Origin of the sequence: Rhodoferax sp. (assembly GCF_013297935.1) — a bacterium.
Taxonomy (GTDB): domain Bacteria; phylum Pseudomonadota; class Gammaproteobacteria; order Burkholderiales; family Burkholderiaceae_C; genus Allorhodoferax.
Map to the genome: position 1 here is coordinate 1 of NZ_JAAFIX010000012.1, position 55915 is coordinate 55915.

At 60.8% G+C, this 55915-nt stretch carries 57 protein-coding genes and 1 pseudogene (1 of these 58 cut by a window edge); 35 read left to right on the top strand and 23 right to left on the bottom strand.

The annotated features are described in order from the left end of the window. The 7 genes from QZW03_RS14675 to QZW03_RS14705 all read right to left on the bottom strand — a co-directional run. A partial coding sequence (locus QZW03_RS14675; protein WP_296510762.1) for a retention module-containing protein occupies nucleotides 1-1401 on the bottom strand: 1401 nt, incomplete at its 3' end. A 92-nt stretch (nucleotides 1402-1493) separates the two neighbouring features. Further along, nucleotides 1494-2132 (bottom strand): response regulator transcription factor, encoded by a 639-nt coding sequence (locus QZW03_RS14680; protein ID WP_296510763.1) that lies wholly within the window; start codon nucleotides 2130-2132, stop codon nucleotides 1494-1496. Continuing rightward, nucleotides 2129-3550, bottom strand: coding sequence for an HlyD family type I secretion periplasmic adaptor subunit (locus QZW03_RS14685; protein ID WP_296510764.1), 1422 nt, complete (start codon nucleotides 3548-3550; stop codon nucleotides 2129-2131). Before QZW03_RS14685 ends, QZW03_RS14680 begins: the two co-directional genes overlap by 4 nt. Further along, on the bottom strand, nucleotides 3547-5736 hold the full coding sequence (locus QZW03_RS14690) for a type I secretion system permease/ATPase (protein WP_296510765.1): 2190 nt from the start codon (nucleotides 5734-5736) through the stop codon (nucleotides 3547-3549). The genes QZW03_RS14685 and QZW03_RS14690 overlap by 4 nt, the downstream gene beginning before the upstream one ends. Beyond that, nucleotides 5737-6060, bottom strand: a complete 324-nt coding sequence (locus QZW03_RS14695) for a hypothetical protein (RefSeq protein WP_296510766.1) — start codon at nucleotides 6058-6060, stop codon at nucleotides 5737-5739. Nucleotides 6061-6180: 120 nt separating this feature from the next. Next, a complete protein-coding gene (mnmA, locus tag QZW03_RS14700; RefSeq protein ID WP_296510767.1) occupies nucleotides 6181-7305 on the bottom strand; it encodes a tRNA 2-thiouridine(34) synthase MnmA in 1125 nt (374 codons plus the stop codon). 98 nt (nucleotides 7306-7403) lie between these two features. Continuing rightward, nucleotides 7404-7892 carry an NUDIX hydrolase gene (locus QZW03_RS14705; protein ID WP_296510768.1) on the bottom strand — a complete coding sequence of 163 codons (489 nt, stop codon included), beginning with the start codon at nucleotides 7890-7892 and terminating at the stop codon, nucleotides 7404-7406. A gap of 123 nt (nucleotides 7893-8015) precedes the next feature. Here QZW03_RS14705 and QZW03_RS14710 point away from each other — a divergent pair, with 123 nt between their 5' ends. The 5 genes from QZW03_RS14710 to QZW03_RS14730 all read left to right on the top strand — a co-directional run bounded on the left by QZW03_RS14710 (nucleotide 8016) and on the right by QZW03_RS14730 (nucleotide 13475). Continuing rightward, nucleotides 8016-9143 carry a Re/Si-specific NAD(P)(+) transhydrogenase subunit alpha gene (locus tag QZW03_RS14710; protein WP_296510769.1) on the top strand — a complete coding sequence of 376 codons (1128 nt, stop codon included), beginning with the start codon at nucleotides 8016-8018 and terminating at the stop codon, nucleotides 9141-9143. Between the two features lie 60 nt (nucleotides 9144-9203). Continuing rightward, complete coding sequence (locus QZW03_RS14715) at nucleotides 9204-9524, top strand: NAD(P) transhydrogenase subunit alpha (protein WP_296510770.1); 321 nt, start codon at nucleotides 9204-9206, stop codon at nucleotides 9522-9524. After that, nucleotides 9521-10957 (top strand): NAD(P)(+) transhydrogenase (Re/Si-specific) subunit beta, encoded by a 1437-nt coding sequence (locus tag QZW03_RS14720; RefSeq protein ID WP_296510771.1) that lies wholly within the window; start codon nucleotides 9521-9523, stop codon nucleotides 10955-10957. The genes QZW03_RS14715 and QZW03_RS14720 overlap by 4 nt, the downstream gene beginning before the upstream one ends. Nucleotides 10958-11058: 101 nt before the next feature. Further along, on the top strand, nucleotides 11059-12732 hold the full coding sequence (locus tag QZW03_RS14725) for a long-chain-fatty-acid--CoA ligase (protein ID WP_296510772.1): 1674 nt from the start codon (nucleotides 11059-11061) through the stop codon (nucleotides 12730-12732). A gap of 5 nt (nucleotides 12733-12737) precedes the next feature. Next, entirely contained in the window at nucleotides 12738-13475 is a 738-nt protein-coding gene (locus tag QZW03_RS14730) for a 5'-methylthioadenosine/adenosylhomocysteine nucleosidase (RefSeq protein ID WP_296510773.1), read from the top strand. Between the two features lie 43 nt (nucleotides 13476-13518). Here the strand turns inward: QZW03_RS14730 and corA are convergent, their stop codons facing one another. Beyond that, nucleotides 13519-14505, bottom strand: a complete 987-nt coding sequence (gene corA, locus QZW03_RS14735; RefSeq protein ID WP_296510774.1) for a magnesium/cobalt transporter CorA — start codon at nucleotides 14503-14505, stop codon at nucleotides 13519-13521. A 195-nt stretch (nucleotides 14506-14700) separates the two neighbouring features. Here corA and QZW03_RS14740 point away from each other — a divergent pair, with 195 nt between their 5' ends. The 4 genes from QZW03_RS14740 (at nucleotide 14701) to hprK (ending at nucleotide 17938) form a co-directional block, all read left to right on the top strand. Further along, nucleotides 14701-15921, top strand: a complete 1221-nt coding sequence (locus QZW03_RS14740) for an MFS transporter (RefSeq protein ID WP_296510775.1) — start codon at nucleotides 14701-14703, stop codon at nucleotides 15919-15921. Between the two features lie 165 nt (nucleotides 15922-16086). Beyond that, complete coding sequence (gene raiA / locus QZW03_RS14745) at nucleotides 16087-16416, top strand: ribosome-associated translation inhibitor RaiA (protein WP_296510776.1); 330 nt, start codon at nucleotides 16087-16089, stop codon at nucleotides 16414-16416. A gap of 76 nt (nucleotides 16417-16492) precedes the next feature. Next, nucleotides 16493-16960 (top strand): PTS sugar transporter subunit IIA, encoded by a 468-nt coding sequence (locus QZW03_RS14750; protein ID WP_296510777.1) that lies wholly within the window; start codon nucleotides 16493-16495, stop codon nucleotides 16958-16960. Between the two features lie 27 nt (nucleotides 16961-16987). Then, complete coding sequence (hprK, locus tag QZW03_RS14755) at nucleotides 16988-17938, top strand: HPr(Ser) kinase/phosphatase (protein WP_296510778.1); 951 nt, start codon at nucleotides 16988-16990, stop codon at nucleotides 17936-17938. Here the strand turns inward: hprK and fur are convergent. After that, a complete protein-coding gene (gene fur / locus QZW03_RS14760) occupies nucleotides 17935-18369 on the bottom strand; it encodes a ferric iron uptake transcriptional regulator (protein WP_296510779.1) in 435 nt (144 codons plus the stop codon). The genes hprK and fur overlap by 4 nt on opposite strands. Before the next feature lie 83 nt (nucleotides 18370-18452). On the opposite strand from fur, the gene bamE reads away from it, so the two are divergent. The 10 genes from bamE to holA all read left to right on the top strand — a co-directional run bounded on the left by bamE (nucleotide 18453) and on the right by holA (nucleotide 28047). After that, the gene (gene bamE, locus QZW03_RS14765; protein WP_296510780.1) at nucleotides 18453-19007 is read left to right on the top strand and encodes an outer membrane protein assembly factor BamE; all 555 of its coding nucleotides are present in this window, start codon (nucleotides 18453-18455) and stop codon (nucleotides 19005-19007) included. Between the two features lie 27 nt (nucleotides 19008-19034). Continuing rightward, nucleotides 19035-19838 carry a 4-hydroxy-tetrahydrodipicolinate reductase gene (gene dapB, locus QZW03_RS14770; protein WP_296510781.1) on the top strand — a complete coding sequence of 268 codons (804 nt, stop codon included), beginning with the start codon at nucleotides 19035-19037 and terminating at the stop codon, nucleotides 19836-19838. Beyond that, entirely contained in the window at nucleotides 19835-20485 is a 651-nt protein-coding gene (locus tag QZW03_RS14775; RefSeq protein WP_296510782.1) for a MotA/TolQ/ExbB proton channel family protein, read from the top strand. The genes dapB and QZW03_RS14775 overlap by 4 nt, the downstream gene beginning before the upstream one ends. Nucleotides 20486-20487: 2 nt before the next feature. Next, nucleotides 20488-20916: a biopolymer transporter ExbD gene (locus tag QZW03_RS14780; protein WP_296510783.1), complete on the top strand. Its 429-nt coding sequence runs from the start codon at nucleotides 20488-20490 to the stop codon at nucleotides 20914-20916. A 74-nt stretch (nucleotides 20917-20990) separates the two neighbouring features. Further along, a complete protein-coding gene (gene leuS / locus QZW03_RS14785; protein ID WP_296510784.1) occupies nucleotides 20991-23759 on the top strand; it encodes a leucine--tRNA ligase in 2769 nt (922 codons plus the stop codon). Nucleotides 23760-23764: 5 nt separating this feature from the next. After that, a complete protein-coding gene (gene lptE, locus QZW03_RS14790; RefSeq protein WP_296510785.1) occupies nucleotides 23765-24265 on the top strand; it encodes an LPS assembly lipoprotein LptE in 501 nt (166 codons plus the stop codon). A 2-nt stretch (nucleotides 24266-24267) separates the two neighbouring features. Next, nucleotides 24268-24747 carry an Lrp/AsnC family transcriptional regulator gene (locus QZW03_RS14795; protein ID WP_296510786.1) on the top strand — a complete coding sequence of 160 codons (480 nt, stop codon included), beginning with the start codon at nucleotides 24268-24270 and terminating at the stop codon, nucleotides 24745-24747. A 195-nt stretch (nucleotides 24748-24942) separates the two neighbouring features. Then, complete coding sequence (locus tag QZW03_RS14800) at nucleotides 24943-25995, top strand: ornithine cyclodeaminase (RefSeq protein ID WP_296510787.1); 1053 nt, start codon at nucleotides 24943-24945, stop codon at nucleotides 25993-25995. Further along, nucleotides 25992-26900, top strand: coding sequence for an arginase (locus QZW03_RS14805; RefSeq protein ID WP_296510788.1), 909 nt, complete (start codon nucleotides 25992-25994; stop codon nucleotides 26898-26900). Before QZW03_RS14800 ends, QZW03_RS14805 begins: the two co-directional genes overlap by 4 nt. A 52-nt stretch (nucleotides 26901-26952) precedes the next feature. After that, on the top strand, nucleotides 26953-28047 hold the full coding sequence (gene holA / locus QZW03_RS14810; protein WP_296510789.1) for a DNA polymerase III subunit delta: 1095 nt from the start codon (nucleotides 26953-26955) through the stop codon (nucleotides 28045-28047). An 18-nt stretch (nucleotides 28048-28065) separates the two neighbouring features. Here the strand turns inward: holA and QZW03_RS14815 are convergent, their stop codons facing one another. After that, complete coding sequence (locus QZW03_RS14815; protein ID WP_296510790.1) at nucleotides 28066-28506, bottom strand: hypothetical protein; 441 nt, start codon at nucleotides 28504-28506, stop codon at nucleotides 28066-28068. A gap of 103 nt (nucleotides 28507-28609) precedes the next feature. On the opposite strand from QZW03_RS14815, the gene QZW03_RS14820 reads away from it, so the two are divergent. From QZW03_RS14820 to QZW03_RS14855, 9 genes and pseudogenes are all read left to right on the top strand, one after another. Continuing rightward, on the top strand, nucleotides 28610-29182 hold the full coding sequence (locus tag QZW03_RS14820) for a hypothetical protein (RefSeq protein WP_296510791.1): 573 nt from the start codon (nucleotides 28610-28612) through the stop codon (nucleotides 29180-29182). A gap of 55 nt (nucleotides 29183-29237) precedes the next feature. Further along, a complete protein-coding gene (locus QZW03_RS14825; protein ID WP_296510792.1) occupies nucleotides 29238-30560 on the top strand; it encodes a glutamate-5-semialdehyde dehydrogenase in 1323 nt (440 codons plus the stop codon). Between the two features lie 156 nt (nucleotides 30561-30716). Next, on the top strand, nucleotides 30717-31754 hold the full coding sequence (locus QZW03_RS14830; RefSeq protein WP_296510793.1) for a GGDEF domain-containing protein: 1038 nt from the start codon (nucleotides 30717-30719) through the stop codon (nucleotides 31752-31754). A 90-nt stretch (nucleotides 31755-31844) separates the two neighbouring features. Continuing rightward, nucleotides 31845-33131 (top strand): glutamate--cysteine ligase, encoded by a 1287-nt coding sequence (gene gshA, locus QZW03_RS14835; protein ID WP_296510794.1) that lies wholly within the window; start codon nucleotides 31845-31847, stop codon nucleotides 33129-33131. A 169-nt stretch (nucleotides 33132-33300) separates the two neighbouring features. Next, nucleotides 33301-35169 (top strand): potassium transporter Kup, encoded by a 1869-nt coding sequence (locus QZW03_RS14840; protein ID WP_296510795.1) that lies wholly within the window; start codon nucleotides 33301-33303, stop codon nucleotides 35167-35169. 143 nt (nucleotides 35170-35312) lie between these two features. Continuing rightward, on the top strand, nucleotides 35313-36530 hold the full coding sequence (locus QZW03_RS14845) for a benzoate/H(+) symporter BenE family transporter (RefSeq protein WP_296510796.1): 1218 nt from the start codon (nucleotides 35313-35315) through the stop codon (nucleotides 36528-36530). A gap of 50 nt (nucleotides 36531-36580) precedes the next feature. Further along, nucleotides 36581-37537 (top strand): annotated as a pseudogene (gshB, locus tag QZW03_RS14850) (glutathione synthase); the annotation flags it as partial. A gap of 12 nt (nucleotides 37538-37549) precedes the next feature. Next, the gene (locus QZW03_RS17445) at nucleotides 37550-37993 is read left to right on the top strand and encodes a VOC family protein (protein WP_366481782.1); all 444 of its coding nucleotides are present in this window, start codon (nucleotides 37550-37552) and stop codon (nucleotides 37991-37993) included. A gap of 160 nt (nucleotides 37994-38153) precedes the next feature. Beyond that, complete coding sequence (locus QZW03_RS14855; protein ID WP_296510797.1) at nucleotides 38154-38732, top strand: hypothetical protein; 579 nt, start codon at nucleotides 38154-38156, stop codon at nucleotides 38730-38732. A gap of 47 nt (nucleotides 38733-38779) precedes the next feature. Here the strand turns inward: QZW03_RS14855 and QZW03_RS14860 are convergent, their stop codons facing one another. Together QZW03_RS14860 and QZW03_RS14865 are read right to left on the bottom strand one after the other, a co-directional pair. Next, nucleotides 38780-39670, bottom strand: a complete 891-nt coding sequence (locus tag QZW03_RS14860) for a class II glutamine amidotransferase (RefSeq protein ID WP_296510798.1) — start codon at nucleotides 39668-39670, stop codon at nucleotides 38780-38782. 28 nt (nucleotides 39671-39698) lie between these two features. Further along, entirely contained in the window at nucleotides 39699-39890 is a 192-nt protein-coding gene (locus QZW03_RS14865; RefSeq protein ID WP_087496029.1) for a 4-oxalocrotonate tautomerase, read from the bottom strand. A gap of 72 nt (nucleotides 39891-39962) precedes the next feature. Here QZW03_RS14865 and QZW03_RS14870 point away from each other — a divergent pair, with 72 nt between their 5' ends. The 4 genes from QZW03_RS14870 (at nucleotide 39963) to QZW03_RS14885 (ending at nucleotide 44146) form a co-directional block, all read left to right on the top strand. Beyond that, nucleotides 39963-41471 carry a glycosyltransferase family 39 protein gene (locus QZW03_RS14870; RefSeq protein ID WP_296510799.1) on the top strand — a complete coding sequence of 503 codons (1509 nt, stop codon included), beginning with the start codon at nucleotides 39963-39965 and terminating at the stop codon, nucleotides 41469-41471. A 5-nt stretch (nucleotides 41472-41476) separates the two neighbouring features. Next, nucleotides 41477-42295, top strand: coding sequence for a phosphatase PAP2 family protein (locus tag QZW03_RS14875; protein ID WP_296510800.1), 819 nt, complete (start codon nucleotides 41477-41479; stop codon nucleotides 42293-42295). 277 nt (nucleotides 42296-42572) lie between these two features. After that, nucleotides 42573-43532: a TerC family protein gene (locus QZW03_RS14880; protein WP_296510801.1), complete on the top strand. Its 960-nt coding sequence runs from the start codon at nucleotides 42573-42575 to the stop codon at nucleotides 43530-43532. Continuing rightward, nucleotides 43529-44146, top strand: coding sequence for an exopolysaccharide biosynthesis protein (locus QZW03_RS14885; protein ID WP_296510802.1), 618 nt, complete (start codon nucleotides 43529-43531; stop codon nucleotides 44144-44146). The genes QZW03_RS14880 and QZW03_RS14885 overlap by 4 nt, the downstream gene beginning before the upstream one ends. 15 nt (nucleotides 44147-44161) lie before the next feature. Here the strand turns inward: QZW03_RS14885 and QZW03_RS14890 are convergent, their stop codons facing one another. Beyond that, the gene (locus QZW03_RS14890) at nucleotides 44162-45007 is read right to left on the bottom strand and encodes a Rossmann-like and DUF2520 domain-containing protein (RefSeq protein WP_296510803.1); all 846 of its coding nucleotides are present in this window, start codon (nucleotides 45005-45007) and stop codon (nucleotides 44162-44164) included. Nucleotides 45008-45051: 44 nt separating this feature from the next. Here QZW03_RS14890 and QZW03_RS14895 point away from each other — a divergent pair, with 44 nt between their 5' ends. Next, the gene (locus tag QZW03_RS14895) at nucleotides 45052-45906 is read left to right on the top strand and encodes an NAD(P)-dependent oxidoreductase (protein WP_296510804.1); all 855 of its coding nucleotides are present in this window, start codon (nucleotides 45052-45054) and stop codon (nucleotides 45904-45906) included. Here QZW03_RS14895 and QZW03_RS14900 read toward each other — a convergent pair. Genes QZW03_RS14900 through QZW03_RS14915 form a run of 4 tightly spaced genes read right to left on the bottom strand, consistent with a single transcriptional unit; the run spans nucleotide 45903 to nucleotide 49926 of the window. Continuing rightward, nucleotides 45903-46559, bottom strand: a complete 657-nt coding sequence (locus QZW03_RS14900; protein WP_296510805.1) for a phosphatase PAP2 family protein — start codon at nucleotides 46557-46559, stop codon at nucleotides 45903-45905. The genes QZW03_RS14895 and QZW03_RS14900 overlap by 4 nt on opposite strands. Beyond that, nucleotides 46556-47608, bottom strand: a complete 1053-nt coding sequence (locus tag QZW03_RS14905) for a serine/threonine protein kinase (protein ID WP_296510806.1) — start codon at nucleotides 47606-47608, stop codon at nucleotides 46556-46558. Before QZW03_RS14905 ends, QZW03_RS14900 begins: the two co-directional genes overlap by 4 nt. 54 nt (nucleotides 47609-47662) lie before the next feature. Further along, nucleotides 47663-49180, bottom strand: a complete 1518-nt coding sequence (locus tag QZW03_RS14910) for a bifunctional serine/threonine-protein kinase/universal stress protein (RefSeq protein WP_296510807.1) — start codon at nucleotides 49178-49180, stop codon at nucleotides 47663-47665. Further along, nucleotides 49177-49926, bottom strand: coding sequence for a metallophosphoesterase family protein (locus tag QZW03_RS14915; protein WP_296510808.1), 750 nt, complete (start codon nucleotides 49924-49926; stop codon nucleotides 49177-49179). Before QZW03_RS14915 ends, QZW03_RS14910 begins: the two co-directional genes overlap by 4 nt. A 135-nt stretch (nucleotides 49927-50061) precedes the next feature. On the opposite strand from QZW03_RS14915, the gene QZW03_RS14920 reads away from it, so the two are divergent. After that, complete coding sequence (locus QZW03_RS14920) at nucleotides 50062-50559, top strand: potassium channel family protein (RefSeq protein ID WP_296510809.1); 498 nt, start codon at nucleotides 50062-50064, stop codon at nucleotides 50557-50559. Here QZW03_RS14920 and QZW03_RS14925 read toward each other — a convergent pair. After that, the gene (locus QZW03_RS14925; protein WP_296510810.1) at nucleotides 50546-50974 is read right to left on the bottom strand and encodes an organic hydroperoxide resistance protein; all 429 of its coding nucleotides are present in this window, start codon (nucleotides 50972-50974) and stop codon (nucleotides 50546-50548) included. The genes QZW03_RS14920 and QZW03_RS14925 overlap by 14 nt on opposite strands. A gap of 60 nt (nucleotides 50975-51034) precedes the next feature. Beyond that, on the bottom strand, nucleotides 51035-51493 hold the full coding sequence (locus tag QZW03_RS14930) for a MarR family transcriptional regulator (RefSeq protein ID WP_296510811.1): 459 nt from the start codon (nucleotides 51491-51493) through the stop codon (nucleotides 51035-51037). Nucleotides 51494-51637: 144 nt separating this feature from the next. Between QZW03_RS14930 and QZW03_RS14935 the strand changes: the two genes are divergently transcribed. After that, nucleotides 51638-53239, top strand: a complete 1602-nt coding sequence (locus tag QZW03_RS14935) for a choline dehydrogenase (protein ID WP_296510812.1) — start codon at nucleotides 51638-51640, stop codon at nucleotides 53237-53239. Between the two features lie 21 nt (nucleotides 53240-53260). Here QZW03_RS14935 and QZW03_RS14940 read toward each other — a convergent pair whose 3' ends face one another. From QZW03_RS14940 to QZW03_RS14955, 4 genes are all read right to left on the bottom strand, one after another. Continuing rightward, nucleotides 53261-53872, bottom strand: coding sequence for a hypothetical protein (locus QZW03_RS14940; RefSeq protein ID WP_296510813.1), 612 nt, complete (start codon nucleotides 53870-53872; stop codon nucleotides 53261-53263). A gap of 143 nt (nucleotides 53873-54015) precedes the next feature. Further along, on the bottom strand, nucleotides 54016-54837 hold the full coding sequence (locus QZW03_RS14945) for an ABC transporter permease (RefSeq protein WP_296510814.1): 822 nt from the start codon (nucleotides 54835-54837) through the stop codon (nucleotides 54016-54018). A gap of 1 nt (nucleotide 54838) precedes the next feature. Next, the gene (locus QZW03_RS14950; protein WP_296510815.1) at nucleotides 54839-55762 is read right to left on the bottom strand and encodes an ATP-binding cassette domain-containing protein; all 924 of its coding nucleotides are present in this window, start codon (nucleotides 55760-55762) and stop codon (nucleotides 54839-54841) included. A 6-nt stretch (nucleotides 55763-55768) separates the two neighbouring features. Then, nucleotides 55769-55915 carry the 3' portion of an AMP nucleosidase gene (locus QZW03_RS14955; RefSeq protein WP_296510816.1) on the bottom strand. 1347 nt of this gene lie beyond the right edge of the window, so the window shows 147 of its 1494 coding nt (coding positions 1348-1494); the start codon falls outside the window, past its right edge; it ends in the stop codon at nucleotides 55769-55771.

The window sequence follows — 55915 nt, forward strand, 5'->3', positions numbered from 1 at the left end:
CAAACTGGTCAGGCCGTCGGGTGCGGTGATGGTGAAGGAACCGGTGGCAGTGGCGTTCTCGGCCACGGACAGATCGGAGCCACCCACACCGGCGCCATCGTTGGGGATGGAGACGGTGGGGGCACCCTCGGACAGACCGGTGACGGTCATGGTGACGGTGGTGGTGGAGAAGGAGCCGTCGGAGTCCTTCAGGGTGTAGCTGAAAACATCGTTTCTGGAGTCGCCCGCATTGAGCGCCTGAGCGGCGGCATTGGTGACATAGGTGTAGGAGCCATCCGAATTGATGGTCAGGGTGCCATAGGTACCGGCCAGGCCGGTGGCCACGCCACCGCTGATCTGTGCGGCACCGGCATTGCCGACCTGTGCGCCGGTGACGGTGGCGGTATCGGCGCCTTGGGTATCGACACTGGCGTTGATGCCGGTGACCAGGTTGCCGCTGACGCCGGCAGGGCCTGCGGCCTCGTCTTCGGTGACGGTGCGGGTGTCGGCCACGGCCACGGGGGCGGTGTCGGTGATGCGGATATCGAGGCTGGAGGCGGTATTGGTATCGCCCTGCGGATCGGTCACTTTGACACTGAAGCTATCGATCACATTGCCCACGGCGGGGTGGGCCGTGCTGGAGCCGGTGGGGTCATAGCTGTAGGAGACCACGCCGGTGGTGCTGTTGTAGCCGGTGATGGACAGTGTGCCATTGGCGCCTACTACCAAAACAGGAGCGCCCGGTGTAGCGCCTGTGAGGGCTGCAGCGGTAATAACGGTGGAGCCGACGGTCAAACTGGTCAGGCCGTCGGGTGCGGTGATGGTGAAGGAACCGGTGGCAGTGGCGTTCTCGGCCACGGACAGATCGGAGCCACCCACACCGGCGCCATCGTTGGGGATGGAGACGGTGGGGGCACCTGAGGACAGCGCAACGGTGCTTGTGATGCCTAGTTCTTGCCTCGGTTGTTGGATTTCCCGATCAATACCTAACGGACTAAGCCCCTCACTAACTCGCAAAACGCGGACAAAACTGTGTGAGTCACTGGCATCGCCGCCGGAAAGACCAGCAGCTGTGGCGTCAAGTTCTGTGGATAGGTCTCCTCCAGTGGCGATCACGCGGGCTACCGCGGCCGCGCCACTGTTGAGGTCTGCGAGGGCAGCACTGGTGGCGTCTTCCGTAGCTATTCCTAGCAAATTGGCATCGATGAGTAGCTCTCGCCCTGATTCGAGCGCGATTCCCCGCCCATTAGGGAGTGCCAGCTCTAACCTCGTGCCGTCATCCGTCAGTACGACTTGACCTTCCTGAATTTCGTCGCCAAGCTTGATGGCGCGCTTGCTGCCGTCTGGGGCAACCACCCAAGCGTTGCCCTGCAAAATAACGACGACGCCACGTGCTTGGGCGGAAATTTGGGAAGTAGCCATACAAAAACTCCAGAATCAGCAAATCTAGCTGACCAATGTAGAGTGATTGGCGGCCTTTGGCTATTGGCCTTCAGTACAGGTGGTGTGAAAAATTACTGGATTCCGTGGACTTTCAGCGCTAGCTGAAGCCGATCGGATGATCCTGTCTTTTCGAAGATCGCGCTCAGGTGCGCTTTAACGGTACGCTCGGTGATGCCACAAGCTTCCGCGATGATTGCATTACTTGAGCCTCGGGCAACCAGTACAGCTACTTCCCGTTCTCGGGTAGTGAGCACATTTTCCCATTCGGTGGACGGAGGTGCTGCGTCGGTGGCTGCCCGGTGGGCGGTTTGGATCAGTTGCTGCATCAGATTGGAGCCAATCCAGACATGTCCCGCTGCAATAACCCGCTGCACCTGTAGGAGTGTGCCGGGGTCGGAGTAAGCGTGGCAATAGCCAGCGCAGCCTGCATCCAGGGCCGCAATTGCCTCTTCATTGCGCGGGTTTGAACTCGTAGCAACAATCCGGATCTGCTTGTCTTTAATCAGGTTTGCCCAGTCCGAGGCGTTCCAAGAGGGCGTGTCGCTGATGGAGAGGTCTAGCCAAACGACTTCGTTTGATCGCCTCACGGTCTCTCGGAGGGCGGAAAAGCTGCCTACCTCAATTGGGGTTTTTATTTTCAGCGCATCGCGCCAATGTTGCAGCAAGCCGGAGTCCCGGCTCACCAAAATAGGAGCAGAGTCGCGTCTCATCGTTCTGACATAGCCCTGGATTTCGCGCGCAGGATAGGTTTCATCAAGTAGGAGAGAACCGACTTTTTGCCGGTCAGGATATCAACTTCAGCCACCATGCCGGGAATGATGGGGAGTTTCTGCTGCCCTATCGTGGTCGAGAGGGTGCGAACCCGTACGACAAAGAATGCGTTGCCTTTCTCATCCACAACGCTGTCTGCGCCGATTTGCTCCAGCGTGGCCTCCAAACCACCATACACCGCAAAGTCGTAGGCTGTGAATTTCACCAAAGCTTTTTGGCCGGGTCGCAAGAAGGCGATATCCCGTGGCAAGACGCGGGCTTCCAACAGCAGTGCATCGTCCGAGGGCACTAGCTCAATGACATCTTTTCCTGGCTGAACCACGCCACCGACAGTGTTGACCCGCAGCTGTTTGACAGTGCCATTCACAGGGGAGCGGATTTCTGTCTGTTTCACCCGATCTTCGAGGGCTGCACTACCCTCCGACAAGGCATTCAGCTTGGCATTGGTTTCACTCAACTCCGACCTAGCGATGTTCCGGAAGGTGAGCTCAACCTCTTGGATTTTGCGATTCGATTCCGCCACCGCTGACTCCAAGCGAGGGATATCGGAGTTCGCGCTATCCCGCTCCCCCCGGTAGCGAGCCACATCGCGCTCCAGCCGGAGTAGCTCCACATCGGACACCGCCCCGGTTTTTACCAAGGGGCGGGTGAGTTCTAGCTCTCTCGCAGTCAGTGTGTAGCTCTGGGCAGCTTGTTCTCTGCGCGCACGCACGGAAATCAATTCTTGAGACCGTTGGGACGACTGTTGCCTGGCGACACCGACGGTGGCATCGAGCTCTGCGCGCCGAGATTCGTACAGCGCACGCTCCTGCTCAACGATATCAGGGGCCTGTTTCAAAACCTCTTCAGGCGGGACAAAGCGTGATCCTTCTGCCAGTGCCCTCAATCGGGCCCCTTTCGCCAGCAGCGAAAGATATTGAGATTGATTTTCCCGGAGCGATGACACCATTCGGGTGGGGTCTACTTTTAACAAAAGGTCCCCGGCCTTGACGACTTGACCTTCGCGCGCCAGTATTTCTGAGACGATGCCTCCATCCAGGCTTTGCAAAATTTGGATCTGTCGTGATGGAATGACTTTGCCCTCACCGCGGGTCACTTCATCCAGCTCAGCAAAGGCGGCCCACACTAGCAAGACAAAAATGGTGAGTGCGCTCAACCACACGACCAAGCGCGCACCGCGTGGCGTTTGTTCCGCAATTGCCCAGTCAGCGCTGGCATCAAAGTCGCTGTCGAGTTCCTTTTGTTTTCCGCCAACGGCAGAGAGCAATCGATCCAGGGCGGGGGAGCAGGCGGCGTACACCCGCTCCCAGAGTCGATCGAGTGCCGTTGTTTTTGTGGGCTGCTCCGGGGTCATCATGAAGCCCTCCCGATACGACCGCTTTGAAGCGCTTCGACTACTTGGGCCTTGGGGCCATCGGCCACGACCTGGCCGCTGTCAATCACGATCAAGCGGTCTATCAGTTCCAGCAGTGAAGTCCGGTGGGTTACCAAAATCATGGTCTTGCCAGTGGCAAAGCGGCGTAGCCGGCTCTTCAGGGCGTCTTCGCTTTGGTGATCCATTGCACTGCTAGGTTCGTCCAGGAGCAGCATGGGGGAGTCGTTCAAAACCGCGCGCGCAATACCCACAGCCTGGCGCTGCCCGCCGGAGAGTGACTCTCCGCGTTCGCCGATAGGCATGTCAAACCCCTTGGGGTGACGATTGGCGAACTCGGTAACACCCGCAATTTCAGCTGCAGCCAGCACGTCCTGGTCATCTGCAAAGGGAGCGCCCAACGCAATATTTTCTTTGAGCGTGCCGTAAAAAAGACTCACATCCTGAGACACGAAGCCGGCAGCGCGGCGGAGCTCTGCGGGGTCGATTTGTCGCAGGTCGATACCATCGATGAGGATGGCGCCTTCCGTGGGCTGATGCAGTCCCAGAATCAGGCGCTGGATAGTCGATTTTCCAGAACCCACCCGGCCGATGAATGCGACCTTTTCACCCGCGTGAATTTTGAAAGACACCTTGCTCAACACGGATTGCTGCTGGCCCGGGTAAGTGAAACTGACGTTTTTGAATTCAATCGTTCCCTGAAAGCCGGAGCGGTGCAGGTATGCACTGTCTTCCGTACGCTCGGGCTCTTGCTTCATGTGCTGGTCGACCGAGGCAAGACCGCTTTTGGCGCTGTGGTACTGCAACAGCAAGCCTGCCACCTGGCCGAATGGCGCCATGGCCCTTCCCGCCAACATGGAGGCCGCGATGATCGCGCCCATGCTGATTTGGTTACCGATCAGCAGGTACACGCCCACGATGACGCTGGTAACCGACACGAGCTGCTGCATGGCTTGGGCGAAGTTCATGGTCCCGTTGGACAGCAACTTAAGGCGTGTGCTGGTTTGCGCCAGAAAAATAGTGCTTTGTTCCCATTTGCGCTGAAAGCCACTCTCCGCCACCATGAATTTGATGGTTTCAATTCCCACGAGGCTCTCGACCAGCGTTGCATTGCGCTGCGACGTGGCGCGCTGCGACACCTCGACAAGCTCCTGCATTTTGCGTTGGGTGATCAGTGAAGCGATCAGTAGCAGCACGATGCACACCAGAGGAGGGAGCGTCAGCCAAGGCGAAATCCAGATCAAAGCGAGGAAAAAAACCAAGACAAAAGGCAAGTCCACCAAAGTGGTAATCGTGGCCGAAGCTACAAAGTCGCGCACCGACTCAAAAGCTCGTAAGTTGGCAGCAAAAGAGCCCACGGAGGCGGGGCGATCGGCCATCTTGAGGCCTAACACCCGCTCCATGATTCGCGCGGAGAGTGTGACGTCGATCCGCTTACCCGCGGTGTCCAGGATGTAGGCCCGCATTGTCCGCAAGACCGTATCAAACACCATCATCAAAAAAACACCCAGCGCGAGGACCCACAGCGTTTCCTCGGCCCGGTTCGGGACGACGCGGTCATACACCGTCATCGAGAACATCGGCATCGCTAGCGCAAAAATATTGATGAGCAGGGCGGCAATCAAACTGTCCCGGTACAAGCGCCAGTTTTGAAGCACCACGCTCCAGAACCAATGCTTGGACTTGAGCTCTCCTGTCGCAGGGGTTCGGGGGTCAAACTTGAAGACAGGGCGCACAAAGAAGACCACGCCTGCAAACAGCGCTTCCAAGGCCTCCAAACTGATGAGGTCCCCGGACTCGCCACTCTCCGGGAAGCGGACACGGGCTTGGCCGTCCTCGGTCCATTCGAGCAGCAGACAAGCCTGTTTGTCTTGGAGCAGCAGAATCAGCGGCAGCAAGCCCGGGCGCAGATCGCTCAATTTGCGGCGGGCGAGCCGGGCAGTCAGGCCGGCGCGGGCTGCTGCGCGTGGCAAAAGCGCCGGCGTGATCAGGTTGTTTTCCAGCGGCAACCCCGCCGATACAGACTCTTGCGTGGTGGTAATGCCATACACCCTGGCCAACGAAACCAAGCAATCGAGCAAGGGGTCGACATGCGTGCTGTGCTCGCCGATTCGCCAACCGGGTGTCTTGTTGGAAGAAGGGGTCGAGGAAGGAGGTAGTTGCGCAGTCATTTAAATAATACGTTGATCGCCGCCCAACAGATTCAAGGCGCCCTGCATCCGGTTGCGCAGGCCTTTGCGGCGCGTGATCTTTTGTTGCGCTGCAGCTGGCAAATCCGTATGGCGGATGACGTTCTTGATGATCAGGGTGTCAATCAAGTCCTCGAGCACCCGGACAAACTCTGCATCGGCGGTCGTGAAACTCGACGTGTCCGCCGGGCGTCCGAAAAAAGCCAAGACATCGGGGTGATCGTCCGCTAACAGTTCCCCGCCGGCGCGCTCGCTGCGCGAAAGCGATGCAATCGAGCCGTCTTCATTTCGCAGCGCATGGAACATAGTGCAACGACGCTTTCTTGGGAGTGGGCCGATCAAAGTGGGCCTGATGCTAGCACCGCAGACCCGATAACAGATGCCAAATATGCCATGTATTTCATGAATATTTGATGCAATCGGGTTTCAGGCCGCCATGAGTGCCGATGCCTGCTCGATGATGCCGCCCCCAAGACAGACATCGCCCTGATAGAGCACCGCCGATTGCCCCGGGGTCACTGCCCACTGCGCCTGGGGAAAGTGCAGGGCGAAATGCGCGGGGCCCTTGGTGTCAAAAGTGCAAGGGGCATCGGCTTGCCGGTAGCGCGTTTTGGCGCCGGCGTCTTGCGGCGCCGGCGGGCTGCCTGCGACCCAACTTGCGTTCAGGGCAGAGAGCTCGCCAGACAGCAGCCACGGGTGGTCATGCCCTTGTACGACCCACAAGGTGTTGTTCTGCAGGTCTTTGCGTGCGACAAACCAAGGGTTGTGTTCCCCGCCGCCACGCTGCGCTCCTTTGGCCTTGATGCCACCAATCCCCAAACCCTGGCGTTGCCCCAAGGTGTAAAAAGAAAGGCCAACGTGTTCCCCAATGGTGTGCCCCTTAGGGTTTTTGATAGGACCGGGCTCTTTGGAAATGTAACGATTCAAAAACTCCCGGAACGGCCGCTCGCCGATAAAGCAAATGCCGGTGGAGTCTTTCTTCTTGGCGTTGGGGAGGCCGATGTCGTCGGCAATGCGGCGCACTTCCGTCTTGTGCAACTCGCCCACGGGAAAGAGGGTTTTGGACAATTGCGCCTGATTCAAGCGGTGTAGGAAATAGCTCTGGTCTTTCGCCGGGTCTAGGCCTTTGAGCAACTCATGGTGTCCGGTGAGGTTATTTTCGCGCACGCGGGCGTAATGCCCCGTGGCAATTTTCTCTGCGCCGAGGCGCATTGCATGGTCCAGAAACGCTTTGAACTTGATCTCGGCGTTGCACAAAATGTCCGGATTGGGCGTACGCCCGGCTTGGTACTCTTGCAAAAACTCCGCGAAAACGCGGTCCCGGTACTCTGCTGCAAAGTTGACGTGCTCGATTTCTATGCCCAGCACATCGGCGACCGCCGCCGCGTCGACAAAATCGATGTTGGAGGAGCAATATTCGCTGTCGTCGTCATCTTCCCAGTTCTTCATGAAGATGCCGACCACTTCGTGGCCTTGTTGTTTCAACAGGTGGGCGGTAACCGCCGAGTCCACGCCACCACTCAATCCCACCACTATTCTTTGCTTGGTCATGGCTCGATTTTAGTCGCTGGTGGGTGCTCGGCGTTTTATGATAAAAAATGCCCGTAACCCTCGAATATATTGTACAAGCAGCTATTGTTTTTATAGCGTCATGTGGGGTCTGTCACACTGGGGGAGGTGTGCACCATGGCCAAGGGGAAGCGTTGCCCACGCAGGTAGTCTTCCATGCACTGGAGCACCAAGGGACTGCGGAGTCGCTCTTTGCTGGCGCGAATTTCTTCCGGCGTGAGCCAAAGCGTTCTGACGATGCCCGCATCGAGCGCGCGTCCTTCCCCAGCAGAACCCACAGCACCGCAATAAGCAAACCGGAGGTACGTAACGTCTTCTATGCCTGTGGCCGTGGGCCGGACAAATCGCGAAAGGTACACGCCCACCAGCGCTGTGGGTTGAAACGGGTGGGCAGTTTCCTCTAGGGTTTCGCGGATGCAACCTTGCTCGGGGGACTCTCCCGGATCGAGGTGACCGGCAGGATTGTTGAGCCGCAGCCCCTCGGGGGTGTGCTCTTCGACCAATAAGAAGCGACCGTCCTGTTCGATCACTGCAGCCACCGTCACACTGGGTTTCCATCGTTCGTTCATGCTGGATTATGTGCATCCAGCGCAAAGGTCTTTGGCAAATGCTGCGTCTTTAGCCCTATGGAACGGAGGGAAACTCATGTAAGCTAGCTGACAGCTTGATTCCAACCTTTATAGGAGAGCCGCATGCAGATAGGTGTACCCGCTGAAACACTGGCGGGCGAGACCCGAGTAGCCGTGACCCCGGAGACAGTGAAAAAACTGAAATCCCAAGGGCATACGGTGCGTATCCAAAGCGGCGCCGGCGTGGCGGCTAGCGTCACTGATGAGGCTTACCTTGCTGCCGGTGCCGAAATCACCGATGCCGCAGGTGCTTTCGGGAGCGAATTGGTCCTCAAGGTCCGCACGCCCAGCGACGCAGAAGCAGCCCTGATGCGGCCGGGCGCAACCGTGGTGGGCATGCTCAACCCGTTTGATGCCGAGGGCCTGCAACGGCTTGCCGCGGCCCAGCTCAACGCCTACGCCTTAGAGGCCGCACCCCGGACCACCCGGGCGCAGAGCATGGACGTGCTCTCCAGCCAGGCCAATATTGCGGGCTACAAGGCGGTCATGATGGCGGCTGACAAGTACCAGCGCTTTTTCCCCATGCTCATGACGGCGGCCGGCACGGTCAAGGCGGCACGCGTGGTCATTCTCGGGGTCGGTGTCGCTGGCCTGCAGGCCATCGCCACCGCCAAGCGTCTGGGGGCTGTGATTGAAGCCTCGGACGTGCGCCCGAGCGTGAAAGAGCAAGTCGAATCTTTGGGGGGCAAATTCATCGATGTGCCCTATGAGACCGATGAAGAGAAAGAAGCCGCAGTGGGTGTGGGTGGATACGCCAAGCCCATGCCCCTGAGTTGGCTGGACCGCCAGAAAGCCGAAGTGGCCAAGCGCGTGGCCCAGGCCGATGTGGTGATCAGCACGGCGCTGATCCCCGGTCGCGCAGCGCCCACCCTGATCACCGAAGACATGGTCAAGTCCATGAAGCCCGGCTCTGTGATTGTGGATATCGCAGCGGGTAAAGGCCCCGACGGTGGCGGGAATTGCCCTCTGTCCGAAGCAGATAAAACCGTCGTCAAACATGGCGTCACCCTGATCGGTGAGACCAACCTGCCTGCACTGGTAGCGGCAGATGCGTCTTCCCTCTATGCCCGCAACGTGCTGGACTTCCTGAAGTTGATCATCAACAAGGAAGGCGCGCTGCACACGGACTTGGAAGACGACATCGTGGCCGCCTGCCTGGTGACCCAGGGCGGTGCTGTGCGCCGCAAATAAGTCGCAGGCGCAATACACGCTCTCCCAATCATTCACTCACTTTCTTCAAGGAGCGACACCATGGAAATGGTTTCCCCCACTATCCTGAATCTCATCATCTTTGTGCTGGCCATTTACGTGGGCTACCACGTTGTCTGGACCGTGACACCCGCACTGCACACGCCTTTGATGGCGGTGACCAACGCGATTTCGGCCATCGTCATCGTGGGTGCCATGTTGGCGGCCGCGCTGACGGAAACCACCTTGGGTAAATCCATGGGGGTGCTGGCCGTGGCGCTAGCCGCGGTCAATGTGTTCGGCGGTTTCATGGTGACCCGCCGCATGCTGGAAATGTTCAAGAAAAAAGACAAGAAAGCGGTCAGCGCAGGAGCCAAAGAATGAGCCTCAACCTCGTCACTCTCCTGTATCTTTTTGCCAGCGTCTGCTTTATCCAGGCGCTCAAGGGCCTGTCGCACCCGACCACCTCCATCCGCGGCAACGTGTTCGGCATGATCGGCATGGCCGTTGCAGTGTTCACGACCGGCGCTTTGATCTTCAAGCTTGCAGGTCAGCTTGGCCAGAACGGCATGAGCGGCATGGCCTGGGTATTGGGCGCCTTACTCGTCGGTGGCACGGCAGGCACCTTGATGGCCAAGCGCGTCGAAATGACCAAAATGCCCGAGCTGGTGGCGTTTATGCACAGCATGATTGGCTTGGCGGCGGTGTTCATTGCCGTGGCGGCGGTGGCGGAGCCTTGGGCCTTCAGCATCGCGGCCAAGGGCGAGGCCATCCCCACGGGCAACCGCTTCGAGCTGTTCCTGGGGGCGGCCATCGGGGCCATCACTTTCAGTGGCTCAGTTATTGCGTTCGGCAAGCTCAGCGGCAAGTACAAGTTCCGCTTGTTCCAGGGGGCTCCGGTGCAGTTCGCCGGTCAGCACAAGCTCAATCTGGTGTTGGGCCTTGCCACACTGGGTCTGGGTTTGATGTTTGCCTTCACTGAAAACTGGACCGCATTTTTTGTGATGCTGGCGCTGAGCTTCGTGATGGGCGTGCTCATCATCATCCCCATCGGCGGTGCCGACATGCCGGTGGTGGTGTCCATGCTCAATAGCTACTCCGGTTGGGCGGCAGCGGGCATCGGTTTCAGCTTGAACAACAGCATGCTCATCATTGCCGGCTCGTTGGTGGGCTCCAGCGGCGCCATCCTGAGCTACATCATGTGCAAGGCGATGAACCGTTCGTTCTTCAACGTGATTCTGGGCGGCTTCGGGGGCGATGCCTCGGCAGGGCCCGCGGGTGCCGCGGTCCAGCGCAATGTAAAAAGCGGCAGTGCGGATGACGCCGCCTTTGTGTTGGGCAATGCTGAAACCGTGGTCATCGTGCCCGGCTACGGTCTGGCGGTAGCCCGGGCGCAACATGCGGTGAAAGAACTCGCTGCCAAGCTCATCGAGAAGGGCATTACCGTCAAGTACGCCATTCACCCGGTGGCAGGCCGCATGCCCGGTCACATGAACGTGCTGTTGGCCGAAGCTGAAGTGCCTTATGACCAGGTGTTTGAGATGGAAGACATCAACGGCGAATTCGGCCAGGCGGATGTTGCCATCATTCTGGGTGCAAACGACGTGGTGAATCCTGCTGCCCACATCAAGGGCAGCCCGATTTACGGCATGCCGATTCTGGAGGCCTACAAGGCCAAGACCATCATCGTGAACAAACGTTCCATGGCGGCTGGGTATGCCGGTTTGGATAACGAGCTGTTCTACATGGACAAGACCATGATGGTGTTCGGTGACGCCAAGAAGGTCGTTGAGGACATGGGCAAAGCCATCGAATAGGGGCGCGCACCTAAGTACGGCCGCTTAAGGTAAACACCATCAGCGAGCCGTCACGACTGCGTGAAAATAGCAGGCTAACTAAAATTCCGGAGACTTAGGACATGACTGAACGCGTTTGGCTCGGCAGCTACCCACAAGGCGTGCCCGCTGACATTGACACCGCCAAGTACCCTTCATTAGTGGCCCTGCTCGAAGAAAGCTTTCACCAATATGAAAGCCGGGTGGCCTACAACTTCATGGGGAAAGATGTCACATTCGGCCAAACCGACAGCTTGAGTCTGGCACTAGCGGCCTACCTGCAAGGTTTGGGCCTGAGTAAGGGTGACCGGGTAGCCATCATGATGCCCAACGTTCCCCAGTATCCGATTGCGGTGGCGGCTATTTTGCGCGCCGGCTTCGTGGTGGTGAATGTCAATCCGCTCTACACCGCGCGGGAGTTGGAGCACCAACTCAAAGATTCCGGCTCCAAGGCGATCGTCATCATCGAGAACTTTGCCCACACCCTGGAGAAGTGCATCGCAGCAACGCCCGTGAAGCACGTTGTCTTGTGCTCCATGGGGGATCGCTTGGGCTTGCTCAAGGGGACCATGGTGAATTACGTGGTCCGCAATGTCAAAAAGATGGTGCCCTCCTTCAGCTTGCCGGATGCGGTCCGCTTCAATGAAGCCATTGCCCGTGGTACCAAGGCACCATTCAAAAAGCCTGAGATCAAGGCGGACGATGTCGCTGTTCTCCAATACACAGGGGGGACGACGGGCGTGTCTAAGGGGGCGGTACTGTTGCACCGCAACGTGATCGCCAATGCCTTGCAGTCCGAGGCCTGGTACGCCCCGGCAATGGCCAAGGTGCCTGCGGGGCAGCAGCCCACCACCGTGTGTGCCTTGCCGCTTTACCATGTGTTTGCCTTTACGGTGGGCATGATGCTGTCGGTGCGCACAGGCGGGAAATTGATCCTGATCCCCAACCCGCGCGATATTCCGGGGGTTCTGAAAGAGCTCTCCAAGCACACCATTCACAGCCTGCCGGCCGTGAACACTTTGTTCAACGGCTTGGCCAACCATCCTGATTTCGACAAGGTCGACTGGAGCCACCTGAAAGTGGCTGTTGGCGGCGGCACGGCGGTGCAAAGCGGTGTGGCCAAGCTTTGGTTTGAGAAAACCGGCTGCCCTATCTGCGAAGGATATGGTCTGAGCGAAACGTCCCCGACGGTGAGCTGCAACCCCATTACATCGACCGAATACACCGGCACGATTGGCGTGCCCTTGCCCAGCACTTACATGAAGTTGCTGGACGACGAAGGTGTCGAGGTCGCCGAAGGTCAGAGCGGCGAAATCGCCATCAAGGGGCCCCAAGTTATGGCGGGCTACTGGCAGCGCCCGGATGAGACCGCCAAGGTCATGACGCCCGATGGTTACTTCAAGACCGGCGATGTCGGGGTGGTGGATGCACGTGGCTACTTCAAGATCGTGGATCGCAAAAAAGACATGATTCTGGTCAGCGGATTTAACGTCTTTCCCACAGAGTTGGAAGATGTGGTCACCCAGCTCCCCGGTGTGCTGGAGTGCGCCTGTGTCGGCGTTACGGATGCCAAGACGGGTGAAGCTGTAAAGCTGGTGATTGTTAAAAAAGATCCGAACCTGAGCGAAGAAGATGTGCGCGCGTTCTGCCGTGAAAACCTGACGGGCTACAAGCAGCCCAAGGTGGTGGAGTTCCGCGCTGACTTGCCAAAAACACCGGTCGGCAAAATTCTGCGTCGCGAGTTGCGGGAAAAGTAAGCGCCTTGATCGCGATACTGAGCGCGCTGCCCGAGGAGCAAGACGGTCTGCTGTCGTGCATGACCGGCGTGGTGCGCGTGGAGCACGGCGGGCGCACTTTTTGGCGAGGTAGCCTGAAAGAGCAGGAGGTCGTGCTGGCACTCTCCCGCATCGGCAAAGTGGCCGCTGCGACCACCGCCACTGCCCTGGTTGCCCATTTCGGAGTGCAGCGGATGCTCTTTACAGGAGTCGCCGGTGGTACCGGGCCGGGAGTGGCCGTAGGCGACGTGGTGGTAGGTAGCCACTACATGCAGCACGACATGGATGCGTCTCCTTTGTTTCCGCGCTATGAGATTCCGCTCACCGGGTGCTCGGTGCTGCCTGCCGACCCCGCCTTGCAAGACGCTGCCTGCGCCGCGGTGCGCAAGGTGCAGCAAGCGGTCCGCAGCGAACCCTACCAAGCAAACCTGCATTGCGGCTTGATTGCCAGCGGCGACCGATTCGTGAGCTCAGGCCAAGAGGTGCACAAGCTTATGGCGGACGCTGCAGCCTCCGGCTTCTCTCCGCTGGCGGTCGAAATGGAAGGGGCGGCAGTGGCCCAAGTGTGTGCCGACTACGGCATTCCCTTTGTCGCCATCCGCACTATCTCGGACCGTGCCGACGATGTGGCCCATGTCGACTTCCCGCGGTTTGTGCGAGAAACAGCCAGCGTCTATGCACTGGCTATCGTCCGGGAGTTTTTGCGTTTGCTATCAAATAAATAGCTGGGTGCATAATCGGGTAGAGGGCTGGAGCCTGAAATGACACCTATCGGAGCCAGCCTCGCCGGTGAAAATACCACATGGGAACGACTGCGCTGGCAATCATCAGGGCCAGAGCATAAGGGTAGCCCCAAGATTGTTTGAGCTCGGGCATGAACTCGAAATTCATGCCATACACACTGGCGATCAACGTGGGTGGCAGCAGGGCTACGCTGGCCACAGAGAAAATTTTGATGGTTTTGTTCTGGTTGATGTTGATGAAACCCACCGTCGCATCCATCAAGAAGTTGATTTTGTCGAACAAAAACGCCGTGTGGGAGTCCAGGGAATCAATATCCCGCAGGATTTGGCGGGCCTGCTCAAACTGCTCGGCGTTGAGCATCTTGCTGCGCATCATGAAGCTCACCGCACGTCGGGTGTCCATCACGTTGCGACGGATGCGGCCGCTCAAATCCTCATGACGCGCAATAGCGCCCAGTGCCTCGCCGGCAATCGCATCGCTCACATTGCCCGAAAGCACCTTTTTGCTGACTTTTTCGAGCTCGTCGTAAATGCCTTCCAGCGTGTCGGCGGAATACTCGGCATCCGCATCAAACAGTTTGAGGAGCACTTCTTTGGCGTCTTCGATCAAGCCGGGTGCACGGCGGGCGCGCATGCGCAGCAGGCGGAAGACAGGCACGTCCTCATCGTGGATTGAGAACAAAACGCCTTTGCTTTTGAGGTCATCGTTGACCAAATTCAAGATAAACGCGGCCCGCACGGTGCGCGGTTCATCATCGTCCGCGATCAAAAAGTCGCTGCGGATATGCAGGTCACCGTTGTCTTCTGCGTAAAAGCGGGCGGACTCTTCGATGTCCTCGTCCATCGCATCGTCCGGGATAGACAAGCCGTAGTACTGCTTGACCCAGCGCTTTTCTTCCAGCGTGGGGGACTCCAAATCAACCCAGATGGGCTGGAATTTGGATAGCTCCTCCAGGGACTCGATTTCTTCTTGAAATAGCCGCCCGTTGGCGAGCGTAAAGATGTTGAGCATGGCTCACTCCCAAGTGTTGTTGGCTGCAATCGGGTGTTGGGTGCTTTCAACCCCGTTGCAGTGGTGGGAGTTGAAAGCTACCGACTAGGGTAGGTTTCCAAGGAGCGCTCTCCGGTAATTCAGAAGCTGAAATTATCGCACTGCATAGACTGCTAGAGTGGGTCCCCTACCTATTCTGCGAAGACTCATTTCAAGATGCCTACTCCCATGACTCCCCGGCGCGAGCGCTGGTTGCTGATTACCTTGGCGGGCATCCAGTTCACCAACATCCTGGACTTCATGATCATGATGCCGCTGGGGCCGGCCTTGACCAGCCTTTTCCGCATCAGCGACGCGCAATTCGGCCTTTTGGTGTCGGCCTACACCCTTGCGGGCGGGGCATCCGGCTTGGTTGCTTCGACCTACATCGACAAGTTCGACCGCAAGCGTCTTTTGCTGGTTCTATACACCCTATTTGCACTTTCCACATTGGCTTGCGGAATTGCGCCTAGCTACGAAGCGCTGTTGGTCGCGCGCATTTTTGCCGGTGTCTTCGGTGGAGTGTTGTCGGCATTGAGCCAAACCATTGTGGGCGACGTTATTCCCTTCGAGCGTCGTGGCCACGCCATGGGGATCGTGATGACCTCCTTCTCGGTGTCCACCGTTGCGGGGGTGCCGCTGGGCCTCTTTCTGGCGGCCCATTTCGGATGGCACATGCCATTTCTTTTGATTGCGGCAATCTGTTGCTTGTTCGCGGTGTTTGCGTGGCTGACCTTGCCGGCATTGAACTCCCACTTGCAGGCTCAAGCCCACAACTCTGCATGGGGGCGCATATCGGAGGTGCTTCGGGATCGAAACCACCTGAAAGCATTTTGTTTTTCGGCGCTGCTGATGTTTTCCGGTTTCACGGTTATTCCCTACATCACGATCTTTATGCAGGCCAATGTAGGGCTTCAAGCGCAGCAGATTCCCTATGTGTATTTGTGCGGTGGTGTCGCGACCTTGATCACAGCGCGTTGGTTCGGCGGACTTGCCGATAGTTGGGGCAAGTTCAACACTTTTCGGGCCATTGCATGGGCTTTTGTCTTTCCCTTGGTGGGCTTGACGCTCCTGGGGCCGGTCGGGTTGTCGGGCGCCTTGCTGGTGTCGACCGTGTTTTTCGTGTGCGGCAGCGGCCGCATGATTCCCGGAATGGCGATGGTGACCTCCGCTGCCAATCCGGCCTTGCGCGGCACTTTCATGACCCTGAATGCCTCTGTGCAATCCGCCGCCATGGGTTTGGCTGCTCTGGTGGGTGGCTACATCATCAGCCGAGATGCCGCCGGATCGGTGCAAAACTACTGGATTTCGGCCTTGTTGGGAGCAGTAGCGAGCCTTCTGGCAGTGCTGATTGCAGCGAAGCTGAACCTGCACCAGGGGCCCGCAAAGCCGCGCTGACCAAGTCCATTTTTTGTTGCGGTGCATTACAAAAAGACTTTGCATTTGACCGAAAACGGGCGCATAGTGGATTCATAGAGACCGCAATTTGGTAAACAAGTTTGAGTGCTGAATGCCCGAGTGGCACAAGGCTTTTTCAACCCTGAGAGCAACTGGAGGTTATTTATGAATTTGACGATCAGCGGTCATCACCTTGAAGTTACCCCGGCCCTGCGTAGTTACGTTACGACCAAGCTAGATCGCATCATGCGCCACTTCGATCAAGTGGTGGATGTCAAGGTTCTACTCACCGTTGAAAACCAAAAGGAAAAGGAACGACGGCAACGCGCCGAATGCAATATCCATGTCAAAGGCAGCGACATGTTTGCCGAAAGCGCACATGCAGATCTCTATGCCGCTGTGGATGAGCTGGTCGACAAGCTCGACCGCCAGGTGGTTCGCCACAAAGACCGGCTGCAAAACCACCACCACGAGGCTCCCAAGCGCCTGATGTAGTGTTGCAATAGAGACGACAACACTAAAACCGCCCTGACACGGGCGGTTTTTTTATGTGCATAATCCGCTCCTTACCATGAACCGCCTCGCGTCCATACTCCCTCCTTCGCAAGTTCTTGCGCAAGTCGATGTCACCAGCAAAAAGCGCGCATTTGAAGAGGCGGGCCTGCTGTTTGAAAATCTGCACGGGCTCAGCCGGGCGCTTGTCACAGACAGCCTGTTCTCCCGCGAGCGCCTGGGTTCCACTGGCTTGGGGCATGGGGTTGCGATTCCTCATGGTCGTATCAAAGGGCTCAAGTCCCCGATGGCAGCTGTATTTCAGTTGGCGCACCCGATCGGTTTCGATTCGCCTGACGATGTGCCGGTCAGCCTGCTGATATTTCTGCTGGTGCCTGAAGCGGCGACCCAGAAACACCTGGAAATCCTGTCCGAAATTGCGGAGTTACTCAGTGACTCCGCGCTGCGCGAGCAGATCACCAGCTGTTTTGACGCCACCGAGCTCCACGGTTTGATTGCCGGTTGGCAGTCGGCCAGAGCGGCGTAAACCCCCTCTCCTGATTACGGTGCTGCTTTGAAGCCTACCGCTGTCAGCGCTGACGCCCTCTTTGAAGAATTCCGCGGGCATTTGCGCTGGGAGTGGGTCGCAGGTTTGGGGGCCTCGGAGCGGCGTTTTGATGAAGTGGCCATCAAGGCTGCGCGCTCTGGCGCGGACTTGGTGGGCTACCTGAACTACATCCATCCCTACCGCGTGCAGATTCTGGGCGAGCGGGAAATCACTTACATCACGAACGCGACCCCCGAGGACTGCGCTCGTCGTATCTCACGCATTGTGACCCTGGAGCCGCCTGTCTTGGTGCTGGCCGACGGGCAGGTCGCACCGCAAGCGCTGCTCGCTATGTGTGAGCGGGCACAGATCCCCATGTTCGCGACCAAAGAGTCGTCCGCATTTGTGATCGATGTACTGCGGGCCTATCTGTCAAAGCACTTTGCCGACCGCATGTCCATGCACGGGGTGTTCATGGATATTCTGGGCTTGGGCGTGTTGATTACCGGTGAATCCGGCCTGGGCAAGAGCGAGCTAGGGCTGGAGTTGATCTCGCGGGGCAACGGCTTGGTCGCTGACGACGCCGTGGATTTGTTCCGGATCAACCAGACGACCATCGAAGGGCGGTGCCCCGAGCTCTTGCAAAATCTGCTGGAGGTGCGGGGCATCGGTTTGCTCGATATCCGTGGCATCTTCGGGGAGACGGCAGTCCGCCGCAAGATGCGGCTCAAGCTCATTGTGCACCTGGTGCGTCGCGAAACGTTGGAGCGCGATTACGAACGGATTCCCTACGAGCCACTCACCCAGGATGTGCTGGGGATTCCGGTGCGCAAGGTGGTCATTCAAGTGGTGGCGGGGCGCAACATCGCGGTGCTGGTGGAGGCGGCGGTGCGCAACACTATCTTGCAGTTGCGGGGCATCGACACCTATCAGGAGTTTGTGGAGCGCCACCGCAAAGCCATGGCGCAGGGCTACTAGTTCTCGGAATTCCGGTGCGGGCAGTCGCCCTTGGTGCAGTGGGCGTACAGGCTCAGTGCGTGATCTGCAATTGCAAAACCCTTGGATTTAGCGACTGCTTGCTGGCGCTTTTCAATCTCCGCGTCGTAAAACTCCTCTACGCGTCCGCAATCCAGGCACACCAAATGGTCGTGGTGCTGGCCCTCGTTGAGTTCGTAGACCGCTTTGCCGCTTTCAAAATGGCTGCGGCTCAGAATGCTGGCTTGTTCAAACTGCGTCAACACACGATAGACCGTAGCCAAGCCCACATCCGAGCGCTCTTGCAACAAGACCCGGAACACGTCTTCGGCAGTCATGTGGCGCTGGGTGCCGCGCTGGAAGACTTCCAGAATTTTCAGGCGCGGAACGGTGGCTTTCAGCCCGGTGTTTTTTAGTTCGTCAATATTGTTCATCAGCACATTCCTGGCATGGTCATCGGACGGGCCAACAGGGGTCAACCGCTACAATGCCGCGATCATATCGTTCTTCAAATTTCATGCCCTTCATTTCCTCCCGTAGTCTCCGGATTGCTGTCGTTGCGGTGTCTTTGGCCATGTTGGGCGCATGCGGCTCGGTCCGCTCCACCGGTGACAAAGCGGTGGGCGTGTTGACGCCATACAAAATAGATATCGTTCAAGGCAATGTGGTGACCCGTGAGCAACTGGCGGTGTTGCGCGTGGGCATGCCCCGCGCTATCGCCCAAGACGTGTTGGGCACTCCCTTGCTGACCAGTGTGTTTCATGCTGACCGTTGGGACTATGTATTTACCCTCAAGCGCCAGGGCAGCGAACCGCAAGCCCGCAAGGTGACCGTGTTTTTTGCAGGCGACACCATCAGCCGTATTGAAGCGGACGAGTTGCCCAGCGAGACGGAGTTCGTCTCTACCTTGCGCGGCAAAGTTGCAACGGGCCCTATCCCTCCTTTGACTGCTTCTGAAGAGTCACTGAAAAAATTCCCGGCTCCAAAGCGGGACAGCGGCGCTGCCGCAACCAGTCCTTCCACCGGAGCCACTGGAACCGCCTATCCACCGTTGGAACCCAGCGGACTTTGATCCCCCTTTCTGAGAAGTAGTCACACTATGACGCACACCATCGCCATTGCCGGCGCCTCCGGCCGCATGGGCCAAATGTTGATAGAAGCAGTCCGCGCGGCGGACGACTGCACGCTTGCGGGTGCTCTGGATATCGCCGGCAGCCCGGCGCTGGGTCTGGATGCCGGTGCGTTCTCGGGCAAAGCCGCGGGCGTGTTGATTACGTCGGATCTGCATGAAGGCTTGAAGCACAGCAAGGCGCTGATTGACTTCACCCGGCCTGAAGGCACACTGGCACACCTGCAGGTGTGCCGCGAATTGGGTGTTGCAGCAGTCATCGGGACCACCGGGTTTACCGACGAGCAAAAGGCCGAAATCGCCGAGATCGCCAAGTCCATTCCCATCATGATGGCGCCCAATATGAGCGTCGGGGTCAATGTGACGTTGAAGCTGTTGGAGATGGCGGCCAAGGCACTCTCTACAGGCTACGACATTGAAATTGTGGAAGCCCACCACCGCCACAAGGTGGATGCTCCCTCCGGCACCGCGCTCAAGATGGGCGAAGTCATCGCCGACGCCCTCGGTCGTGATTTGAAGGGGTGCGCTGTGTACGAGCGCTATGGCGTGACCGGGGAGCGCGATCCGTCCAGCATCGGGTTTGCCACCATCCGCGGTGGCGACATCGTGGGTGACCACACGGTCTTGTTTGCCGGCACCGGCGAGCGGATTGAAATCACCCACAAATCGTCCAGCCGCGCCACCTATGCGCAAGGCAGTTTGCGTGCGGTGCGCTACCTCGCAGGGCGCGCCCCCGGCCTGTACGACATGTTTGATGTGCTCAATTTGAAATGAACCCCTGGCAAACCATCTTCCAGGGTGATGCCGTGCACACCAGCGTAGCGCTGGTGCTTCTGGGCATGTCCGTGGCAGCATGGTTTGTGATTTTTTGGAAGGGCTGGCTGTTGCGCAGAGCCCTGTCGGATGTGGCTCGCGGCACAGCCGCCTTTTGGCAGTCGCCGGATATGCCTGCCGCTGTAGCTGCGTTGCCGGCGTTTGACCGCGAAGGTCTGGTGTTGCCGTTGGTGCAGGCCGCGAATCTGCAACAGCCGGGTACCTTGGCAGGTGCCGGCGACCGCGGTCAGCAACTCACCCGGGTGCTGCGCAATGCACTGCATGCTGTGCTGCTGCGCTTGCAGGCTGGGCAAGTGCTGCTGGCAACAGTAGGTTCCACCTCCCCTTTTGTCGGCTTGTTGGGCACTGTGTGGGGCATTTATCACGCGCTCGTGGGTATTACCGGTGGCGGGCAAGTCAGTATTGATGCGATTGCAGGCCCGGTGGGCGAAGCGCTGATCATGACAGCGGCCGGCTTGGCGGTAGCGATTCCTGCCGTGTTGGCCTACAACATTTTCGGCCGCTTGATCGGTCGCATCGAAGCCGACCTGGAAGGCTTTGCGCTCGATCTGCGGGAGCTGGTTCTCGCGCGCGACGCCGAGGGTTGACCATGGCGTTCGGCCGCCTTGAGCGCTCCAGCAGTCCGCAACCCATGAGCGAGATCAACATGACGCCGCTGATCGATGTCATGTTGGTGCTCCTGGTGATCTTCATCATCACAGCCCCCTTGATGGTCAACGCGGTCAAAGTGGCGCTGCCGCAAGCCGAAGGTGCACAGGCGCTCAATGCGCCCCAATCGTTGGCAGTCACCCTGGATGCCGACGGCAAGGTGTACCTGAACGACCAGCTCTTGGAAAAACCTGCCGTGGCGAACGCATTTCAAGAAGCCGCCAAACGCAACCCTGATACGGAAGTCCAGTTGCGCGCAGACGCCACCGTGCCCTACGGCAAGGTGGTCGAACTGATGGGCTGGGCCCAGAAAGCCGGCCTGAGCAAGATCGGATTCGTGGCAGAACCCGGGGCGCCGACTCAGCCCTGAAATGCGCGCGCAGTGCAGCGCCTAAAATCGCACCAAGCCTTTCTATCCGGTAGCGCTATTGCTATCCACTCCCCATGCAAGACAAATACCAGCACCTCGACGTAGAAAAATCCGCGCAAGCCCATTGGGCGCAGCCTTTGTGGAACGGTGACACCGCCTACCGGGTCACCGAAAACACCGTGGGCGTGGACGGCAAGCCTAAGAAAAAGTTTTACGCCTGCTCGATGTTGCCCTACCCCAGCGGCAAGCTGCACATGGGCCACGTGCGCAACTACACCATCAACGACATGCTGGCGCGCTACCTGCGCATGAACGGCCACAACGTGCTCATGCCCATGGGTTGGGACGCGTTTGGTCTGCCCGCCGAGAACGCCGCGCTCAAAAACAAGGTGCCACCCGCCCAGTGGACCTTTGACAACATCGCCTACATGAAGGGCCAGATGCAGGCCATGGGCCTGGCCATCGACTGGAGCCGCGAAGTCGCCACTTGTGACCCACAGTACTACAAGTGGAATCAATGGCTGTTCCTGAAGATGCTCGAAAAAGGCATCGCCTACCGCAAGACCCAGGTGGTGAACTGGGACCCGGTGGACCAGACTGTGTTGGCCAACGAGCAGGTGATTGACGGCAAAGGCTGGCGCACCGGTGCGGTGGTCGAGAAGCGCGAGATCCCCGGCTATTACCTCAAGATCACGGACTACGCGCAAGAGCTGCTGGACCATGTGCAGATGGGTAACGACAAGGCCACGCTGACCGGCTGGCCCGACCGCGTGCGCCTGATGCAGGAAAACTGGATCGGTAAAAGCGAGGGCGTACGCTTTGCGTTCACCCACGACATCAAGGATTCGACCGGCGCATTGATTGGCGACGGCCGCATGTACGTGTTCACCACCCGTGCCGACACGGTGATGGGTGTGACCTTCTGCGCCGTGGCGCCCGAACACCCCTTGGCGCTGCACGCTGCGGCGGGCAATGCCAGCCTGGCCGCGTTTCTGGAGGAGTGCAAGTCAGGCGGCACCACCGAAGCCGAACTGGCCACACAGGAGAAAAAAGGCCAGCCTACCGGCCTGTTTGTGACGCACCCGCTGACGGGCGCCCAAGTCGCCGTCTGGGCTGGCAACTATGTGCTCATGGGCTATGGCGATGGCGCCGTGATGGGCGTGCCCGCGCACGACGAACGCGACTTCGCGTTTGCCAAGAAGTACGGCATCGAGATCAAACAAGTGGTGGTCGTAGACGGAGAAACTTTCTCGCTCGAAGCCTGGGCGGATTGGTACGGCGACAAGCAGCGCGCTGTAGCCGTGAACTCCGGCCAATACGACGGCTTGGCCTACAAGGCCGCCGTGGATGCGGTGGCTGCAGACCTGGTCGCCAAAGGCCTGGGCGAGAAGAAAACCACGTGGCGCCTGCGCGACTGGGGTGTGAGCCGCCAGCGCTACTGGGGCACACCCATCCCGATCATCCATTGCGAAGAACACGGCGCGGTGCCCGTGCCTGAAAAAGACCTGCCAGTGGTGTTGCCGATGGATTGCATTCCCGACGGCTCGGGCAACCCGCTGCACAAGCATGAAGGTTTTCACGCCGGTGTGGTCTGCCCCGTGTGCGGCAAGGCCGCGCGCCGCGAGACCGACACCATGGATACCTTTGTGGACTCGTCCTGGTATTTCATGCGCTATTGCGACCCTAAGAACGCGGAGGCGATGGTGGCTGGCGGCACGGACTACTGGATGCGCGATCAAGTGGCCGCCACCGGTGGCAGCGGCATGGACCAGTACATCGGCGGTATCGAACACGCCATCCTGCACCTGCTTTACGCCCGCTTCTGGACCAAGGTGATGCGTGATCTGGGCCTGGTGAAGGTGGACGAGCCCTTCACCAAGCTGCTCACGCAGGGTATGGTGCTCAACCACATTTACTCCCGCAAAACCGCCAAGGGCGGCAAAGAGTATTTTTGGCCGCACGATGTGGAGCATGTGCAGGACGAGGCGGGCAAGGTGGTGGGTGCCAAGCTCATCAACCCGGTCGACAGCGCCGACGGCATGCTGCCCGTAGGCACGGCCATCGACTACGAGGGCGTGGGCACCATGTCCAAGTCCAAGAACAACGGCGTGGACCCGCAGGAGCTCATCGCGAAATACGGCGCAGACACGGCCCGTATCTACACCATGTTCACCTCGCCCCCCGAGGCCACGCTGGAGTGGAACGACTCGGCGGTGGAAGGCAGCTACCGCTTTTTGCGCCGCGTCTGGAACTTTGGCTACAAGCTGTCTGCTATGGATTCTGTAGCTGCTCGCGCAAGCGTGGCGGGGGCTAAGAGCCTTAATGACGTGGAATTCGGCAAAGAAGCCAAGGCGCTGCGCTTGGAGATGCACACCGTGCTGAAACAGGTGGACTTTGACTACCAGCGCATGCAATACAACACCGTGGTGTCCGGCACCATGAAGATGATCAACGCGCTGGAAGGCTTCAAGGCGCTGGACAGTGCCGGTGCTCAGGTGGCGCTGATCGAAGGCTTCGGCATCCTGCTGCGCTGCCTGTACCCGGCCACGCCGCACTTGTCGCACGCACTGTGGTCTGAGCTGGGCTATGCCTCCGCGCTGGGCGACCTGTTGGATGCGCCCTGGCCGCAAGTGGACGCAGCCGCTTTGGTGCAGGACGAGATCGAGCTGGTGCTGCAAATCAACGGCAAGCTGCGCGGCGCGGTGCGCGTGCCGGCCGGTGCGAGCAAAGAGGCCATCGAGGCGGCCGCGCTGGCCAGCGAGGTGTTCTTGAGCCACGCGGCAGGTGCGGCGGCCAAGAAGGTCATCGTGGTGCCCGGTCGCTTGGTCAACATCGTCGTCTGAGCGCCATGCTGAGCCGCCGATCACTATGCGCACTGCCCTTGGCTGCTCTGCTGGGAGCCTGCGGCTTTAAGCTGCGTGGCAAGCAAACCTACGCCTTTGAAACGATTGCCGTCACCCCTGAAAAGGGGGCGGCAGTGGCAGCGGAGCTCAGTCGCTACTTGGGCGACATGGTGCGGCCGGTGGCGCCGCCTGCGGGTGGAGTGCCCCCTGAGGTGATCGTCGATATCTTGGGCGAGACGCGTGAAAAGGTCATCGTGGCCCTGAACGCGTCCGGCCAGGTGCGTGAATACCAGCTGCGCATCAAAGTGCGCTTTCGCATGCGCAGCGCCCAGGGTCGCGACCTGATCGAGCCGACAGACATCCTGCAAGAGCGCGACATCAGCTTCAACGAATCTGCGGTGCTGGCCAAAGAGGCCGAAGAGGTGCTGCTCTACCGCGACATGCAGTCCGACATCGTGCAGCAACTGCTGCGCCGGATTGCGGCTGTGAAAACCCTGGAGCCCTGAGCATGGCGCTGGACCGGGTGGACCAGACCTTGCTGGAGTTGCTCCAGAAAGACGGGCGCATGAGTGCGCAAGCCCTGTCTGAGGTGGTCAACCTGTCTGCGCGCGCCACGCTCAACCGCATTCACAAGCTCGAGGACGAGGGGCATATCGAAGGCTACCGTGCCTTGCTGGCCCGCCAGTCCATCGGTGAGCATGTGTCGGTGTTTGCCGAAATCGCCCTCAAAGACCAGCGCCAGGCCACGGTGCAGCGTTTTGAGCAGGCCATGGTCGCCTGCCCGGAGGTGATTGCCTGCTACCTGGTCAGCGGCCGCTACGACTACCTGGTCCGCCTGGCCTGCCGCGATCTGAACCACTACCGCGAACTCACCAACACCTGGATTGACGATGTCGGCCTCGGCGTAGACAAAGTCGTCACCAGCACCGAGCTGCAAACGGTGAAAGAGTTCGCCGGTTTCCCGCTGATGGTGCGGACAACCCGGTAACTATCGATTTACTCCAGTTCCGATTCGGAAGTGAATTTGTGGGCTTGCAGCGTTTTACGCGCTTTGCTGCGCTGACTTCGTCGCTTTACAGCACGATAGGCCTCCTAAACTAGGTGTAATAGCCGGAGAGGCCTTGAATGCGGAATCCGCACTGGATTCGCAATTCCTCCCGGCACATTGCCCGAGGAGCAGCCCATGACCCGCTATATCGACGTTCACGACATGCAAGCCCTGGTGCGCCAGCACGGCCTGGCCCCCATGATGTCGGAGATGGCCCAGACCATCCGCGAAGACTTCTCGCGCTGGGAAGACTTTGACAAATCCCCCCGCACCGCCAACCACAGCACCAACGGTGTGATCGAGCTCATGCCGGTGTCTGACAACGCGCTGTACGCGTTCAAGTATGTGAACGGCCACCCCAAAAACCCGTTGCAAGGCCTGTCCACCGTGATGGCGTTCGGCGTGCTGGCCGATGTGGCCACCGGTTACCCCGAGCTGCTCAGCGAGCTCACCATCACCACCGCCCTGCGCACGGCCGCCACTTCGGCCATGGCCGCCAAAGTGCTGGCCCGCCCTGAGAGCAGCACCATGGCCTTGATCGGCAACGGCTCGCAAAGCGAGTTCCAGGCGATTGCTTTCATGACCCAGCTCGGCATCCGCACGCTGCGCGTGTTTGATGTGGACACCCGGGCGACCGACAAGCTGGTGGCCAACCTGCGCAGCTACACCGAGTCCGGTGCCCTAACCATCGTGCGCTGTGCGTCTACCCGCGAGGCGGTGCGCGGCGCCGATATCGTGACCACGGTCACGGCCGACAAGACCAACGCGACCATCCTGAGCGCCGACATGATCGAGCCCGGCATGCACCTCAATGCGGTGGGCGGGGACTGCCCCGGCAAGACCGAGTTGGAAGCGTCCATCTTGAACCACGCCAAGGTGTTCGTGGAGTTTGAGCCGCAAACCCGGGTGGAGGGCGAGTTGCAGCAAATGCCGGCAGACTTTGTCACGCATCCGCTGTGGCAAGTGCTGGCGGGCACCGCAGCTGGCCGCGACAGCGCGGAGCAAGTCACGCTGTTTGACTCGGTGGGCTTTGCCCTGGAGGACTTGTCGGCCCTGCGCTATGTGCACGCCCTTTCTAAGAAGCTAGGGGTGGGCAGTACCGTGCAACTGGTGCCCGACCTGGCGGACCCTAAAGACCTGTTCGCCTGCGCGACAGCAGCCCGCGCACCATTGCGCAAAGCAGCATGAGCCAGCCGGTGCTACACATCGTCGGCGCAGCGGTGGGCGAGGGTGCCAGCGATGGCGGATGCAAATGGGGCGCGTCCGCCTTGAAAGACCATGGCTTGCAGCGCGCCTTGGCGGCGAGCGGTCGCACGGTCACTTGGGGCGAGACGGTGAGCGCCCAGCCCATGCTGGCCACCAGCCGCTTGGGCGCGATTGAAGCGTTTTCGGCGCAACTGGCCGGCACCGTGGCGCAGGTTCTGCAGCAGGGCCAACAGCCTTTGGTGGTAGGTGGCGATCACTCCTGTGCCGTGGGCACCTGGAGTGCCGTGGCGGAGCATTTGCGCCCCCGGGGTTCGTTGGGCTTGATTTGGATTGATGCCCACCTCGACGCCCACACCCCCGACACGTCGGACAGCCAAGCCCCCCACGGAATGCCGGTGGCCGCGTTGCTCGGGCATGGCTCTGCCGGCATGACCGATGTGTTTGGCTGGCGCCACAAGCTGCAGCCCGCGCAGCTGGTCATCATCGGTGCCCGCAGTTATGAGCCGGCCGAGCAGACGCTGCTGGCCCGCCTAGGGGTGCGCGTGATGTACATGCCCGAGGTGCTGGAGCGGGGCTTTGCCGCCTGCTTTGCAGAGGCCCGGGAGCGGGTGCAAGCCGGCACAGCGGGCTGGGGCATCAGCTTCGACCTCGATGGCCTGGACCCGCGCGACGCGCCCGGCACCGGCACGCCGGTGGAGCAGGGCATACGCCTGGCCGATGTGCTGGAGGCTTTGGCGGGCTGCAGCCAAGACCCCCGCTTTGTGGCCATGGAGCTCACGGAATACAACCCATTGCGCGACTTCGGAGGGCAGACCGCGCAGGCGGCAACCGCTCTGCTATGCGCTGCACTCGCGCCCGTAGACGAGGCGCTGGAACTGGCCGCCTAGCGCTGAACCGGCGTCGCTGCGCGGCACTGGGGCCAAGTAAACTCGGCAGCCTATGCAAGTCGCGGCCCACCAACTCCAGAACCACCTGCAACGCGGGCTCAAAAGCCTGTACACCTTGCACGGTGACGAGCCACTGCTGCAGCAAGAGGCGCTGGATGCCATCCGCGCCGTGGCCCGCACCCAGGGCTACACCGAGCGCACCTCCCACACGGTGGCAGGGGCCCATTTCGACTGGAGTGAGGTGCTGGCTGCCGGCGGCTCGCTCAGCTTATTTGCCGACAAGCAAATTGTGGAGATCCGCATTCCCAGCGGCAAACCTGGAAAAGACGGTAGCGTGGCCCTGCAACAGTTGGCCGAGGCCGCCCAGGGCAACGACTCTACGCTCACCATCGTCATGCTGCCGCGCCTGGACAAGATGACCAAGTCCGGCGCCTGGTTTTCAGCCCTAGAGAGCTACGGCATTTCGCTGCAGGTGGACCCGGTCGAGCGCAGTGCTTTGCCGCAGTGGATCGCACAGCGGCTGGCTGCACAGGGTCAGCGGGTGCAGGGGGGGGAAGAGGGGCAACGCACCCTGCAGTTCTTTGCGGACCGCGTGGAAGGCAACCTGCTGGCCGCGCACCAGGAAATTCAAAAACTCGGCCTCCTCTACCCCGCCGATGCCGGAGACGGGGTGCTGACGCAGGCTCAGGTCGAGAGCGCGGTACTCAATGTCGCTCGCTACGACGTATTCAAGCTCTCTGAGGCGGTGCTCGCCGGGCAAGCCGCGCGGGTGCAGCGCATGCTGGACGGCCTGCAGGCCGAGGGTGAAGCCGAGGTGCTGGTGCACTACACCTTGGCCGAAGACATCCGCGCCCTCAAGCGCGTCAAAGACGCCATGGGCCAGGGCCGCCCTCTGCCGATGGCCTTGCGCGAGAACCGCATCTGGGGTGCCAAAGAGCGCCTGTTTGAGCGGGTGCTGCCCAAATTGTCGGAGCGCACCTTGGCGGAGTTGCTGCAGTCCGCCCACGTGGTGGACGGCATTGTCAAAGGCCTGAAGCAGCCCGACTGGCCGGCCAGTGGCTGGCAGGCTTTGCGCCGGCTGGCCTTGCAGGTGTGCGCACTGTGTGCAGGTGGGCAAAGACCGGGCGGCGTAGTTGCCCGGCGCTAGAGGTTGGAGCAACCGAACTTATTGCAGCTTTTCGAAAGCTGATGCCCCAATTTTTTTGGCGAGGGATTCGATGCCTTGCCAAGCATTCCGGTAATAGTCCTCAATTGAAAATTGCTTACTTCCTGCGACCACGGTTGCCTTGATTTCATCTTTCCCGGCAAAAGCACCTGCAAAGAAGCGCGCCCCGTCGCTCCGTTCGGCGTAATCTTTGATGGTTAAAACTGCCTCGGAGGCGTTAGAGACTCTGGCGCCCGCGCTAGCGGCTGCCGTGTTGTAGCCCTCTTGGATCAGTGATGGAACAGTTGGGCGAACCTGGCAAGCACCACAATCCAGAACAATCTTGAGGCTCGGTACTGTTGTGGCGGCGGCTGTGTTGGAGGAGGCCGGTTTGGGGCTGCTGGCGCAACCTCCCAAAGCAGCGAGGGAAATGCCTACAACAAGTGCTGAAAAACGCGCCATGCTGTCGAGTCCATTGAGTTAAAGAGGCGCAATCTTAGGGGCTTCACTACACATCCACCATCCCCCAAACGGGGGATTCGAGTTGATCTGCAAAAATAGGATCATGACTGCGTTTGAACAGACCAAGCACTTGGGTGAGCGCGACGGATTACGTCACAACCAAATCCCTATCCGCTTGCACCTGGCGCTGGGTGACGCTTGGTTGTTGCTGGAGGCGCAGCAATGGAACGATCGCGGGTTTTGTTTTTTTCACGCGCAAGAATTACTGGACGGCCCCATTGCATTGAAGCGCAGCTTGCAACACTTTTCCGGCGAAATCGTGTGGTCCAGAGCATGCCAAGACAAAGCTCAAGTGATGGACATGCTGCTGAACGAGGCCATCCACCAGCAGGCTGAAAAAATCAACACCCAAGCCGAGACCCGCAAGCGCTTGCTGGGCTTGATGCGTGTGCCAGGAATGGTCGAAGCCAAGCGGCGGGTATTGGGTGCTTTGGGGAATGTACGGACTTCAGGGCAATGGGAGTCGCTGCTGCTGCAGCGGATGCAAGAACCACTTTTTCAGTCGGGTGTGCGAGTTGAATCTGCAGCCTGGAACTCTGTGGTGACAGAGGCGTTGAAATTGGGCGTCGTCGTGCAAGATTTGGAACGCTGGTCAGGCGTATTGGGTGGCCGTTGAGAGGCTCAGAACCCGCCTCGGCGGGGCTATTTTCCGGTTCTGCGAAAATCAGCGCATGAACGCGTCCAACACCACCGAATACACCCTGGCCCTCGGTTCTCAAGCAAAAGTGGCATCAGCCCAGATGGCGCGTGCGCCGGCAGCTATTAAAAACAGAGCGCTCCGGGCGCTGGCCCGCCTGCTGCGCGAAAACACCCAGGCCCTGCAGATCGACAACGCCAAGGACATCGAGCGCGCGGTGGCCAACGGACTCTCCGGCCCCATGGTGGACCGCCTCCAGCTCACCCCCAAGGTGCTCGAAACTTGCGCCGAAGGCTGCGAGCAGCTGGCGGCCATGGCCGATGTGATCGGCGAAATCATCGGCATGAAGCAGCAGCCCAGCGGCATCCGTGTGGGGCAGATGCGGGTGCCCATTGGCGTGTTCGGCATGATTTTCGAGAGCCGGCCCAATGTGACGATTGAGGCAGCCAGCCTGTCCATCAAAAGCGGCAACGCCTGCATTTTGCGCGGCGGTTCCGAGGCCATTGACTCCAACAAGGCACTGGCCAAGCTGGTGCAGCAGGCGCTCACCGAGGCCGGCCTGCCCGCCGACGCGGTGCAGCTGGTGCAAACCACCGACCGCGACGTGGTGGGCCAGCTGATCGCCATGCCCCAGTTTGTGGACGTGATCATTCCGCGAGGTGGCAAAGGGCTGATCGAGCGCATCAGCCGCGACGCCAAAGTACCCGTCATCAAGCACCTGGACGGCAATTGCCATACCTATGTGGACGACCCGTGCGACATCGCCATGGCGGTCAAGGTGGCGGACAACGCCAAAACCAACAAATACAGCCCCTGCAACGCCACCGAAGGCCTGCTGGTAGCGCGCGGAGTGGCCGCGCAGTTTCTGCCACTGATCGGCGCGGTGTATGCGGCTAAGGGCGTGGAGATGCGCTGCGACCCCGAAGCGCTGGCTATTTTGGAGTCAAATAGGCCTCTAGCCCTCGCAAATACTGCGCAGGCAGCTCCTGAAATAATAGCTAAGCTGGTGCCCGCCACTGAACAGGATTGGTACGAGGAGTACCTGGCCCCGATCGTCAGCGTGAAGCTGGTGGACGGGGTGGACGAGGCGATTGCCCATATCAACCAGTATTCATCACACCACACCGACGCCATCCTGACCACCAACCACGTGCACGCCCAGAAGTTCCTGCGCGAGGTCGATTCGGCCAGTGTCATGGTCAACGCCAGCACCCGCTTTGCCGATGGCTTTGAATACGGCCTCGGCGCCGAAATCGGCATCAGCACCGACAAGTTCCACGCCCGGGGCCCCGTGGGCATTGAGGGGCTGACCTCGCTGAAATATGTGGTGCTGGGGGAGGGCGAAGTGCGCAGTTGAGTGCAGTACTGGACCCTTCACGGGATCTACTGACATACCCTAAACGTGGATTAATTCCTTGTTTTGATACTTTTCCCGGTGTAACTTAGGCGACGAGCAAGACGCTTAGACAAACTTGTGCCTGACGAGCGCAGTTGGAACCGGAAAGTTAAGAACATGAGCATCTCGCTTCTCTCCAAATTGGAGAAAATTACGGCTACCCGTGACTTCGCCGCCATTGAGCAGAGTTTGTTGCGGGCCATTGGCTCTACCGTCCATGTTGAAGACTTGTCCTTGTGGACGCTGGATGCGAACCAAGAGGTCACCAAAGCGCTTCATTACTACCGCCAAATCGAAGTGCTTGCCGGGAGCATGGGGCGAGATACCGAGCAGGTGGATACGGTCTACGCGAACATCGAAGTCCCCGCGGATGTTCGCAGTCTTGCGCAAACAGTGGTCTTGAGCCTCAAACCTGCCTCCCGCAGAACCGAATCCGGCGGCCTACAGATGTTTCCGCTGATGGGCTCCCAGGGACTGAGTGGCTTGATCAGCATGCGCTTGCGCCAGCCCATGGGTGAGCACGACCAGGGGCTCATCAACGGGATACTGCGGGTCTACTCCAATTACCACGCGCTGCTCGACGAAAGTCAACGCGATCGGCTCACGGGGCTGTACAACCGGCATGCCATGGATTTGAACATTGACCGTATGTGGTCGGTGCTCGGGCGGGAGTCTGCGCAATCGGACGCCCGACGTAGCAGCGTGGTGCAGATGTACGGCTTGGCAGTGATCGATATCGATCACTTTAAAAAGGTCAATGACCATCACGGCCACATCCTGGGGGATGAAATACTGCTCCTGGTCTCTCGCCTGATTTCAAGTTGCTTCCGGAAAAGCGATCCGGTCTACCGGTATGGCGGTGAAGAATTTCTGGTGGTGGCCGGAGCGGAGTCACCCCAAGCTATGCACACCCTGTTTGAGCGGGTACGCAGCAAGGTGGAGGGCCACCACTTTCCACAAGTTGAAAGCGTGACGGTGAGCGTAGGTTACGCCATCATTGATCCGGCCCTCTCGCCATCAGAAAACATCGGACGTGCCGACAGAGCCCTCTATTGCGCCAAAGAAAGGGGGCGCAACCAAGTGCAGTCTTTCGGTGATTTGCTCAAACAGGGCTTGATCAGAGATATGCGGTATGGTTCCACCGAGCTCTTCTAGCCGGGGCGCTTGTAAAAACCTTTGTCATACCCATGTGTCGTGGCACTTCTAAAATAAAGCCCGACACCCCCCAAAGAAAGCCCCTAGAGCATGGTCCCGCATCTCATCACCGCCCTGACCGGCCCCATCAATGAACTCGAGCAGCGGATCCTGGATTCCATGCCCGCGATTGAGCGTTGGTTCCGCTTGGAGTGGATGGAGCACACACCGCCGTTCTATACCGCCGTGGATGTGCGCAATGCCGGCTTCAAGCTCGCACCGGTAGACACCGACTTTTTCCCCGGGGGCTGGAACAACCTGACCCCCGCCATGCTGCCCTTGGCGGTGCAAGCAGCTCAGGCGGCGATTGAGAAAATCTGCCCCGAAGCGCGCAACCTGTTGATCATTCCCGACAACAACCTGCGCAGCACCTATTACCTGATGAACCTGGCCCAATTGGGGCGCATTTTCAACATGGCCGGCTTGAATGTGCGCATCGGCTCCATCAGCGCGGACATCAAGAAAAGTACCAAAATCGATTTGCCCGATGGTGATTCCATCACGCTCGACCCCGTGGTACGCACCAAAGGGCGGCTCGGCGTCAAAGACTTTGATCCGTGCACCATTCTGCTGAACAACGACTTGCGTGCCGGCGTGCCAGGAATTCTGGAAGACCTGCACGAGCAGTACCTGTTGCCGCCGCTGCACGCCAGCTGGTCGACCCGCCGCAAGAGCACCCACTTCCGTTGCTACGAAGAGGTGGCCAAGCGCTTCGGCAAACTCATCGGGGTGGACCATTGGCTGATGACACCCATGTTCGAGCCCTATGGCGTGGCGGACCTGCACAGCGCAGAGGGCATTGCGGCTCTGGTGAGCCGCATCGAGGGCATGCTGACCAAGGTCAAGAAGAAATACAAGGAATACGGCATCAAGGAAAAGCCCTTTCTGGTCATCAAGGCCGACAACCGGACCAGCGGAAACACCATCTTCTCGGTGCGCGATACCAAAGATTTAGAGGCCAAACTCCGCAAAATGGGCGCCGGTCTGGAGGCCGGACCCGACCCTCTGGAGCTCATTCTGCAAGAAGGTGTGCTCACCAATGAGCGCGTCAACGATGCTGTGGCCGAGCCCGTGGTCTACATGATGGACCGCTATGTAGTGGGCGGCTTCTACCGGATGCACGCCGAGCGCGGGGTGGATGAAAACCTCAGCGCGCCCGGCACCAGCTACGTGCCACTCGCTTTCGCCGAGAGTACGCACTTACCTCAGCCGGGTGTGCGCCCCGGTGCCAGTGCACCCAACCGCTTCTATATGTACGGAGTGATCGGTCGCCTGGCTATGCTGGCAGCGAGCTACGAGCTGGAAGCCACCGACCCCGACGCAGAGCGCTACGACTGAGCTCCGTCAAGTCTCTCGGGGTGCTGGAGACTCCAAGTTGCTGCAGTGCAACACGGCGCGAAAAAGCCCTGGAAACGTGGCTTTGGCACTTGCCGGCCCGTTTACAAAGCGCAAAATAGCGTTCCCTTAAGGAACGGAACCCGGCGTCCATCGTAGGCTGGGGGTTTTTGTGTCAGCATCCAAATCGTCTCTCGCGGCACTCACGCTCGGTGCCATCGGCGTTGTATACGGCGACATCGGCACCAGTGTGCTGTACGCACTGAAAGAGGTCTTCGGCTCCGGCCATGTCCCTTTCACTGAGGACAATGTCTACGGCATCCTCTCCATCTTTTTCTGGACCCTGACGGTCATCGTCTCCATCAAATATGTGGTGTTGGTCCTGCGGGCCGACAACCACGGTGAAGGCGGACTGGTCGCCATGTTGGCACTGGCCTCGCAGTCGGTCAAAGACAAGCCGAAGCTGCGCCGGGTGCTGTTGATACTCGGCATCTTCGGAACCTGTTTGTTTTACGGCGATGGTGTGATCACCCCGGCCATCTCGGTCTTGTCGGCTGTGGAAGGTCTGGAGGTGATTTCCCCCGGCTTTAAGCGCTTCGTGATTCCGCTCACGCTGGTGATTCTGTTTTGCCTGTTTGCGGTGCAAAAGCGCGGCACGGCGGGTATCGGTAAGTTCTTCGGTCCGATCACGGTAGTCTGGTTTATCACCATTGCCGTGCTGGGGGTGAGTCACATCATCGACCAACCGCGCATTTTGTGGGCCATCAGCCCGCATTACGCGCTCAGCTTCATGTGGAATAACCCGGGCACGACCTTCATCATCCTGGGTGCGGTGGTGCTGTGCGTGACCGGCGGCGAAGCGCTTTACGCAGACATGGGCCACTTCGGCAAACAGCCTATCCGTTTGGCATGGTTCTCCATCGTCATGCCTGCGCTGACGCTCAATTACTTCGGGCAAGGGGCCTTGTTGCTGGACCACCCGGAGGCCGTCAAAAACCCCTTCTACCTGATGGCGCCTGACTGGGCCTTGTTGCCCTTGGTGGGCCTAGCCACCATGGCGACCGTGATCGCCTCGCAAGCCTTGATTTCGGGTGCGTTCTCGGTCACCAAGCAGGTCATTCAGTTGGGCTACCTGCCCCGCCTGCAGGTCACGCACACCAGCGTGAAGGACACCGGCCAGATCTACCTGCCCTTCGTAAATTGGGGCTTGTTTGTGGCAATCGTCCTGGCGGTGGTGATGTTCAAGTCGTCCAGCAATCTGGCGGCCGCGTATGGCATTGCAGTGTGTACCGACATGCTGATCACCACCATCCTGACGTTTTATGTGGTGCGCTACAACTGGAAATACCCGTTGTGGCTGTGCGTGGGTGCAACCGGGTTTTTCTTTGTGGTGGACTTCGCGTTCTGGGCGTCCAACCTGTTGAAATTCTTTGAAGGTGGCTGGTTCCCGCTGGCCATCGGGGGCGCCATTTTTACGCTCATGATCACCTGGAAAGACGGGCGACGCCTGCTCAACGAGAAACTGCGGGCGGACTCGCTGGACCTGTCGAGCTTTTTGGAAGCGGTGTTTGTCAGCCCGCCCGCGCGGGTCGAGGGCACGGCCGTGTTTTTGACTGCCGACAAAGGCAGTGTGCCCAACGCGCTCTTGCACAACCTAAAGCACAACAAGGTGCTGCACGCGAACAATCTGTTTGTGACGGTCAAGAGCCATGAGGTGCCCTGGATCGGGCTGGACAAGCGCCTGCAGATCGAGGCGCTGGGCCACGACTGCTGGCAAGTCACCATTAACTACGGCTTTAAAAACGACCCGGATGTGCCTAAGGCTCTGGAGCAAATGCGGGGGCGGGGTTGCGCGCTCGACGCCATGACCACCAGCTACTTCTTGTCCCGCGACACCGTGGTGCCCACCTTGGGCGAGGGCATGGCCCCGTGGCGTGAGAAGCTGTTTGCCCAAATGCACCACAACGCCAGTGCAGCCGCGGATTTTCTGAATCTGCCCAACAACTCGGTGGTGGAGCTGGGCTCCAAAATTGAGATTTAGATGTTTGTGCCCCCACGCTCCGCCGCGGTGCGGGTCGCTGCCCCCCGAGGGGGCTAACCCGCTTTGGGGCGGCCCGGCAGCGGGTTGATGTCTCACGCCGCGCCGACGCGCGGAGTGAGGCTCGCATCGCTGACAATGCAGCCATGCATTTTTTCAAAGACCTGAGCCTCTCAGCCTTCACGGCCGGTTTTGTAGCGGTGTTGGTGGGCTTTACCAGTTCGGTGGCCATCGTCTTTCAAGCGGCACTAGCACTGGGGGCCACGCCGGACATGGTGGCCTCCTGGATGTGGGCGCTGGGTATCGGCATGGGACTGTGTACCCTGCTGCCCTCCCTGTGGCTCAAAAAGCCGGTGATGGTGGCTTGGAGCACACCGGGCGCCGCGGTACTGGCCACCGCGGCTACGGCAGGGGGCTTCACCATGGCCGATGGGGTGGGCGCATTCATGTTGTGCGCGCTCCTGATCACGGTGGCGGGCGCCACAGGCTGGTTCGAGCGGGTGATGAACAAAATCCCTTTGTCCCTGGCATCGGCGCTCTTAGCGGGGGTTCTGGCCCGCTTCGGCTTGCAGGGCTTTGCCGCAGCGCAAACTGCGGTGCCTCTCGTGGGCTTGATGTTGGTGACCTACCTCTTGGGCAAGCGCATGGCGCCGCGCTATGCGGTTCCTTTGACCTTGCTGGTTGCTATTGTTTTTGTAGCTATCCGCGCAGAGTTCGCGCCGGCCAACATCCATTTTGGCTTCACGACGCCGGTGCTGGTCGCGCCCGCCTTTTCGCTGGCGGCTTTCATCAGCATGTCCTTGCCGCTCTTTGTGGTGACCATGGCCTCCCAGAATCTGCCGGGGGTGGCGGCCATTCAGGCGGCCGGTTTTGCCGACCGCCGCGCGCAGGGGGGAGATGCGGGCATCCCTGTCTCCAAAGTCATTACCCTCACAGGGCTGATGACGCTGGTGTTGGCCCCTTTCGGTGCCTTCGCGCTCAATCTCAGCGCGATCACCGCCGCCATTTGCATGGGGCCGGAGGCGCATGCGCAGCCTGAACGGCGCTATACCGCAGCTGCGTCGTGCGGCGCCATTTATCTGGTGATCGGCCTCTTCGGGGCTGCCATTACCGGGGTGCTGACCGCCTTCCCCAAAGAGCTGGTGGCAGCCATTGCCGGCCTGGCCCTCCTCGGAACTATCGGTGGCGCCATGCACACGGCCGTGCAAGACGAGCGCAACCGCGAAGCGGCGTTGATTACTTTTCTGGTCACGCTCAGCGGCGTCGTAATAGCCGGTGTGGGCTCGGCCTTTTGGGGGGTGGTGGCGGGGGTGTTGGCACTTTTGGTGCAACATACTGGTCGAGTGCCTCCAAGCAAGGCTTGACGGGCCCCGGTGCCGCACCGCAGCATCCCTACTTTTTGCAAAGAGACAGCATGCACATTCTTTTCGTGGCCGACCCGCTGGAGTCCTTCAAAATCTACAAGGACACCACCTTCTCCATGATGCGCGAGGCCCAGAAGCGCGGACACCGCATCAGCGCCTGTGAGCCCAAAGACATCATGTGGCAGCGCGGCGGGCAGGTCACGGCGTATGTGCGCGACATCACGCTCACCAGCGACCCCGATGTCTGGTTCACAGCAGCGCAGCGCAAGCCCGACGAGCGGCCTCAGGCCATCAAGGACTTTGATTGCGTGATCATGCGTAAAGATCCGCCGTTTGACTCCGAGTTTTTCTACGCGACCCATTTGCTAGAGCAGGCGGAGCGCGAGGGCGCCAAGGTGTTCAACAAGCCCCGTGCCCTGCGCGACCACCCCGAGAAATTGGCGATTCTGGAGTTCCCGCAGTTCATCGGCCCGACCCTGGTCACGCGGGATGCCGACGATGTGCGTCGCTTTCACGCCGAGCACCGCGACATTATTTTGAAGCCCCTGGATGGCATGGGCGGCATGGGTATTTTCCGGGTGAAGGACGATGGCCTGAACCTGGGAGGCATCATTGAAACCCTCAACAAAGACGGCGCCCAGACCCTGATGGTGCAAAAGTTCCTGCCGGCGATCAGCGAGGGGGACAAGCGGGTGCTGGTGATTGGCGGCAAACCGGTGCCGTATTGCCTGGCACGGATTCCCCAAGGTGGCGAGGTGCGCGGCAACCTGGCAGCCGGTGGCAAAGGGGTCGCCCAGCCCCTGACCGACAGTGACCGCGCGACTGCCGAGGCGCTGGGGCCGACTCTGGCCGCGCGTGGCTTGTTGCTGGTCGGCCTGGACATCATTGGTGACAGCCTCACGGAAATCAACGTAACCAGCCCGACCTGTTTCCAAGAAATTTTCGACCAGACCGGTTTCGATGTGCCGGCTATGTTTATCGACGCGCTGGAGGCTGCGGTGGCAGCCCGCTCCGCGGTGATGCCGGTACCGGCCAGCAACCCGACCCCGCTGTCGCCCTTCCATCTGGCGTTCCCGGTGCACGACCTAGCAGCGGCGCGCCAGTTCTATGGCGTGACCTTGGGCTGCCCGGAAGGACGCAGCTCACCCGAGTGGATTGACTTTAATTTCTACGGTCACCAGATCGTGGCTCACCTGGCACCCGGCGAATGCGGTACGGCCGCCCGCAGTGCGGTGGATGGCCATGGTGTGCCCGTGCGGCATTTCGGGATCGTGCTGCCGATGGCTGCCTGGGAGGCCATGGCCGCCCGCCTTCAGGCGCAGGGCACGGAGTTCGTGATTGAGCCCTACATCCGCTTTAAGGGGGAGCCCGGTGAGCAGGCCACCATGTTCTTCCTGGACCCCTCGGGCAACGCTATCGAGGTCAAAGCGTTCTCGGACATCGGTCGCTTGTTTGCCAAGTAAGTCACCCCCTCGGGCCGACTTAGTTCACACATTGCAGCCTTTGTAGTGCTGGTTGCGGTGGCGGTGCTGGCGCAGACGGCTATCGGGGCACACAATGCGCTCGTGGCCTGCTGCCCATCGGGGTGTAGCGGCCCGAATCATTCCAAGGAGACCACCCGCCATGACTTCACGTACTCTTGCCTCTGCTTTGCTCGCCGCCGGCCTGCTGTTGACCGGTGCCGCCCAAGCCCAAGTGCTGGGTGCAATCACCGCATCGTCTACCGCCGTCAAGGTGGGCGAGCCTGTCACTATTACGGCCAATATCGACGTCATCAACGCCAACTACTGTGGCTTCGTGGTGGGCTTCGGGGATGGCACTTTCAAAGATGCCGTGAGCGACGTCAGCACCCCCGTGCCCTTGGTGATCACCCGCACTTATGACAAGCCGGGCTCCTACCACGTGACGCTGGGTGGCAAGAATGTTCAAAATCACCCGAACTGTGGTGGCCCAGAGCGGGCTGTAGACATTACCGTGACCGGTGCTGCCAAAGCTGCGGCCCCGGCCGCTCCGGCGGCCATGAAAGCTGTAGAGGTGTGTGAAAAGCCGTGGAAGTTGTCCGGCAAGCTCAATGCGAAAACCGGCGCATTTACGTGCGCAGCGAAGCCAGGAACCGCCTTGCCCGCGACCAAACCCGTGTGCAGCGGTGATTTGAGCTATTTCGAAAATATGAAGAAGGGCCAGTTCGGCTGCAAGCCCTGAGTGCCCGGCGGGCGCGGCCGGTGTGCCGCAGGCCCGCTAAGCGGTTGTCAAAACGCAGCAGAGGCTGCCAGGGCTGCGGCTTTGGCAGCCTCTTCCGCTTCCCGCTGTGCAGCCGCCGCTGCCGCAACCGGCGTCAGGGTGGTTTTGCACAGAGCGCGGGTCAGCGGGCGACCTTCTGCAAACGCCTGCAACTCGCCGGACTCCATGGCGACCCAGGCTTCGTTGGTCGTCAGGGGCTCGGTCACCACAATCACTTGCCGGTCTTCCGGGCCGTTCAGGTCGGAGAGGTCTACTGTCACGTCTTCATCTTTGAGCTGCACCTCGGGGAACGGGTGCTGGCGCAACACATAGCAGAGCTTGGTGCTGGCGTGGGCCCAGAGCGCCTGACCATTGCTGAGTAAAAAGTTGAAAGTCCCGTGCCGGGAAATCCGGGGCACCAGTTCGGACAAGGTCTTGGTCAGCTCTTCGACCGAGGGCACGGTGACATGCGACTTATTGAGCTCCTGCAGCAACCAGCAGAATGCCAGCTCGCTGTCCGTGCTGCCCACGGGCTTGAAACTGCCGTGCAGCGGGGGATTGAATTCCTTGAGGTCGCCGTTGTGGGCGAACACCCAGTAGCGCCCCCAAAGTTCGCGGGTGAAGGGGTGGCAGTTTTCGAGCGTGACCGCACCCACCGTGGCCTTGCGCACATGGGCTACGACGTTGTGGCTCTTGATCGGGTAGGACTTGAGCATCTTCGCAATCGGCGAAGTGGCGGCGCTTTCTTTGTCCACAAAGTGCCGTGCAGCTTTGCCGGGCTTGTCGCCTTCACTTTCGAAGAAGGCAATGCCCCAGCCATCGGAGTGGTGGTCCGTGCAGCCGCCGCGCTGCGAAAAACCGGTAAAACTCAGCGTCAGGCTGGCCGGTAGACGGCTGTTCATTCCTAGCAGTTGGCACATGGAAACAGTTTACTCTCCAGCTCGGGGATCAGGTCCGGGGTTCCGACCACAATTTGCCGCCCGTGGACCAGTTTTCGCGCTTGACCTCGGTGATGATGATGTCCACCGCCTCGGGCGAGCAGCCCAGCGTCTCGGCCGTTACCCGGGTGACTTCTTCCACCAGTTTCTTCTTTTGCTCGGGGGAGCGGCCTTCAAACATTTCAACGTGGTAGGTGGGCATGGTGGTCTTTCAAAGGGGATATGGGCGCGCAGATTAGACTGCGAGTCTTCGTATTTTCCTCCGACTCGTCCCTTGCAATTTTTGTTCCCTCCCTCCAAGCACACAAGCGCCCACCGGCTGCTGTGGCTGGTTTTTCTGTTGCATGCCGTGTGGGGCGCTGTGTTGGGCCTGTCGGTCGACGAGGCCCATTACCTGCTGTATGCGGCCCATCCGGCACTGAGTTACTTTGACCACCCTCCGCTGGTGGGGTGGGTGCAGATTCCGCTGGTCGCGTTGGATGCGCCGGTGGCGGTGTTGCGCCTGGTGCCGGGTCTGTGCTGGCTGCTCACGGTGTGGGGTGTTCACCGCTTGACCTTGCGGCTGTGGGCGGGCCATGGGTCGGCGGATCGCGCGGCCCTGGCCGCCGTGCTGGCCTTGGCGCTCGCGCCCCTCGTGCATGTGCTGGGCATCGGCCTGTTGCCGGACACGCTCCTGATGTTGCTGACGGTGGCCCTGATGCACCAGACCTGGACCCTGATGCAAGCCGGCGCCATGGGCCGCAGCGCGCCTTGGTGGGTGATGGGCGTGTTGCTGGGCTTGGCGGGGCTGGCCAAGTACACCGCGGTGTTTACCGCGTTCGCTATCGGGTTCTGTGTAGTGCGCGCCCAGGGCTTGCGGGTGTTGCGCCTGCCCGCTTTGTGGGGCGGCATGGCGATCGCGGCGGTGTTGATCAGTCCGGTGCTGGTGTGGAATGCTCAGAACGACTGGAGCTCGTTTGCCTACCAACTGGCGCATGGCAAAGGCAGCGTCTGGCAGGCCGAGCATGTGTTGCGCTTTGTGCTGACGCAGCTCGTGGTGTTCGGCCCGTTGTTCGGGTGGGCGGTGGCCGGGTGGCGCACGGCCTCCCGCGACCTGCGGAGCCTGGCTGCGTTGTTCGCAGTGCCCTTTGCCATCTTCACCTACATGGCCGGTGGTGGAACTGCTTTGCCGCATTGGACCGCACCTGCATGGGTCGCTCTGGCGCCTTTTGCCGGAATGGGGCTGGCGCTCGCTTGGCGGCACGGGGCGCGTCGCACAGTCGCAGGGCTGGCGGTGTTGCAGGGCGTGGTGTGCTTGGCGTTGCTGGGCCTGATGGGCACGGCCGGTTGGCCGCTGGTGCCCCGTAGCGATGCGGCGGTGGCCCCGCAGCCCAACCCGTTTGCGGACCTGCATGGATGGGATACGGCAGGTGACCGCGCCCGAGCGCTGGCGGCACAGCAAGGGCTCCCCCGGGTCGCGGTGCAGAACTGGACACTGGGCAGCCGCTTGGGCTGGTACGCCCGGCCTCTGCCCCTGTTTGTGCTGGCAGAAGGGGAGTCCCAGTTCCCCTTGTGGAGTGGTTCTTTGCCCCCCGGCGAAGGTGTGTTACTGGTGGACTGGTCGCACATGGCTTATGAGCCGCCGGTCGGGGCGCACGGCTTTGCCAGCTGTGCGCTGCTCGACGACCTGCCGGTGGCGCACCTCGGCATGCCACTGGCCCGCTTCCGTTTCTACGATTGCCGGGGTTGGGCCGGTGCGACACCGCAACCCCGCCTTACACTCGCGCCCACTGTTTCCGACTGAACGCCATGCTGCCTGCCCCCACCACTCCCCACGCCCTGGCCAGCCCGGTCGCCTCCCGCAGCTGGTGGTGGCCGGTGGTGATTTTTGTGCTCGGTGCGCCCTTGTGGCTGCAGATCTGGGAGCCGGCCTTTTTCATGGCAGTCAACCGCTGGTGTGCTCCGGTAGTGGCGGAGTTCTGGACCGGGCTTTCCTTGCTGGGCAATGGTTGGGGCTTGCTGGCGGTGACCGCACCCTTGCTGGTGCTGGCCCCCCGCCTGATGGTGGCCTGGTTGTGCGCAGCCCCTTTTGCGGTGCTGTTTGCCCGCACCGGAAAGTTTTTCATCGAGAGCCCGCGCCCGGCGGCCGTGCTGGACCCTGCGCAAATGCGGGTGGTGGGCGAGCTCTTGCACAACGTCTCCATGCCCTCCGGTCACACCTTGACTGCTTTTGCGGTGGCTTCCGGTATTTATTACGCGCTCACACCGGTCCAGCGCAGGCGCTTCGGTTGGTTGCTGTGGGTGCTGGCAGCCGGTGCAGGTTTGTCGCGGATTGCGGTAGCAGCCCATTGGCCCGGGGACGTGGCAGTCGGTGCGAGTCTGGGAATTTTGTCCGGCTTGTTGGGTCACCAGCTGTGGAGTCGCCTGAGCGAGCGGCAGTTTGCAACCGGTGCCTGGGGCTTGCGGCTCGCCGCGGTCTTGGTGGCACTGTCGGTCTACCACCTCGTCACCGAAGAGCTCGATTTTCCGGAAAATCATGTGTACCAGCAGGTGCTGGCGGTCGTGGCCGTGCTCAGTCTTCTTGCCTATGCACGTGCGGCATGGCGTTCGATGTTTAAAGAGAAATAGGGCACTAGCCCTGGTGTTTATTGCGCAATTAGCTATCAATTAAATAGCACATTTTGCCTTGAATGCCCTGATGCAATTCAGGGACTTGTACTCCTCTGCCATGATCCGGCCACCTATAGGGGAGTAGCAATCCCGGTGCGCAGGTGCCGGGTTTGCATGTTTCGTCAGTACGTCGCAGGCGGTCTTTACCGTCCCGGCCGGAGCATGCAGAGGCGCCAACAGTGCGCTCTCCCGCAAGACCTACAGGGAATGTTTCAACCATTTCGAGGTCTTGCTTATGCAAACAATTGCTCCCCTGTGGCTATGGGCCACCTTCGTCGGCATCGTTCTGGTGTCGCTCTTCGTTGACTTTGTCGTCCTCAAAAAGCAGGGCGCTCACGACATCGGCGTCAAAGAGGCGCTCAACTGGTCCCTCGTCTGGATTGCCTTGAGCTTTTTGTTCAATGGTCTGTTTTGGTGGGCGGTCAAAGACAGCACCGGTTCGACCGAAATCGCCAACACCAAGTCCCTGGAGTTCTTGACCGGCTACCTCATCGAGAAGTCGCTGGCGGTGGACAACATCTTTGTGTTCCTCCTGATCTTTACCTACTTCGCGGTGCCCACGCACTACCAGAAGCGGGTGCTGATGATCGGCATCATCGGTGCTATTGTGTTGCGCACCATCATGATTCTGGTGGGCGGCTGGTTGCTGGCTGAGTTCCACTGGATCTTGTATGTGTTCGGCGCGTTCCTGATCCTCACCGGTGTGAAGATGTGGTGGGCTGCTGGCCAAGAGCCCAGTCTGGATGACAACCCAGCCTTGAAGCTGCTGCGCAAGATCCTGCCCGTGAGCAAGCACTACGACGGCGAAAAATTCTGGACCGTGGAAAACGGCAAGAAGATCGCAACCCCCTTGTTCATGGTGATCTGCTTGGTGGCCCTGACCGACGTGATCTTTGCGGTGGACTCGATTCCTGCGATCTTCGCGATCACCAGTGACCCCTTCATCGTGCTGACCAGCAACGTGTTTGCGATTCTGGGTCTGCGTGCGATGTATTTCCTGCTGGCTGCTGTCGCTAACAAGTTCCACTTGCTCAACTACGGTCTGGCGGTGATCCTGGTGTTCATCGGTACCAAGATGTGCTTGATCGACATCTACAAGATTCCTGTGGGCGTGTCCCTGGGTGTGGTGATCGGCATTTTGGCGGCCACCATGTGGCTCAGCGTGCGCACCAGCAAAACCGAAGAGCACGCATGACCATCCCGCTCAGTCAGGCTCAGCGCCTGCGAGCGGCGGCGGCCGGGCTCCAGGAGAGCCCGCTCAGCCTCCAGCAGTTGTTCCGTCTGCACGGTCGTGCAGGCCCCGGGGCTTTGTTGGTGGTGTTGGCGGTGCCCTGTCTCTTGCCGGTGCCCGGAGCCGGCATGCTGCTGTCTACCGGCATGGCGATGGTGGCCTGGATGATCTGGCGCTACTACCCCCGCTTGGTCATGCCCCGCTCCGTGGGGCGTTTTCAGTTGTCCCCTGCCATGGCCCGACGTGCCTTACACACCCTCGCGTGGCTGTATGAGCGCGCCTCCCGCGTGATGCGGGCTCGCATGGGGTGGTGGCTGCAGCCATCGCACCGTGTCTGGCTGGCACCGCTGGTGGCGTTGATGGCGATGGTGATCTTTTTGCCGATTCCCTTTGGCAATGTCGTACCCGCAGCCGCCCTGTTGCTCATTGGCTTGGGGCTGGTGTTTGAAGACGGCTTGGCAATACTGACAGGCGTTGCCCTGGCCGTGGTGCTCTTAGTAGTGCTGGCAGCTGTGGTGGGCGGTGCAGCGCACTGGGCCCCTGAGCTCTGGGCCGCCCTGCCGTGGCACTCCCCATGACGGGGAACGCCGCGCTCAGTGCCCTGCCAAGCGCAGAGCGAGCGCGCTGAGGGCGCGATATGCCTCGCCGCTGGGCGCATCCCAGCGGTCCACCACCGCCGCTTGCCGGCTGATGGCAGCCACATCCCCGCGGGCCGCCGGGCCGGTGAGTGCCCCGGCAGGCCCGAGGCGGGTGATGTTGTCCACCGCATTGCGCAACAGCGTGGCGCGCAGGCCGGGCAGCAGGTGGGCAGGCACACCGCTGCGGGTCCAGGCCGCTTCTGCAACTGACTGAATCACCGGCAGAAAGTTGGTCGCAAACACAGCGGCTGCGTGGTAGAGCACTTTGTCGTCGCTGGCCACCCCGAAACATTGCGCACCGAGGGTGCTGAAGGCCCGCTCCAAGGTGTCGCAGGCCGAAGCGTCGCCTTCCAGCGCACAGGCGGTGCCCGCAAACTGTTGCACCGCCACGGCAACATCCGCAAAACTCAAAATACAGTGAGCGCTGGCCGTGCGCCAGCCTAGGTCGGCAAGGGGCTGCAGGCTGCCGGCATGTTGGGTGCCGCTGCAATGAAAGACGATGGGGTATGCGCCCTTTGCGCCTTTTTCACCCTGTGCACCCTTCGCATTGTGGCTGTCTGCCAGCGCGGTCGCCACCTCGGCAATGCGGGCGTCTTGCACCGCCACCATCCACACCTCGGCGGGGCGCATGGCGTGCAACGACGTAGCGGGCGTGCCCGCCCCGATAGCGGCGCAGGCAGCCTGTGCACTCCCCGCACTGCTGGTCAGCACATCTTGAATCTCGAACACGCCATGCCGTGCCCACAGGGTGGCCAATGTGCGGCCTACCCGGCCGGCACCTATCAGGTTCAGGGTTGTCACGCGCGATTCACTCCGGGAACGGTGGGCGCCGCTACGATGGCGCCATGAAAAAAATTCTGGTTACAGGCGGCACGGGTGCCGTCGGCAAATACATTGTGGACGATCTGGTGCAGCACGGGTACACCGTAGGGGTGCTGGACTTGGCGGCCCCCGTCCGCAGCGATGTGACCCACCACGCCGTAGACGTGTTGCAGCTCGATGCGGTGCTACAGGCCATGGCCGGTTATGACGCGGTGGTGCATGTGGCGGGCATTCCGCACCCGCTGAGCGACCCGGCCAAGCGGGTGTTTGATGTGAATGTGAACGGCACCTTCAACGTGCTCGAAGCCGCCGCCCGGCATGGCATTGGCAAAGTGGTGTTTACCTCCAGCGAGTCGACCATGGGCTTTGCCTTTGCGGCGCACCGGCTGGCGCCCTTGTACATCCCGGTGGACGAGGCACACCCCGCCCGCCCGCAAGACCCCTATGGCCTGAGCAAAGTGGTGAGTGAGCAAGTCTGCAAGACCTATTCGGACCGGTACGGCATGCGAACCGTGTGTTTGCGTATGCCCTGGGTCTGGCTGCCCGACGATGCGCAGCGCCCCTTCTACCGCTCGCTCGTGGCGGAGTACCCCAATTGGTACAAAAACATCTGGACCTTTGTAGACGCCCGCGATGTTGCCACCGCGCACCGCTTGGCCTTGGAAGTCGATCTGGAAGACTCACACGAAGCCTTTTTCATCACCGGCCCGCACAACTGGACGAGCCGTGACGGCCGTGCGCTGATGGCCGAGTTCTGGCCGGAAGTCACCGAGTTTGCCGCTGGCTTTGGCGGTACCGATCCCTTGATTTCCCACGCCAAAGCTGCACGACTCCTGGGCTATGCGCCGCGCTTTGGCGTGAGCGAGGTGCTGGGCTAGCGGGTCGCTCCAGGCACCGGCGCTGCTTGGTGCAGCTGGTGCCGCCGAAACGGCTGAACCTTGCCGGAGAGCCACAGCGCAATCCGGACCTCCAGGGCGTGCGTTGGCAGATAGGTCGCGGTGCTGGTGTTCAAGGCCAGCACGAGCAAGCAAGGCGCCCATCGCGAAGCCGGATGCCGCAAGGGTGTTTTCTCCAAGCGCCGCACTACCGGCAGACTGACTGCCAGCCCGAGCAGCCAAGCGGCGACCACCTCACTCACACTGTGCGCGCCCACCACCACCCGCGAGACTCCCACCAAGAGCGCAAGCACCGCACCTAGCGGGGCACCGACATCGTGCCCCCAGCGGCCGGGCAAGCCCCGTAGCAGCAGGGGCAGAATGGCTGCGGCCAGCAGGCCGTGGCCGCTCACACCGGTGAAGTCGATGGCGGCGATGCCGATGCCCCAGCCGTAAAACAAGCACTTGCTCGTGACCGTGAGCGCCACCGCGCCCGCCATGGCCAGCACATAGTGCCGCACGGCGGCATGGGCACCACTGCGCCACAGCCCGAATGCGACCAACACAAATGCGGGAAGAAGCAGGCTCGACGAGCCGAAGTGGGTCACCGTCCACCACAGCGGCGCAATCGGCGGGTTGCTCGCGGTCTCGCTCATACGATCAGGGGGGCGTCGTTCATGGCCTCGATCTGGTCTTCCAGCATCTGGATCTGGCCTTTCCAGTAGTCGCTCGTGCCGAACCACGGGAAGTTGACCGGGAAAATCGGATCGCTCCAGCGCCGGGCCAGCCAGGCGCTGTAGTGAATCAGGCGCAAGGTGCGCAGGGGCTCAATCAGGGCGAGCTCCATGCGGTCGAACTCGCGGAATTGCTCGTAGCCGTCCACCAGCATGCCCAGCTGCCGGGTTTGCTGCTGGCGGTCACCGCTGAGCAGCATCCAGAGGTCTTGCACCGCGGGGCCGGTGCGGGCGTCGTCCAGGTCCACAAAGTGCGGGCCGGGGCCTGCACTGGCCGCCACATCGGTGGGCGTCCAGAGAATGTTGCCGGGGTGGCAGTCCCCGTGCAGACGGAGGTGGCGTATGCCGCTCGAATTGGTCTTGTTTTGGCCTCTAGCCCGCTCCATGTCTGCGCGACCAGCTATCAAATCGATAGCTTCCTGGCAGCGCTTGCTCCACAGGGTTTGCACATCCAGCGGCACCATGTCGTGGGACAGCAGCCACTCCATGGGCTCGGCGGCGAAGGTTTGCACATCCAGCGCCGGGCGGTGCACAAAGGGGGCCCGCGCCCCGACGGTGTGGATGCGCGCCAGAAAGCGGCCAATCCATTCCAGCACCTCGCCGTCGTCCAGCTCCGGTGGCCGCCCGCCGCGGCGCGGGCTCACGCTGAAGCTAAAGCCCTCGAATTCGTGGAGGCTGTGCCCCTGGAACACCAGGGGGCCGACGGCGGGTATGTCGTCCGCCATCAGCTCGGCGGCAAAGTCGTGCTCTTCCTGAATTTGGGCCTTGCTCCAGCGCTCGGGCCGGTAGAACTTGGCCACCACCGGCGCGCCGTCTTCGAGCTGCACCTGGTAGACGCGGTTTTCGTACGACGACAGCGCGGTAAGCCGGCCATCGCCGCGCAGGCCCACGCTGTCCAGCGCGTCGAGCACCACGTCCGGCGTCAGGGTTTCAAAGGGGTGGGCAGCGCCGTGCGCAGTGGGGTGGGTCATGCGGGCATTGTCCCCCGCATTGGCACGGTGTTGCAGGTGCCGGGTGCAGTCCGTTCAGCCTAAGGGGCCGAGGTCGTCGCCGTAGCCGGAGAGTCGCCCGGACTCGGCGTCGGAGTCCGAGTAGCCTCCGGCGCTCGCAGCGGGGCTGTCGTCGCCCAGGTGTTCGAAGGGCAGCGCTTGCTTGACCAGAATGATGGTGCACGGTGCGTCCATCGCTACCTTGATCGGCACGGTGGCCACAAAGCGCTGTGTTTTGAGGCCATGGGTGGCGGCCCCCATGACGATCACGCTCACGTTGTTGCCCCGTGCGTAGTCCAGCAGGGCTTGCGCGACATCGCCGCTCTCCAGCACATGACAGGACATCTGGTGCCCTGGGTGGTCGAGCGGTTGCGCCCATTGGCGCATAGCGGTCAGGTAGCGGCGGTGAACGCTGGTTTCGCTGCGGTCTTCGTCAGAGGCACTGGTCTGGCTGCCGGAGATCACGGTCACGCAGGCCAGGCGCGCCCCCGGTCGGGTGCCCAAGGAGCGCGCAACGGCCTGCCGCAGGCTGTAGAGGGTGGCGTCGCTGGCATCTTTGTACGGCACGGCCACCATGACGATGGGCACTTCTTCGAGTTGCTGCGAGGGCAAGGGGCTGGGCTGGTAGTGCATGCCCGCGGCCTTGATCCAGCGTTTGAAGTGGGTGCGGAAAGGGGTGCTCTCAATATGGGTGCCGCGATGGGTCACGTGTACTTGGGTCGGGTGGGCCAGGTCAAACGCCAGGTGCGCCGCAGAGGGGTAACGCTTGGCTGCTTCGGGCTCCAGGCATCGCAAGACCACTTCCTGCAGCCAGGCGGGCACGTCGGAGCGGCGCTTGCGCGGGGGGACCGGGTCCATCCACAAGCGCTGGCGCAGTCCGGCGTTGGTCTGGGGCTCCCCGAAGGGCAGCTCTTCGGTGCACAGCTGGTAGAGCATGACCCCGATGGCAAACACATCGCTGCGGGGGTCACCGCGAACGCCCACCACCTGCTCGGGTGCGATCCAGGCCGGTGAGCCCACGGCCTTGCGCAGCTGCTCGGCCAGCAGGTCCGGAAAATGGGCGTGGCAGGAGAGGCCGAAGTCCAGGAGCACGGCGCTGCCGTCATCGCGCAGGAGCACGTTCGCGGGCTTGAGGTCCAGGTGCACGGTGTTTTGCTGGTGCAAGGCATGCGCGGCCCGCGCGACTGCAGCACCCAGGCGGGTGATGTCGGCAATGTCGAGGGGTTGCGGCGCGTCCAGCCAGTGTTGCAGCGTGCGCCCCTGCACATATTCCATGACCAGGTAGGGCACATGAAGCAGGTCGCCCGCCGCCACAAAGCGCGGTGTGTGCGGGCCGCTCAGGGCCTGCATGATCTGGCATTCCACCTCGAAACTGACAATGTTCTCGGCCCCGTCCCCGGAGGTCATGCGGGGTACCTTCATGGCCATCTCGAAACCCGGGCCGGGCCGCCCGTCGGCGTACATCACGCGGTAAATGTGGGCCATGCCACCGGAGTGAATGCAGGCTTCGACCAGAAAGCCGTCGAGCACCTCTCCGGGTTCGAGCAGTTTCATCGGCCTTCCTCCAGGCGCTGTGCAAAGAACTCCGGCAAGCCGGCTTTGCGGATTGCGGTAGCTGCTGCAAAGTGGTCGTAAGGCACCCGGTGGAAGGTGAGCTGTTGGCGTTCGGTGTCGAGCAAAGCGTACATGGCCTGCGGCTTGCCGTCCCGGGGCTGCCCCACGGAGCCGATGGTGCTGAGCCACTGCCGGTGCCGCGGCACCGGTACCGGCACCCCGGGCTGGGGGGTGAATTTCATGAGTCCGTCGGTCCCGCGGTAGTACAGGCTTTGCAGGTGCACATGGCCGCCGAACACGTAGCGCACCTCCGGTAGGGCGCTGGCGGCATTCAGGCTCTGGGTGGCACTGCGCTGGTCGTAGACGTAGCGCCAGAGTTCGGGCGCATCGACACTGGCATGGACCAGCAACACACTGTCCTGATGGTAGGTCAGGGGCAGGGCATCGAGCCAGTCGCGCTGGCTCTCGCTCAGCTGCCGGTGGGTCCACTCGGCGGTGCTGTCGCCGATAGTTTTGGGCACGGGGGGCGGGCTGACCGCCATTTCGTCATGGTTGCCTTTGAGCACAACAGCGCCCTCCTCGGTGAGCAGCATGATGCGGTCCAGCACCTCCGAGGGTTGGGCGCCGTAGCCCACCATGTCGCCCAGAAATGCAAAGCGCTGCGCCTGCTGGGCGCGCGCATGCGCAAGGCAGGCGTCCAGCGCCTGCAGGTTGCCGTGAATGTCGGACAACAATGCCAGTCTCATCAAGTCTCCGTCGCTATTCTTTGTGTTCCGGCGCATCATGCCTTGGTCGGCTGACGGCAAGTTTGCAAGGCGTCGCCCCAGCGTCAATTGATGCAGGTCAAAGCCGGGCCTGTATCGCCACCGTAAAGTGAAATCATGCGCAAAGTCAAACTGCACAAACTCGTGATCGGTCGCCGGGGGCTGTTGTATTCGCTGGGCCTGTGCATGCTGATTCTTGGCATGGGGGGCCTGGGCTTCTGGGCCTTGGAGCCGCAGGCAGAGACCCTGTCCGACGGGCTGTGGCTCGCCTTCACTACCGCGGCTACGGTGGGCTATGGGGATATCGTGCCCAGCACCCATGCATCGCGCACGTTTTCGGTGGTGGTGGTCCTCATGGGGCTGGCGGTGTTGTCGCTGGTAACCGCCTCGGTGGCGGCCATGTTGGTCGAGGTGGAGGAGCGCGAAGTGGAGGGGGAGTTGATGCGCGAGATCCACGCGCTGCGGCTGGAGGTGCGACATCTGCGCGGCGAGGTACGCGCGCAGCCAGCGGCGACCGGACAAGAAAAAGCCGACACCCCGCGAGGGGCGCCGGCTGGACCACTGAGCGCGTCCGGCAACGTGGTGCCGGATGATCAGGGGATCAGACCACGGTAATGGTCACGTCGATGTTGCCGCGGGTCGCGTTGGAGTAGGGGCAAACTTCGTGGGCCTTGGCCACCAGAGATTCTGCGGCGGCTTTGTCCATGCCGGGGATACTGACTTGCAAAGCCACTTCAATACCGAAGCCTTGGGGAATCTGGCCGATACCGACCGATGCGTTGATGCTGGTGTCAGCAGGCAACGCGATTTTCTGGGCGCCCGCCACAAACTTCATGGCGCCGATAAAGCACGCGCTGTAGCCGGAGGCAAACAGCTGCTCAGGGTTCACGCCAGCGCCGGGGCCGCCCATTTCTTTGGGTACTGCTAGCTTCAGGTCCAACAGCCCGTCGGAGGTGCGGGTTGTGCCGTCACGGCCGCCGGTAGAGGTGGCGTGGGCGGTGTAAATGACTTTCTCGATCTTGTTGCTCATGGCGCTTCTTTCATAAAGTGCTGCGGTGTGCTGCAGCGGGGTGGGTAATGGGGTTGTGGGTTACGCGGTCGTCAGGCGCTCGCGCAGGGCCTGCACCTGTTGTGTCAGGCCTATGAGCTCGTCCAGCGGGCAGTCGGCGGCGGCCAGCACACAGGCGGGGATGCGTGTGGCTTGCACTTTCAGGGTGCGGCCTTTGGGGCTCAGAAAAACTTCGACGCGGCGCTCATCGGCAGTGCTGCGTTGGCGGCTGAGCAAGCCGGCTTGCTCCATGCGCTTGAGCAGGGGGGTGAGGGTGCCGGAGTCGAGGTAGAGGCGCTCGCCCAGGGCGGAGACGCTCATGCCGTCCTGCTCCCACAGCACCATCATCACCAGGTATTGCGGGTAGGTGAGTTGCAGCTCTTCCAGCATAGGCTTGTACAGCTTGGTCATGGCCAGCGAGGTGGAGTAGAGCGCAAAGCACAGCTGGTTATCCAGCCGGAGGGCGGCGTCGTTAGCAGAAAGGGTGCGGGACGTTGGCATGGGTTGAATTATAGCCAGCAATTTAATTGTGTGCAATTTAATTTGAAGAAATGGGGTTTTGCCGGCAGCAAGGGTAAATATCAGCTTGGCATGGCCGGGGCTCATGGGGTAACGTTTACGTCACCCTGAATGAGGAGACTGCACGTGTTCGACTACATCATCATTGGCGCAGGCTCGGCGGGCTGTGTGTTGGCGGCTCGCTTAAGCGAGAACCCTGAGGTGACCGTGGCCCTGCTGGAGGCGGGCCCCGCGGACACCAGTGTGTTGGTCCACTGCCCTGCCGGCTTGGCCGTACTGGCCAAAAATGGAGCTGCCAACTGGCAGTTTGAGACCACTCCGCAGCCGGGGCTGAACGGCCGCCGCGGCTACCAGCCGCGTGGCAAGGTGCTGGGCGGGTCGAGCTCGGTGAATGCCATGATCTACATCCGCGGGCAGCGCGAGGACTACGATGGCTGGGCCGCAGAGGGCAACCCCGGGTGGGCTTACGACGATGTGTTGCCCTACTTCATCAAGGCCGAAGACAACGCCCGTGGGGCAGACGCTTTTCATGGAGCGGGTGGCCCGCTGCATGTTCAAGACCTGACCACTCCCAACCCCTTGGGGCCTGTCTTTGTGCAGGCCGGGCAAGAGGCAGGTTACACACACAACCCTGACTTCAATGGCGCCAGCCAGGAGGGTGTGGGGGTGTTTCAGGTCACGCACAAACATGGCGAACGCTTTAGTGCCGCCAAGGCCTACCTTACGCCCCACCTGCAGCGCCCCAATTTGCAGGTGTTTACCGGGGCGCACACCACGCGCATTCTGCTGGAGCACAAGCGCGCCGTGGGGGTGCAGTTTCTGCAAGACGGGGTGATGAAAGAGCTGCGCTGCAGCCGAGAGGTGCTGCTGTCTGCGGGGGCCTTGCAGTCACCACAAATTCTCATGCTCTCGGGCATTGGCCCGCACCAACACTTGGTCGAAAACGGTATTGCTACCCTGCACGACCTGCCCGGGGTGGGGCAGCACTTGCACGACCACGTGGACGTGGTGCAGGTGATGAATGCACCCGATTTGAAAGAGAGCTTCGGCATCTCGCTCCAAGGGCTGGCTGCCGGCATCAAGGGAGTGTTGGAGTGGCGCAAGCAGCGCACCGGTGTGTTGACCACCAACTTTGGCGAAGCCGGTGGATTTGTGAAGAGCCAAGCTGGTGAGCTGACGCCGGATCTGCAGTTTCACTTTGTGATTGCCAAGCTGGTGAACCACGGGCGCAGCACAGTGCTGGGCCATGGTTATTCGTGCCACGTGTGCCTGTTGCGACCGGAGAGCCGCGGCAGCGTCCAGCTGGCCAGCAAAGACCCGTTTGCTGCGCCCCTGATCGACCCCAACTTTCTGGCCGACCGCGCAGACGTAGAGCGCCTGGTGCGGGGCTTCAAGCGCATGCGCGCTCTGCTGCAACAGCCCGCGCTAGCGCGACTGGGGGGGCGCGAAACACCCAAGTCCGCCCACGCTACGAGCGACATGGCCATTGAACAGTTCATCCGCGACAACGCCGACACCATTTACCACCCGGTGGGCAGCTGTCGCATGGGCAACGGCCCGCTGGATGTGGTGGACCACGCGCTGCGCGTGCGCGGTATCCAAGGCCTGCGCGTAGTGGATGCGTCCATCATGCCCCGCATCGTCAGCGGAAACACCAATGCACCCACCATCATGATTGCGGAGAAGGCGGCCGACATGATCAAGGCCGCGCAGCATAAAAGCATTTAACGGGTGCTGACGACTACCGGATCAAGGGCTACTTGAACGCAGGTAGTCTTGGGCGATCTTGCGCACATTCACTCGCTTGAGCCCACTATTCAGCACAGCCCGCATGGCGTCTGCTCGAGCGGTGCGGTTAAAGCACACAAAAAGCGGGAGTCTTGGCATGGTGTAGCGGGGTGCCATTTGCAACCCGTTCAGTTGATGCTTACGCGTCAGGTATTCAAACACCTGCTGATCAATGGACACGTAGTCCACCCGGTTCGCCTCCAATTTCTTCAGGCTGAACAGGTCACTGGGCGCTTGATCTGGAATGAGAAGACCGTGCTCTAGAAGGCGAGTGATGTCGGGGCCATTGTCATACCCTTCAACAATGCCGATCCGCCTCCCGTGAAGGTCTGTCCAATCACGCCAAGGCGGTAGACCGCCGGTGCGCTGTGCCAAACCGAATTGAAAGCTACCGATAGCATCGGATAAGACACCTTGGGCCTCGGCGCACTCTAGCTGGGATGCTGAGTAGAACCCCAAGGGGCCTGCGACACTCCCCTCCATAGCCATTTTGATGGCGCGCCGCCACGGTAACACCTTGATGTCAACGGCGTGGCCCTGAGTGGCATAGGCTTGCCGGAGTACAACGGACAAAAAACCTTGCTGCGGAATAGCACCAGAGTAAGGCGGCCAATCCAAAGTCACCAAAGGAACGTCGCTAGGTCTTGCAAGTCCCGAAGCGAGAGCCGCAAAACCTAGAAGCACGGCAGAGAACGAACGGCGCAACCGGATCATGGCTATTTCGCAAACCGCTTCCGCGTCAGTGCCAGCGCTATCCAAAACGACCCCACCGCATAAGCCGCCAGCACGGCGAGGTGCCGCAGTGCATCGGTGGGCCACTGATCCATGAACAGGGGGCGCACCAGCGCCACGGCATTGGACAGCGGCAGCCAGTCGGCCACCAAGCGCACCGCCACGGGCAGTTGCTCCAGCGGGAAAAACACGCCGCTCAGAAACATCATGGGCGTGAGAAACAGCGTGAAGTAATACGTGAAAAAGTCGTAGCCCTTGGCCAGCGCATTGAAGATAAGCGCAATACAGCTGAAGGTAATGCCCACACCCAGCAAAATAGGCCATGCCACCAGCAGCTTGGGGCTGTGGCTGATGCTTAAGCCCAACATCACGCCCATGATGGCCGTTACCGTGAACAGCGACTTGAAGGCCGCCCACAGCATCTCGGCCAAGACCACGTTGTCCAGACTCACGGGGGCGTTCATGATGCCGTCCCAGGTCTTTTGCACATGCATCCGGCTGAACGCGGAGTAGAGCGCCTCGAAAGACGCCGACTGCATAGCACTCATGCAAATAGAGCCGCTGGCCAAAAACAAAATGTAGGGCACCTGCTGCCCATTCACCGTAATCTGCCCGACCAGCGCACCCATGCCGTAGCCAAAGGCCACCAGCCACATCAACGGTTCGGCAATATTGCCCACCAGGCTCGGAATAGCCAGCTTGCGCCAGACCAGCAGGTTGCGCGAAAAAACGGGCCAAAAACGCATGGAAAGCTCCGGCGCGCGCCAGATGCTCTGCGGGCGGAAGGGAGAAGGGGCGGTGCTCATATCAGGCGTCCTCGCGGATCTGGCGTCCGGTCAGTTTCAAAAACAAATCTTCCAGGTTGGCGGGGCGGTGCAAGGTGCGCAGTTGCGGATAAGCCGCGAGTGCCTGCAGGAGCGGGGTGGAGTCCTGCGTGTAGAAAAACACGGTCTCGCCGCTCACCTCAACGCGCGCGGCCATGGCGCGCAAGGGGCTCTCCAGCAGCACGTGTGCCCCGACGCCAAAGACCTCCACGACATCGGGCTCCAAGTGGGCTGCAATCAGATCGCGCGGTGTGCCCTCGGCAATTTTTTTGCCATGGTCCAGCACCAGCAGGCGGTTGCACAGGCGCTCGGCCTCGTCCATGAAGTGGGTGGTCAGCAAAATGGATTTGCCTTGTTGCAGCAACACCTGCAAGCGCTCCCACATCAAATGGCGGGCCTGCGGGTCCAAGCCGGTGGTGGGCTCGTCCAGCAGCAGGAGCTTGGGGTCGTTGACCAGCGCGCGTGCCAGGCTCAGGCGCCGGCGCATACCGCCGGAGAGCTCGCCGGGCTTGGCGTTGGCCTTGTGGGTCAGCGCCGCAAACTCCAGCAGCTGCGGAATACGCGCCTTGATGGCGGCATCTTTCATGCCGAAGTAGCGGCCGTAGACCAGCAGGTTTTCGGCGCAGGTGAAGTCGGGGTCCAGGGTGTCGAATTGAGTCACCACACCGAGCTGAGCCTTGATGGCCATGGCCTCATGCGGCATGGGCAAACCCATGGCGGTGATGCTGCCGCCATCCGGCATGGTGTGCCCGAGGCACATGCGGATGGTGGTGGTCTTGCCCGCACCATTGGGGCCGATAACCCCTAAGCACTCGCCGGGGGCAATATCGAAGCTCAGGTTGTTGACCACAACGGCATCGCCGTAGCGCTTGAACAGGTTCTCGACCTTGAAGAAATGGTGGGACATGGTGGCTTACTGGAACGCAACTTCTGCAAAGCTGCGCAGCTTGCGGCTGTGCAGCTGGTCCACACCTTGGTTGCGCAGCAATTCGAGTGCGCGCATGCCAATGCGCAAATGCTGGTCGACCCGCTCACGATAGAAGTGGTTGGCCATGCCGGG

Coding starts and splice junctions, on each gene's coding strand:
- QZW03_RS14900 (WP_296510805.1), bottom strand. CDS start 46,559: ATGAGCGAGACCGCGAGCAACCCGCCGATTGCGCCGCTGTGGTGGACG.
- QZW03_RS14805 (WP_296510788.1), top strand. CDS start 25,992: ATGAGCCAGCCGGTGCTACACATCGTCGGCGCAGCGGTGGGCGAGGGT.
- leuS (WP_296510784.1), top strand. CDS start 20,991: ATGCAAGACAAATACCAGCACCTCGACGTAGAAAAATCCGCGCAAGCC.
- QZW03_RS14815 (WP_296510790.1), bottom strand. CDS start 28,506: ATGGCGCGTTTTTCAGCACTTGTTGTAGGCATTTCCCTCGCTGCTTTG.
- QZW03_RS14690 (WP_296510765.1), bottom strand. CDS start 5,736: ATGACTGCGCAACTACCTCCTTCCTCGACCCCTTCTTCCAACAAGACA.
- raiA (WP_296510776.1), top strand. CDS start 16,087: ATGAATTTGACGATCAGCGGTCATCACCTTGAAGTTACCCCGGCCCTG.
- QZW03_RS14710 (WP_296510769.1), top strand. CDS start 8,016: ATGCAGATAGGTGTACCCGCTGAAACACTGGCGGGCGAGACCCGAGTA.
- QZW03_RS14725 (WP_296510772.1), top strand. CDS start 11,059: ATGACTGAACGCGTTTGGCTCGGCAGCTACCCACAAGGCGTGCCCGCT.
- QZW03_RS14915 (WP_296510808.1), bottom strand. CDS start 49,926: ATGAGACTGGCATTGTTGTCCGACATTCACGGCAACCTGCAGGCGCTG.
- QZW03_RS14905 (WP_296510806.1), bottom strand. CDS start 47,608: ATGACCCACCCCACTGCGCACGGCGCTGCCCACCCCTTTGAAACCCTG.
- lptE (WP_296510785.1), top strand. CDS start 23,765: ATGCTGAGCCGCCGATCACTATGCGCACTGCCCTTGGCTGCTCTGCTG.
- QZW03_RS14885 (WP_296510802.1), top strand. CDS start 43,529: ATGACCATCCCGCTCAGTCAGGCTCAGCGCCTGCGAGCGGCGGCGGCC.
- QZW03_RS14820 (WP_296510791.1), top strand. CDS start 28,610: ATGACTGCGTTTGAACAGACCAAGCACTTGGGTGAGCGCGACGGATTA.
- QZW03_RS14740 (WP_296510775.1), top strand. CDS start 14,701: ATGCCTACTCCCATGACTCCCCGGCGCGAGCGCTGGTTGCTGATTACC.
- QZW03_RS14895 (WP_296510804.1), top strand. CDS start 45,052: ATGAAAAAAATTCTGGTTACAGGCGGCACGGGTGCCGTCGGCAAATAC.
- QZW03_RS14845 (WP_296510796.1), top strand. CDS start 35,313: ATGCATTTTTTCAAAGACCTGAGCCTCTCAGCCTTCACGGCCGGTTTT.
- QZW03_RS14880 (WP_296510801.1), top strand. CDS start 42,573: ATGCAAACAATTGCTCCCCTGTGGCTATGGGCCACCTTCGTCGGCATC.
- QZW03_RS14875 (WP_296510800.1), top strand. CDS start 41,477: ATGCTGCCTGCCCCCACCACTCCCCACGCCCTGGCCAGCCCGGTCGCC.
- QZW03_RS14920 (WP_296510809.1), top strand. CDS start 50,062: ATGCGCAAAGTCAAACTGCACAAACTCGTGATCGGTCGCCGGGGGCTG.
- QZW03_RS14925 (WP_296510810.1), bottom strand. CDS start 50,974: ATGAGCAACAAGATCGAGAAAGTCATTTACACCGCCCACGCCACCTCT.
- QZW03_RS14715 (WP_296510770.1), top strand. CDS start 9,204: ATGGAAATGGTTTCCCCCACTATCCTGAATCTCATCATCTTTGTGCTG.
- QZW03_RS14930 (WP_296510811.1), bottom strand. CDS start 51,493: ATGCCAACGTCCCGCACCCTTTCTGCTAACGACGCCGCCCTCCGGCTG.
- QZW03_RS14750 (WP_296510777.1), top strand. CDS start 16,493: ATGAACCGCCTCGCGTCCATACTCCCTCCTTCGCAAGTTCTTGCGCAA.
- holA (WP_296510789.1), top strand. CDS start 26,953: ATGCAAGTCGCGGCCCACCAACTCCAGAACCACCTGCAACGCGGGCTC.
- QZW03_RS14680 (WP_296510763.1), bottom strand. CDS start 2,132: ATGAGACGCGACTCTGCTCCTATTTTGGTGAGCCGGGACTCCGGCTTG.
- QZW03_RS14685 (WP_296510764.1), bottom strand. CDS start 3,550: ATGATGACCCCGGAGCAGCCCACAAAAACAACGGCACTCGATCGACTC.
- QZW03_RS14950 (WP_296510815.1), bottom strand. CDS start 55,762: ATGTCCCACCATTTCTTCAAGGTCGAGAACCTGTTCAAGCGCTACGGC.
- QZW03_RS14945 (WP_296510814.1), bottom strand. CDS start 54,837: ATGAGCACCGCCCCTTCTCCCTTCCGCCCGCAGAGCATCTGGCGCGCG.
- QZW03_RS14910 (WP_296510807.1), bottom strand. CDS start 49,180: ATGAAACTGCTCGAACCCGGAGAGGTGCTCGACGGCTTTCTGGTCGAA.
- QZW03_RS14825 (WP_296510792.1), top strand. CDS start 29,238: ATGAACGCGTCCAACACCACCGAATACACCCTGGCCCTCGGTTCTCAA.
- dapB (WP_296510781.1), top strand. CDS start 19,035: ATGACGCACACCATCGCCATTGCCGGCGCCTCCGGCCGCATGGGCCAA.
- bamE (WP_296510780.1), top strand. CDS start 18,453: ATGCCCTTCATTTCCTCCCGTAGTCTCCGGATTGCTGTCGTTGCGGTG.
- gshA (WP_296510794.1), top strand. CDS start 31,845: ATGGTCCCGCATCTCATCACCGCCCTGACCGGCCCCATCAATGAACTC.
- corA (WP_296510774.1), bottom strand. CDS start 14,505: ATGCTCAACATCTTTACGCTCGCCAACGGGCGGCTATTTCAAGAAGAA.
- mnmA (WP_296510767.1), bottom strand. CDS start 7,305: ATGACCAAGCAAAGAATAGTGGTGGGATTGAGTGGTGGCGTGGACTCG.
- QZW03_RS14780 (WP_296510783.1), top strand. CDS start 20,488: ATGGCGTTCGGCCGCCTTGAGCGCTCCAGCAGTCCGCAACCCATGAGC.
- QZW03_RS14855 (WP_296510797.1), top strand. CDS start 38,154: ATGACTTCACGTACTCTTGCCTCTGCTTTGCTCGCCGCCGGCCTGCTG.
- QZW03_RS14860 (WP_296510798.1), bottom strand. CDS start 39,670: ATGTGCCAACTGCTAGGAATGAACAGCCGTCTACCGGCCAGCCTGACG.
- QZW03_RS14705 (WP_296510768.1), bottom strand. CDS start 7,892: ATGAACGAACGATGGAAACCCAGTGTGACGGTGGCTGCAGTGATCGAA.
- QZW03_RS14795 (WP_296510786.1), top strand. CDS start 24,268: ATGGCGCTGGACCGGGTGGACCAGACCTTGCTGGAGTTGCTCCAGAAA.
- QZW03_RS14720 (WP_296510771.1), top strand. CDS start 9,521: ATGAGCCTCAACCTCGTCACTCTCCTGTATCTTTTTGCCAGCGTCTGC.
- QZW03_RS14830 (WP_296510793.1), top strand. CDS start 30,717: ATGAGCATCTCGCTTCTCTCCAAATTGGAGAAAATTACGGCTACCCGT.
- QZW03_RS17445 (WP_366481782.1), top strand. CDS start 37,550: ATGCCGGTACCGGCCAGCAACCCGACCCCGCTGTCGCCCTTCCATCTG.
- QZW03_RS14865 (WP_087496029.1), bottom strand. CDS start 39,890: ATGCCCACCTACCACGTTGAAATGTTTGAAGGCCGCTCCCCCGAGCAA.
- fur (WP_296510779.1), bottom strand. CDS start 18,369: ATGAACAATATTGACGAACTAAAAAACACCGGGCTGAAAGCCACCGTT.
- QZW03_RS14800 (WP_296510787.1), top strand. CDS start 24,943: ATGACCCGCTATATCGACGTTCACGACATGCAAGCCCTGGTGCGCCAG.
- QZW03_RS14775 (WP_296510782.1), top strand. CDS start 19,835: ATGAACCCCTGGCAAACCATCTTCCAGGGTGATGCCGTGCACACCAGC.
- QZW03_RS14695 (WP_296510766.1), bottom strand. CDS start 6,060: ATGTTCCATGCGCTGCGAAATGAAGACGGCTCGATTGCATCGCTTTCG.